Annotated in this window: 30 protein-coding genes; 8 read left to right on the forward strand and 22 right to left on the reverse strand. The window is 75.0% G+C overall.

Annotated elements, in window-relative coordinates:
* The first annotated feature begins 157 nt into the window (after positions 1 to 157).
* Positions 158 to 1,639, forward strand: coding sequence for an AlkA N-terminal domain-containing protein (locus tag ACFXGI_RS10860; protein ID WP_384705089.1), 1,482 nt, complete (start codon positions 158 to 160; stop codon positions 1,637 to 1,639).
* Positions 1,640 to 1,662: 23 nt separating this feature from the next.
* A complete protein-coding gene (locus ACFXGI_RS10865) occupies positions 1,663 to 2,160 on the forward strand; it encodes a methylated-DNA--[protein]-cysteine S-methyltransferase (RefSeq protein ID WP_384705128.1) in 498 nt (165 codons plus the stop codon).
* Between the two features lies 1 nt (position 2,161).
* On the opposite strand, the gene ACFXGI_RS10870 is transcribed toward ACFXGI_RS10865, so the two are convergent.
* Both ACFXGI_RS10870 and ACFXGI_RS10875 read right to left on the reverse strand, forming a co-directional pair.
* The gene (locus ACFXGI_RS10870) at positions 2,162 to 2,590 is read right to left on the reverse strand and encodes a hypothetical protein (protein ID WP_384705090.1); all 429 of its coding nucleotides are present in this window, start codon (positions 2,588 to 2,590) and stop codon (positions 2,162 to 2,164) included.
* Between the two features lie 35 nt (positions 2,591 to 2,625).
* The gene (locus ACFXGI_RS10875; RefSeq protein WP_384705091.1) at positions 2,626 to 3,126 is read right to left on the reverse strand and encodes an NUDIX domain-containing protein; all 501 of its coding nucleotides are present in this window, start codon (positions 3,124 to 3,126) and stop codon (positions 2,626 to 2,628) included.
* Between the two features lie 284 nt (positions 3,127 to 3,410).
* On the opposite strand from ACFXGI_RS10875, the gene ACFXGI_RS10880 reads away from it, so the two are divergent.
* Both ACFXGI_RS10880 and ACFXGI_RS10885 read left to right on the forward strand, forming a co-directional pair.
* The gene (locus tag ACFXGI_RS10880) at positions 3,411 to 4,427 is read left to right on the forward strand and encodes a glycosyltransferase family 2 protein (RefSeq protein WP_384705092.1); all 1,017 of its coding nucleotides are present in this window, start codon (positions 3,411 to 3,413) and stop codon (positions 4,425 to 4,427) included.
* Between the two features lie 46 nt (positions 4,428 to 4,473).
* Entirely contained in the window at positions 4,474 to 6,927 is a 2,454-nt protein-coding gene (locus ACFXGI_RS10885) for a hypothetical protein (protein ID WP_384705093.1), read from the forward strand.
* Between the two features lie 19 nt (positions 6,928 to 6,946).
* On the opposite strand, the gene ACFXGI_RS10890 is transcribed toward ACFXGI_RS10885, so the two are convergent.
* Complete coding sequence (locus ACFXGI_RS10890) at positions 6,947 to 8,638, reverse strand: BCCT family transporter (protein WP_384705094.1); 1,692 nt, start codon at positions 8,636 to 8,638, stop codon at positions 6,947 to 6,949.
* 143 nt (positions 8,639 to 8,781) lie between these two features.
* Here ACFXGI_RS10890 and ACFXGI_RS10895 point away from each other — a divergent pair, with 143 nt between their 5' ends.
* On the forward strand, positions 8,782 to 9,930 hold the full coding sequence (locus ACFXGI_RS10895; protein ID WP_384705095.1) for a glycerate kinase: 1,149 nt from the start codon (positions 8,782 to 8,784) through the stop codon (positions 9,928 to 9,930).
* A gap of 94 nt (positions 9,931 to 10,024) precedes the next feature.
* On the opposite strand, the gene ACFXGI_RS10900 is transcribed toward ACFXGI_RS10895, so the two are convergent.
* Positions 10,025 to 10,612: a cysteine hydrolase family protein gene (locus tag ACFXGI_RS10900; protein ID WP_384705096.1), complete on the reverse strand. Its 588-nt coding sequence runs from the start codon at positions 10,610 to 10,612 to the stop codon at positions 10,025 to 10,027.
* Positions 10,613 to 10,694: 82 nt separating this feature from the next.
* Between ACFXGI_RS10900 and ACFXGI_RS10905 the strand changes: the two genes are divergently transcribed.
* Entirely contained in the window at positions 10,695 to 11,672 is a 978-nt protein-coding gene (locus ACFXGI_RS10905; protein ID WP_384705097.1) for a GlxA family transcriptional regulator, read from the forward strand.
* 18 nt (positions 11,673 to 11,690) lie between these two features.
* Positions 11,691 to 14,489, forward strand: coding sequence for a SpoIIE family protein phosphatase (locus tag ACFXGI_RS10910; protein WP_384705098.1), 2,799 nt, complete (start codon positions 11,691 to 11,693; stop codon positions 14,487 to 14,489).
* A gap of 73 nt (positions 14,490 to 14,562) precedes the next feature.
* Here ACFXGI_RS10910 and ACFXGI_RS10915 read toward each other — a convergent pair whose 3' ends face one another.
* From ACFXGI_RS10915 to ACFXGI_RS11000, 18 genes are all read right to left on the reverse strand, one after another.
* Positions 14,563 to 16,629 (reverse strand): SpoIIE family protein phosphatase, encoded by a 2,067-nt coding sequence (locus ACFXGI_RS10915; RefSeq protein WP_384705099.1) that lies wholly within the window; start codon positions 16,627 to 16,629, stop codon positions 14,563 to 14,565.
* Between the two features lie 74 nt (positions 16,630 to 16,703).
* Positions 16,704 to 19,976, reverse strand: a complete 3,273-nt coding sequence (locus ACFXGI_RS10920; RefSeq protein ID WP_384705100.1) for a DUF3376 domain-containing protein — start codon at positions 19,974 to 19,976, stop codon at positions 16,704 to 16,706.
* A 20-nt stretch (positions 19,977 to 19,996) separates the two neighbouring features.
* Entirely contained in the window at positions 19,997 to 20,791 is a 795-nt protein-coding gene (locus tag ACFXGI_RS10925; RefSeq protein ID WP_384705101.1) for a BTAD domain-containing putative transcriptional regulator, read from the reverse strand.
* Positions 20,792 to 20,869: 78 nt separating this feature from the next.
* Positions 20,870 to 22,252: a hypothetical protein gene (locus tag ACFXGI_RS10930; protein ID WP_384705102.1), complete on the reverse strand. Its 1,383-nt coding sequence runs from the start codon at positions 22,250 to 22,252 to the stop codon at positions 20,870 to 20,872.
* Positions 22,249 to 23,715, reverse strand: coding sequence for a hypothetical protein (locus ACFXGI_RS10935; RefSeq protein WP_384705103.1), 1,467 nt, complete (start codon positions 23,713 to 23,715; stop codon positions 22,249 to 22,251). The genes ACFXGI_RS10930 and ACFXGI_RS10935 overlap by 4 nt, the downstream gene beginning before the upstream one ends.
* Entirely contained in the window at positions 23,712 to 25,811 is a 2,100-nt protein-coding gene (locus ACFXGI_RS10940) for an ATP-binding protein (RefSeq protein ID WP_384705104.1), read from the reverse strand. The genes ACFXGI_RS10935 and ACFXGI_RS10940 overlap by 4 nt, the downstream gene beginning before the upstream one ends.
* Positions 25,804 to 27,612 carry a hypothetical protein gene (locus tag ACFXGI_RS10945; protein ID WP_384705105.1) on the reverse strand — a complete coding sequence of 603 codons (1,809 nt, stop codon included), beginning with the start codon at positions 27,610 to 27,612 and terminating at the stop codon, positions 25,804 to 25,806. The genes ACFXGI_RS10940 and ACFXGI_RS10945 overlap by 8 nt, the downstream gene beginning before the upstream one ends.
* A complete protein-coding gene (locus ACFXGI_RS10950) occupies positions 27,609 to 29,750 on the reverse strand; it encodes a phage tail protein (RefSeq protein WP_384705106.1) in 2,142 nt (713 codons plus the stop codon). Before ACFXGI_RS10950 ends, ACFXGI_RS10945 begins: the two co-directional genes overlap by 4 nt.
* On the reverse strand, positions 29,750 to 31,924 hold the full coding sequence (locus tag ACFXGI_RS10955) for a putative baseplate assembly protein (protein WP_384705107.1): 2,175 nt from the start codon (positions 31,922 to 31,924) through the stop codon (positions 29,750 to 29,752). The genes ACFXGI_RS10950 and ACFXGI_RS10955 overlap by 1 nt, the downstream gene beginning before the upstream one ends.
* 18 nt (positions 31,925 to 31,942) lie before the next feature.
* Positions 31,943 to 32,413, reverse strand: coding sequence for a GPW/gp25 family protein (locus ACFXGI_RS10960; RefSeq protein WP_384705108.1), 471 nt, complete (start codon positions 32,411 to 32,413; stop codon positions 31,943 to 31,945).
* 50 nt (positions 32,414 to 32,463) lie between these two features.
* Entirely contained in the window at positions 32,464 to 35,154 is a 2,691-nt protein-coding gene (locus ACFXGI_RS10965; protein ID WP_384705109.1) for a hypothetical protein, read from the reverse strand.
* 1 nt (position 35,155) lies between these two features.
* Positions 35,156 to 36,709 carry a hypothetical protein gene (locus ACFXGI_RS10970; RefSeq protein ID WP_384705110.1) on the reverse strand — a complete coding sequence of 518 codons (1,554 nt, stop codon included), beginning with the start codon at positions 36,707 to 36,709 and terminating at the stop codon, positions 35,156 to 35,158.
* Entirely contained in the window at positions 36,706 to 37,371 is a 666-nt protein-coding gene (locus tag ACFXGI_RS10975) for a phage baseplate assembly protein V (protein ID WP_384705111.1), read from the reverse strand. Before ACFXGI_RS10975 ends, ACFXGI_RS10970 begins: the two co-directional genes overlap by 4 nt.
* A complete protein-coding gene (locus tag ACFXGI_RS10980; protein ID WP_384705112.1) occupies positions 37,371 to 38,456 on the reverse strand; it encodes a phage late control D family protein in 1,086 nt (361 codons plus the stop codon). Before ACFXGI_RS10980 ends, ACFXGI_RS10975 begins: the two co-directional genes overlap by 1 nt.
* Positions 38,449 to 38,631 (reverse strand): hypothetical protein, encoded by a 183-nt coding sequence (locus ACFXGI_RS10985; RefSeq protein WP_384705113.1) that lies wholly within the window; start codon positions 38,629 to 38,631, stop codon positions 38,449 to 38,451. Before ACFXGI_RS10985 ends, ACFXGI_RS10980 begins: the two co-directional genes overlap by 8 nt.
* Entirely contained in the window at positions 38,628 to 39,962 is a 1,335-nt protein-coding gene (locus ACFXGI_RS10990) for a hypothetical protein (RefSeq protein ID WP_384705114.1), read from the reverse strand. Before ACFXGI_RS10990 ends, ACFXGI_RS10985 begins: the two co-directional genes overlap by 4 nt.
* Positions 39,959 to 40,537, reverse strand: coding sequence for a phage tail protein (locus ACFXGI_RS10995; protein ID WP_384705115.1), 579 nt, complete (start codon positions 40,535 to 40,537; stop codon positions 39,959 to 39,961). Before ACFXGI_RS10995 ends, ACFXGI_RS10990 begins: the two co-directional genes overlap by 4 nt.
* Before the next feature lie 7 nt (positions 40,538 to 40,544).
* Positions 40,545 to 42,560, reverse strand: a complete 2,016-nt coding sequence (locus ACFXGI_RS11000; protein WP_384705116.1) for a hypothetical protein — start codon at positions 42,558 to 42,560, stop codon at positions 40,545 to 40,547.
* Between the two features lie 143 nt (positions 42,561 to 42,703).
* Here ACFXGI_RS11000 and ACFXGI_RS11005 point away from each other — a divergent pair.
* Positions 42,704 to 43,655: RNA-guided endonuclease InsQ/TnpB family protein (locus ACFXGI_RS11005; RefSeq protein WP_384705117.1), on the forward strand; the 952-nt coding region annotated here is incomplete at its 3' end.

Consider the following 43,655-nt stretch of genomic DNA (forward strand, 5'->3'; position numbering starts at 1 on the left):
AAACTATCGTAATATAAACTTTGCCTACCCCGGGCAGCGCCCCACCCCGCCCCCGACCCCGGCCACCCCGACTCCGCCCCCGTCCCACCCCCGGAGGGCTACGCTTGATGTCGGAAAATCGCCAGCCCGGCCAGGGCCGGCCCGGGATGCTGGAGCCATGTACACCGACACCGACCGCTGCGTGAGGGCCGTGCAGTCGAAGGACGCCCGCTTCGACGGATGGTTCTTCACCGCCGTGCGGACCACCGGGATCTACTGCCGGCCCAGCTGCCCCGCGGTGCCGCCCAAGGTCGAGAACATGACCTTCCTGCCCAGCGCCGCCGCCTGCCAGCAGGCCGGGTTCCGGGCCTGCAAGCGGTGCCGGCCCGACACCTCCCCCGGCTCCCCCGAGTGGAACGCCCGCGCCGACGCGGTCGCCCGGGCCATGCGGCTCATCCAGGACGGGGTCGTGGACCGCGAGGGAGTGCCGGGGCTGGCGGTGCGGCTGGGGTACTCCACCCGCCAGGTGGAGCGGCAGCTGAACGCCGAGCTCGGAGCCGGACCCCTCGCCCTCGCCCGGGCCCAGCGCGCCCAGACCGCCCGGCTGCTGATCGAGACCTCCGAGCTGCCGATGGGCGACATCGCCTTCGCCGCCGGGTTCTCCTCGATCCGGACCTTCAACGAGACCGTCCGCGAGGTCTTCGCCCTCGCCCCCGGCGAGCTGCGCCTGCGGGCCGGGAAGACGAGCCGGCACGCGCCGAGGGTGCCCGGGAGCATAAGCCTGCGCCTGCCGTACCGGGCCCCACTCAACCCCGACAACCTCTTCGGCCACCTCGCCGCGACGGCCGTCCCCGGCGTCGAGGAGTGGCGGGCCGGCGCCTACCGCCGGACGCTGCGGCTCCCCTACGGCACCGGGGTCGTGGCGCTCAGCCCGCAGCCCGACCACATCGGCTGCCAGCTGGCCCTCACCGACCTGCGCGACCTCACGATCGCCATCAGCCGCTGCCGCTGGATGCTCGATCTGGACGCCGATCCCGAGGCCGTCGACGAGCAGCTGCGGTCCGATCCGCTGCTGGCCCCGCTCGTGGACAAGGCCCCGGGGCGCCGGGTGCCGCGTACGGTCGACGCGGCGGAGTTCGCCGTACGGGCCGTGCTCGGCCAGCAGGTGTCCACCGCGGCGGCCCGTACGCACGCCGCCCGGCTGGTCGCCTCGTACGGGGAGCCGGTCGCCGATCCCGATCCCGAGGGCGGGCTGACCCACCTGTTTCCCTCGCCGCAGGCGCTGGCGGCTCTGGACCCCCAGTCCCTGGCCCTCCCGGCGAGCCGGCGCGCCACCCTGACCACCCTCGTCGGCGCGCTGGCCGACGGCTCCCTCCCGCTCGGCATCGACAGCGACTGGGAGGCGGCCCGGGCGCGGCTGACCGCGCTGCCCGGGTTCGGCCCGTGGACCACCGAGGTGATCGCGATGCGGGCGCTGGGCGACCCGGACGCCTTCCTGCCGTCCGACCTCGGGGTCCGGCGGGCCGCGAAGGAGCTCGGGCTGCCGTCCACGCCCGCGGCGCTCACCGCCCGCGCGGCCGGCTGGCGGCCCTGGCGCGCGTACGCCGTGCAGTACCTGTGGGCCACCGATGCCCACCCCATCAACCACCTGCCCGTCTGAGGAGTGCGTACGCCATGAGCACCATGAGCACCAAGCAGCACAGCATCGTCGACAGCCCGTACGGTCCGCTCACCCTCGTCGCCACCGACGGCGTCCTCAGCGGCCTGTACATGACCGGGCAGCGGCACCGCCCGGCCGAGGAGTCCTTCGGGGAGCGGGTCGCCGTGACGGAGGAGCCCTTCCCCGAGGTCGTGCGGCAGCTGGCCGCGTACTTCGCCGGGGAGCTCACCGAGTTCGCCGTGCCCGTCCGGCTGGAGGGCACCGCGTTCCAGCGCAGCGTGTGGGACCAGTTGGTACGGATCCCGTACGGCGAGACCTGGTCGTACGGGGAGCTCGCGGCCAGGCTGGGCAAGCCGAACGCCTCGCGCGCGGTGGGCCTGGCCAACGGGAAGAACCCGGTCGGCATCATCGTCCCGTGCCACCGGGTGATCGGCGCCTCGGGGAGCATGACCGGCTACGGCGGCGGCGTCGAGCGCAAAGTGCAGCTGCTGGCCTTCGAGTCCGGCGCGACGGGGTCGTGACTCAGACCAGCGCGAGGGGGACGAGCAGGGCGAACGCGGCCCCCGCCTCCACCGCGTAGGCGTACAGGGAGGGGTGCTGGACGGGGGCGGCGAGCAGGACCACGCTCTGCTGGGCGCCGGCGGCCTCCACCCATGCGGCGTCGGCGCCGAGATGGCCCTGGTACCAGCCCTCGCATGCGCCGGGGCCGGTTACGGCGAGGAGGTCGTCCTCACGGCGGTAGAAGGCCTGCCAGCCGGCGGCGGGGACGGACCAGCCCTCGAAGTCGGTGAACGAGGCCCAGCCGCCTTCGCGTATCGCGGTGTCGAACAGCCACACCGGCGTCCCCTCGGCCGTGACCTCGCCGCCCTCCTGCTGCTCGGTGGTGAAGTGGACCATGGGCAGGGCGTCGGGCCCGTCGGCGGTGCTGGGCCAGGCGTACATCGTGATCATCAGATGATTCTGTCCTGCTCGAAGTAGGCCCGGTGTCACGAGGAGACCGGACGGCTGCCGTTCTCCAACTCCGCGGCGCCCTCGCCGGACTCCAGGACCCGGTAGGCCTCCCGGGTGCGGCGGCCGAGCGATCCGGGGAGGTACGCGGTGAGTTCGGCGGGCTCGACCAGCCGCCAGGAGAGCAGTTCCTCCTCCTGGAGCTTGATGGAGGCGAGTTGCGCCTCGTCGAGCACCCCGCCGTCGTAGAGGTACGCGACCAGCGGCGGACGGCCCTCGCCGAGCGTCCAGTCGACGGCGAGCAGCCGGCCGAGCGGCAGGTCCAGGCCGATCTCCTCGGCGCTCTCGCGCCGGGCGGCCGTCCGCGGGGACTCACCGGAGTCCGACTCGACGGTGCCGCCCGGCAGGGCCCATCCCTCACGGTAGTTGGGCTCGACGAGCAGCACCCGCCCGTCGGCGTCGCGGTAGAGGGCGGCTGCCCCGGCCAACACCCGGGGCAGGCTCGCGATGTACGCGGCGTAGTCATCGGTGGTGGTCACGCCGCCAACCCTACCCAGCCGTCCTACCGGACTCACGCCCGCCGTATTCGGCCGCCATCCGGCATACAGGCGATCAAATGATGATCGCATTTCGGTGATATTCTGGCCGCTCATTCCGGGTTCCTTGCGCCTGAAGACCTCCGGCGCCGGGGGGACGCCTGGAGCCGGTGTGCCATCCTCCGGCCCGGCCCGTACTTCATGACCGGTCGTACGCGGCCGGTTCAGGGCGTCGGCGCGTCCGCCGACGCCCTTTCGCTCTCAGATATGAGGACAGGCGAACAGCCATGCACAACGCAGCAGCCTCTGCACGCGACGAGGTCACCAAGCCGGTGCCCGTGTTGTCGGTCGTGATCCCGATCTACAACGAGCAGGAGGCACTGCCGCTGACCGTGGCGCGCCTGCGCCCGATCCTGGACGACCTCGGCGTGAGCTACGAGGTGGTCGGCATCGACGACGGCAGCACCGACGCCACGCCTGTGATCATGCAGATGATACGGCAGGACTGGCCCGAGCTGCGCATCGTGCGCTTCGCCCGCAACTCCGGGCACCAGGCCGCGCTGACGGCGGGCATCCACCGGGCCCTCGGCGACTACGTCGTCAGCATCGACGCCGATCTGCAGGACCCGCCGGAGAAGATCTCCGAGATGTTCGCGCTCGCCCGCGAGAAGGGCCTGGACATCGTCTACGGCGTTCGCGGCGACCGCGGCACCGACACCTTCTTCAAGCGGCGTACGGCAGGCGCCTATTACTGGCTGATGCGCAAGCTCGTCGGCAAGAACATGCCCAACCAGGCGGGCGACTTCCGCCTGCTCAGCCGGGCCGCCGTCGATGCCTTGAAGTCCCTGCCCGAGCACCAGCCGGTCTACCGCCTGCTCGTGCCGTGGCTCGGGTTCAACAGCGGCGAGGTCGTCTACGTCCGCGAGGAGCGGGTCGCCGGCAGCACCCACTACCCGCTGTCCAAGATGGTCCGGCTCGCCCTCGACAGCATCACCAACTTCTCGGCCGCCCCGCTGCGACTCGCCACCTGGCTGGGCCTGATGAGCTTCCTCGTCTGCTTCTGCCTGGCGATCTACACCACCCTGCAGTACGCGTTCGGCTCGACCGTGCCCGGCTGGTCGTCCCTGTTCATCGGCATGCTCTTCATCGGCGGTGTGCAGCTCATCTGCGTGGGCCTGCTCGGTGAGTACATCGGGCGGATCTACTCGGCCGTCCAGGCGCGGCCCGCCTACTTCGTCGGCTACGACTCCGCCGAGGACAGCGACTCCGCGCCGAAGGCGCGGACCTCCGAATACGCGGCCTGATCCACGGCCAGTCAGCCGACGCACACCAGGCAGGAACATCAACGGCATGGGAACAACTGACAGCGTCGCGCCCGAGCGGACCGCCCTCTCGGACCGGCGGCCCGGCGGATCCACCTCACCGGGCGAGGTCGGGCGACCAGCCGTACAGCTCCTCCGGCGGTTCCTGCCGGGGCTCGCCGCCTACCTCTTCCTGGTCGTGCTCCTGCTGCTCGCCGACACCTCGGTCGGCGACGTCGCGCGCTACACCGGCTATGCGCTGTGGGGCGTACTGCTCCCCGGCACGCTCGTGTTCCGGGCCCTGCGCCGACGGCCGTTCAGCCTGCTGGAGGACCTCGCGTACGGAGCCGTCACCGGCCTGGTCCTGGAACTCGTCGCCTGGTTCCTGATCGTCTCCCTCGGCGCCCAGTCGGTCGCCGTCGCCTGGCCGCTGGCCGTGGTGATCCCCTTCGCGGCGGTGCCCCGGCTGCGGCGGCACTGGCGTCCGCGCGGCTACCGGGCCTCCTCCCCGGGCTGGTCCTGGTCGGTCGCCGGGACGGTCATGCTCAGCAGCGCGTACTTCCACCAGGTGTTCCTGGCGCGGTACCCGGTGCTGCCGACCGGTGAGAGCGACAGGATCTTCGGCGACATGCCGTACATGCTGTCGCTCGCCGCGAACGCGAAGCAGCACGCGCCACTGACCGTGCCACAGGCCGCCGGTGAACCGCTGTACTACCACTGGTTCTCCTTCGCCCACATGGCGATGACCGACATGGTCGGGCACATCGACCTGCCGGTCGTCGAGTCCAGGCTCATGGTTCCCGCGCTGGCCGCGCTCTCCATGGTGATCACCGCCGTGGTGGCCCGGCGCCTGACCGGCCGCGCCTGGGCCGGCCCGCTGGCCGCGGTGCTGGTCTTCGCGGTCGGCGAGTTCACCGCGACGTACCCGAACAACGTCAACACCTGGACCTTCGGGGCTCCGGCCGTCCGGCTGATGTTCTGGTCGAGCCTGTCCCTGACGTACAGCCAGCCGCTCCTCATCGCGCTGATGGGTGTCGTCGGTGACGCGCTGCGCCGCTGCGGCATCAAGGCCGGGGCCGGGGCCGGCAAGAGCGGCGGGGCGGACGGCGCGGCCGCCGAAGCCGGCCCGGGTGGGGTCGGCGCCCCCCTGTTCGGCCGGGGGGTGTTCGTCCTGGCGGCCCTGTTCGCCCTGGCCTCCAGCGCCGCCAAGGCGAGCACGCTGCCCGTCACCCTCGCCGGACTGGCCGTCGCCGGTCTCGTGATGCTGATCGGCACCCGCCGCGTGCCGTGGACCGTGGTCGGACTGGGCGCGATCCTGGCCGGCGCCCAGGTCTTCGCCACGGCGGTCATCTTCCACTTCGAGAGCTATGGTCTCGAGATCGCCCCGTTCGGCAACATCCAGAGCTACTGGGCCGACCCGGGGCACGCGCGCCCGGCGGCCTTCCAGGCACTCGTCGTCGCCGCCACGCTGGCCGCCTTCCTGCTGAACCACCACGTGAAGCTGCTGGGCATGATCCCGCTGCTGTGGCGCCGCACGTTCAAGCTGGAGCCGGTGCAGTGGTTCCTGCTGGGTGCCGCGGTCGCCGGGCCGGCCGCGTACCTGACCGTCAACGGCTACAACTCCAGCTACTTCACCATCGCCGCGCTGCCCTTCGGCGCCGTGCTGTCGGCCTGGGGCTACTGCGAGTCGTTCGAGCGCGCCGCGCTGCCCCGCCGGGCCAGGGTGGCACTCGCCGTCGCCACCCCGGCCTTCATCGCGCTGCTCACCTTCGCGATCTACCGCTACTCGGACGCTTGGGCGAAATTCGTCCAGCGCCTCTGCGGTGACCGCGAGGCGAACTCTTCGTACTCCCTCTTGCTGGCCGCTCTCGGCGCGGCGGCCGCACTGGCCCTGACAGCCCTGGTCTGCGGCGCCCTGTGGCGGCTCGTCGGCAGGGCCCGGCCCGCGCTGCGCGGGCGCGGCGGGATCGTCCTGCTGACCGCGGCCCTCGCCGCGGGCGCGCCCGGCCTCGCGCACGACGCCCTGCAGTCCCGGCAGGAGGCCTGGGTCGGTTCCTGGGTGCTGCCCGGTTCGCAGGTCGACGCGGCGCGTTGGATCCGCGCGCACAGCGAGCCGTCGGACGTCCTGGTCACCAACAGCCACTGCTGGGAGTTCGACGACTACGCCAACGGGCCGGCCTGCAACAACACCCGCTCCCAGTGGCTCAGCGGGTACTCGGAACGGTCGGTGCTGATCGAGGGCTGGGCGTACGCGCCGCGCGCCGTCGCGCTGACCCGGGGCGGGACGGCCTACGACGGCCCGTTCTGGGACCAGGAGCTGTTCGCCCTCAACGAGGACGCCGTCCACCGGCCCACGGAGGCGAAGCTCCGCACGCTGCACGACCGGTATCACGTCCGCTTCGTGGTGGTCCACCGGCCGACGGGGCACGAGTCGCCGCGCCTTCCCGAGCTGGCCCGGCCGGTCTTCGACAACGGCAGGGTCGCCGTCTACCGGCTGTCGTGACCTCGGCCCCCGCAGGGGGTCAGGGCGGCGGGGGCGGGTCCTCGCGGTCTCGGCGGGGGGAGCCGGCCAGGCGGCGCAGGCGGGGGTGGCGGATCGGGGCCCGGTCGGTGACGGCGTCGCCGACCATCGCGGTGACCGCGTCGCGCATCCCGTGCAGGGCGTGGTGGCGGGCCGGCCCGGCGCCCGGGTCCTCGCGGAGCTCCTTCACCAGGGCCCAGCAGAGCAGCATCATGACGATCACGAAGGGCAGCGCGACCAGGATGGTGGCGGTCTGCAGGGATTTGAGGCCGCCCGCGACCAGCAGTACGGCCGCCACCGCCGCCATCAGCACGCCCCAGGTGACGACGAGCCAGGTGGGCGGGTTCAGCGAGCCGCGGCTGGTGAGCGAGCCCATCACCAGGGAGGCCGAGTCGGCGCTGGTGACGAAGTACGTCATGACCAGGGCCATGGCCGCGTACGAGGTGACGGTGCCCAGCGGGAGCGCGTCCAGCATGGCGAAGAGGGAGGCCTCGGCCCCGTCCTTGACCTTGACGGCGAGGTCGGCCGCGCCGGTGGAGTCGAGGCGGATCGCGGTGCCTCCCATCACGCAGAACCAGACCACCGTGGCCCCGCTGGGCACGAGCAGGACGCCGATCAGGAACTCGCGGATCGTGCGGCCGTGGGAGATGCGGGCGATGAAGGTGCCGACGAACGGCGCCCAGGACAGCCACCACGCCCAGTAGAAGATCGTCCACGCGCCGAGCCAGGAGCTGTCGGTGAAGGCGCCGGTACGGGTGGCCATGGGCAGCAACTCGTGCAGGTAGCTGCCCATGCTGGCGGGGATCACGTCGAGGACGTAGACGGTCGGGCCGAGGAGGAAGACGAAGAGCATCAGGGCCGCGGCGAGCACGATGTTGATCGTGCTCAGCCATTTCACGCCCTTGTGCAGGCCCGAGAAGGCGGAGAGCACGAAGGCCGCGGAGAGCGAGCCGATGATGATCAGCTCGACGCCGGTGGAGTCCTCGATCCCGGCCGTGATGTGGAGCCCTTCGGCGACCTGGAGCGCGCCGAGGCCGAGGCTGGTCGCCGTGCCGAAGACGGTGGCGAAGACCGCGAGCAGGTCGATGGCCCTGCCGGGCCAGCCGCCCGCGCGCTCCTCCCCCATCAGCGGGACGAAGGCGGCGCTGAGCCGGTTGCCGCGGCGCTTGCGGAAGGTGGCGTAGGCGAGGGCGAGGCCCGCGATGCCGTAGATCGCCCAGGGGGTGAGCGTCCAGTGGAAGAAGGAGTAGTCGAGGGCCGCCTGGGCGGCCGCCCCGGTGCCGGGGGCCGCCCCGGAGGCGGGCGGCGGGTTCAGGTAGTGGGTGAGCGGCTCGCCGACCCCGTAGAACATCAGGCCGATGCCCATGCCTGCGCTGAACATCATCGCGATCCACGCGAGGTTCGTGAACTCGGGCTCGGAGTCGTCGGCGCCGAGCCGGATCCGGCCGAAGCGGCTGATCGCGAGGACGACGCACATGACGAGGAAGACGTCGGCGGCGATCACGAACAGCCAGGCGAAATTGGCCAGGACCCAGGCCAGCGCGGTGCTCGACGCCGTGTCGAAGGAGTGCTTGCCGAGCGCCGCCCACGCGACGACGGCCAGCACGGCGATCACCCCGATGGTGACGACGGCCGGGTCCGGTGCGGGTTCCGGGCCTTGCGGACGTGCGTCTTCCAGTGGATCCGCGCTCATGCGGCCACACTATGCAGGCGTATATACCTATTTAGGGGGATGGCGCGCCGCGTGTGACCCAGGCCACCCATGGGCATAGGAGGATCCTCCGGATAGGCTCATGGGGGCGCGACTGCACTGTTCGATAGCAAGGGATTAGCAAGGTGACGAACGGAGCAGTAACTGAGACCGCGCGCGTGCTCATCGCCGCGGACAAATTCAAGGGCTCGCTCACGGCCGTTCAGGTCGCGGAGCGGGTGACGGCCGGCCTTCGCAAGGCCGTACCGGACGTGGAGGTCGAGACCCTCCCCGTCGCGGACGGCGGCGACGGTACGGTCGCGGCCGCGGTGGCGGCCGGGTTCGAGCGCCGGGAGGTACGGGTCACCGGACCGCTCGGTGAGCAGGTCACGGCCGCTTTCGCGCTGCGCGAGGGCACCGCCGTGGTCGAGATGGCGGAGGCTTCCGGGCTCCAGCTGCTGCCGGCGGGTGTGTTCGCCCCGCTGACGGCGACCACGTACGGCTCGGGCGAGCTTTTGAAGGCCGCGCTGGACGCGGGCGCGCGCTCGATCGTCTTCGGCGTGGGCGGCAGCGCCACCACCGACGGCGGTGCGGGAATGCTGGCCGCACTCGGTGCGGTGTTCCTGGACGCGAACGGTGAACCGGTCGGTCCGGGCGGCGGCGCGCTCGCGGAACTGGCGTCCGCGGACCTGTCCGGGATCGACCCGCGCTTCGCGGAGGTCGACTTCGTCCTGGCCAGCGACGTGGACAACCCCCTGACCGGCCCGAAGGGGGCGCCCGCGGTCTACGGCCCGCAGAAGGGGGCCTCGCCGCAGGACGTGGCGACGCTGGACGCGGCGCTGGCGCACTTCGCGGTGGTGCTGGAGAAGTCGATCGGGGAGAAGGCGGGCCGGCTGGCCGCCGCCCCGGGTGCGGGCGGCGCGGGCGGCATCGGGTACGGGGCGCTGCTGCTCGGCGCGTCGTTCCGGCCCGGGATCGAGCTGATGCTGGAGGTGCTGGGCTTCGCGCCGGCGCTGGAGCGCGCCACGCTGGTGATCACCGGTGAGGGCTCGCTGGACGAGCAGACCCTGCACGGCAAGGCGCCGGCCGGTGTCGCGGCCGCGGCGCGCGCGGCGGGCAAGCCGGTCGTGGCGGTCTGCGGCCGTCTGCTGCTGGGCCAGGAGGCCCTGGAGGCGGCCGGCATCCGCAAGGCGTACCCGCTGACGGACCTGGAGCCCGACCCGGCCAAGTCCATCCCGAACGCGGGCCCCCTGCTGGAGCGGGTCGCGGCGAACATCGCCGCCGAGGTGCTCTGACCTACGGTCGGCCGTACAGGGCCCGGCACCCCCGAGCGGGGGCGCCGGGCCCCGGCGTTTTCCGGCCTCGGTCGCCGGAGGGACCGCTGCGGGACTACGCGCCGAGCAGTTGGGCCGTGGTGACGACGCGGGCGAAGCCGCCGCCCTGGAGGTTGACGGCCGTGGCGGTCGCCAGCTGGTCCGCGGTCAGGGAGGGTCCCGCCGGTCCGGCCGTCAGGTCGAAGGTGTGGGTGGCGTCGAGGGGGACGAGGACCTCGTAGCCCAGGTTCCCGGCCATCCGCGCGGTGGTCTCGACGCACATGTTGGTCTGGATCCCGGTCACCACCAGCTGGCCGATGCCCTGGGCGGTGAGCCAGTCGGCCAGGTCCGGGGTGCCGTAGAAGGAGGAGTTCACCGTCTTGGTGATCAGCAGGGACTCCTGACCCGCCCGGTCCGCCACGAAGTCCTTGAAGGCGTGGCCGGGGTGGCCGGCGGCCAGGACCGAGCCGGCGGTCAGCGAGGCGTGCCGGACGAGGACCACCGGGCGGCCGGTCTCCCGCCAGGCGTCCATGAGGGCGGCGATGTTGGCCTCCGCCTCCGGGTTGTTGCACGGTCCCCAGTAGGACGCGTCGTCGAAGCCCTTCTGCACGTCGATGACCAGCAGCGCTGCGTTGGGGGCGAGTTCGATCTCGTTCTTCGTCATGGCTTCATGATCTTCCGCCCGACCGGCCCGCCGACAGGCGCTCGCGGGACCCGAACCGATGGGATCCTGCCAGAATGGCAGCATGCATCGTGTCGCCGTCGTCGTCCAGCCCGGCATCCGCAGCTTCGACCTCGCCGTCATCACCGAGGTCTGGGGTCCCGACCGGAGCCGGCTCGGCGTCCCCCGCTTCGAGCTGCGCCGGTGCGCCGTCGACGCCGGCGCCATCGCGCTGCCGGGCGGGCTCACCCTGGCCCCCGACCGGGGGCTCGACTGGCTCGCCGAGGCCGATCTCGTCGTCGTACCGGCGCTCGCCGAGCCGTCCGACCCGACGCCCGGGCCGGTCCTCGCCGCCCTGCGGGAGGCGCACGCCCGGGGCGTGCCGGTGGCCGCGCTGTGCGCCGGGGCGTTCATCCTCGCCGAGGCGGGCCTGCTGGCGGGCCGCCGGGCCGTGACCCACTGGTCGCTGGCACCGACGCTGGCCGCGGCCCACCCCGGCGTGCGGGTGGAGGACGCCCCTCTGTACGTGGAGGACGCCGGGCTGTGGACCTCCGCCGGGGTGGCCTCCGGGATCGACCTCTGCCTGCACCTCGTGCGCCGGGCCCACGGCGCGGAGGCCGCCGCCGCGATCGCCCGGTCCATGGTGACGGGCCCGTTCCGCACCGGCGACCACGCCCAGTACCTGGACCGGCCCACCCCGGCGGCGGACCGCACCACCGAGGCCCTGGCGGCCGTACGGGAGCGGGCCCTGCGCCATCTGCACGAGCCGCTGTCCGTGGCCACCCTGGCCCGCTGGGCCGGGATGTCCCCGCGCTCCTTCGCCCGCCACTTCGTCGCCGCGACCGGCACGACCCCGCACCGCTGGCTCCTGGTCCACCGCCTGGACGCGGCCCGCAAGCTGCTGGAGCGCACCGATCACCCGGTGCCGGAGGTGGCCCGGCGCGCGGGCTTCGCCAGCGAGGTCACGTTCCGCCAGCATTTCGCCGCGTACGTCGGCCTCAGCCCCCGCGCGTACCGCGCTGCGGCGGCCACCGCATCGGCAGCCCCGCCCAAATCGCGGTGACAGTGTTAGAAATGGCTCATGACCGGACGTTTGGGTCGACCCAGGGGATCGCCGGCCCGGCAGCCGACCGGGCGGGACGCGGGGCTGCCCGCGTGGCGCCCCCGGGGCGCCCACAGTGTCGCCGGTCAGGTCTTCGCGCTCATGGCGTTCATCGTCGTCCTGCTGATCACCGCGGCCGCGCTCGCCCTCGTCTTCCAGGAGCGGTACGACACCGAGCGCGACGCGCGCCACCGCTCGCTGGCGGCCGCCGAGTCCTTCGCCCACGCCCCCGGGCTGCCCGCGGCCCTGAGAGCACCGAATCCGACGGCCGAGCTGCAACCGCTGGCCGAGGCGGCGCGGCGGGCCGCGGGCGTCGACTTCATCGCCGTGATGACCCCCGACGGACTGCGCTACACCGACTCCCGGCCGGATCTGATCGGCAAACGGGCCACCGGCGACCTCTCGCGCGCCGTGGCCGGGCACCCCTTCACCGAGGTGTTCAAGGGCTCGCCGAGCGACGCCGTCCGCGCCGTGGTCCCCGTACGGGACGCGAACGGCAAGGTCGTCGGCCTGGTCGGCACCGGCATCGAGGTCGCCACCGTCTCCGACTCGGTCACGGGCCAGCTGCCGCTGCTGCTCGGCGCCGCGGCCGGGGCGCTGCTGCTCGGCACGGGCGGCGCCGCCCTGGTCAGCCGGCGGCTGTCGCGCCAGACCCGGGGCCTGGGCGCGGGCGACATGGCCCGCATGAACGAGCACCACGAGGCCGTCCTGCACGCGGTGCGCGAGGGCGTCCTGATCATCGGCGCCGACCACCGGCTCCTGCTCGCCAACGACGAGGCCCGGCGGCTGCTGAACCTGCCGCCCGACGCCGAGCGGCGCCACGTGAGCGAGCTCGGACTCGATCCGCGGACCACCTCGCTGCTGGTGTCCGGGCGGGTCGCCACGGACGAGGTGCACCTGGCCGGGGACCGGCTCCTGGCCGTCAACGTCCGCCCGACCAAGCCGTACGGCGGGCACCCGGCCGGCAGTGTCATGACCCTGCGCGACACCACCGAGCTCGCCGCGCTCTCCGGCCGCGCCGAGGTGGCCCGGGACCGGCTCCAGCTGCTGTACGACGCGGGGGTGCGGATCGGGACCACGCTGGACGTGGTGCGGACCGCCGAGGAGCTGTCGGAGGTGGCCGTGCCCCGGTTCGCCGACTTCGTGACGGTGGAGCTGCTGGAGCCGGTGCTGAAGGGCGAGGAGCCCTCGCGGGGCACGGGCGTGTACACGGAGATGCGCCGGGCGGCGATGAGCGGGGTGCGCACCGACCAGCCGCTGCAGCCGGTCGGCGACGTCATCCGGTTCGTGGTGCCGACCGCGCCGATGGCGGCGGCCCTGGACGCCGGACACGCGGTGCTCGCCCCCGATCTGCACGCGGCGATGGGCTGGCGGGCCCAGGACGAGGCGGGCACCCGCCAGGCCCTCGGGTACGGGCTGCACTCGCTGATCTCGGTGCCGCTGCAGGCCCGCGGGGTGGTCCTCGGCATGGCGAACTTCTGGCGGGCCGCCGACACCCCGGAGGCCTTCGACGAGGAGGACCTGTCGTTCGCGGAGGAGCTGGGGGCGCGGGCGGCCGTCTCCATCGACAACGCCCGCCGCTACACGCGGGAGCACGCGACGGCCGTGGCCCTGCAGCGGAGCCTGCTGCCCCGGGTGCTGCCGGACCAGACCGCCGTGGACGTGGCCTTCCGGTACCTGCCCGCGAAGGCCGGGGTGGGCGGCGACTGGTTCGACGTGATCCCGCTCGCCGGTGCCCGGGTGGCACTGGTCGTCGGCGACGTCGTCGGGCACGGGGTGCACGCGGCGGCCACGATGGGCCGGCTGCGGACCGCCGTGCACAACTTCGCCTCCCTGGACATGCCGCCGGACGAACTGCTCGGGCATCTGGACGAGCTCATCCACCGGATCGACCAGAACGAGTCCGGGAGCGCCGGGGACCCCGCGAAGGGAGCGGGCGAGGCGGCCGGCGTCACCGGTGCCACCTGCCTGTACGCGGTCTACGACCCGGTCTCCGGGGCCTGCGCGATGGCGAGCGCCGGGCACCCCGGTCCGGCCCTGGTCGGGCCGGACGGTTCGGTGGAGTTCCCGCAGCTGCCCGCCGGGCTGCCGCTCGGGGTGGGCGGCATGCCCTTCGAGGCCGTGCGGCTGCGGCTGCCCGAGTCGAGCCGGCTCGTGCTGTTCACGGACGGCCTGCTGGAGGACCGCGACCGGGATTTCGACACCGGCCTCACCCTGCTGGCCGAGACGCTCGCCCACCCCGGCCGCAGCCCCGAGCAGGCTTGTGCCGACGTACTGGCGGCGCTGCTGTTCCCTACGCCGAGCGACGACATCGCCCTGCTGATCGCCGACACCCGGCGGCTGGAGGCGGACCGGATCGCCGAGTGGGAGGTGCCGGCCGATCCGGCCGCGGTCTCCCGGGTCCGGGGCGCGGCCTCGGCGCAGCTGGCCGCCTGGGGCCTGGGGGACGTCTCGTTCACGGCGGAGCTCATCCTCAGCGAGCTCATCACCAACGCGATCCGGTACGGGAACGCGCCCATCCGGGTGCGGATGCTGCGCGACCGCAGCCTCATCTGCGAGGTCTCCGACGGCAGCAGCACCTCGCCGCACCTGCGGTACGCGGCCACCACCGACGAGGGCGGCCGCGGCCTGTTCCTGGTCGCGCAGTACTCCGAGCGCTGGGGCACCCGGTACACCGAGCGGGGCAAGGTCATCTGGGCCGAGCTGCCGCTGGCCGGGGAGCCGGAGCCGGCCCTGCCCGTACCGGACCTGACGGCGCTGGAGGACCTGGCCTGGTGACCGGGGTGCGCCGGACGCAGGCGTATCGATTCGCCCCGGGCTGCGGCAGGCCCGTACGAGAGCCGCCGGCGACTCAGCGGCCGCCGGCGGCCTTCGTACGGGCGAGCAGGACGGCCACGTCGTCCTGCGGGGCCCCCGGCAGCAGCCGCGCCAGGATGTCCTCGCACAGCCCGTCCAGGGGCTGCCCGGCGTCGCGCAGCACCCACCCCAGCTGGGCCATGCCCTGGTCTAGGTCGCGGTCGCGGGACTCGATGAGCCCGTCGGTGTAGAGCACGAGCAGGCTCCCGGGCGGCAGGGCGACCTCCTCGGTGCGGAACTCCTGCCCGCCCGTGCCCAGCGGGGTGCCGGGCGGGCCGTCGAGGAAGGTGACCTCCCCGTCGGCGGTGGCCACGGCCGGCGGCGGGTGGCCGGCGCGGGCGATGACGCAGCCGCCCGTGGCCGGGTCGTGGACGGCGTAGACGCAGGTCGCCATCTCGTCCTCGCCCAGGTCGGCGACGGCCTCGTCGAGGGAGCGCAGCAGCCGGGTCGGGGAGACGCCGTGGCGGGCGAGGGTGCGTACGGCGGTGCGCAGCTGACCCATGACGGCCGCGGCGTGGATCCCGTGGCCCATGACGTCGCCGATGACCAGGCCGGTGCGGCCGCCGGGCAGCTGGATGACGTCGTACCAGTCGCCGCCGACGTCGTGGTCGCTGGCGGGCAGGTAGCGGCCGGTCAGTTCCAGGCCGGCGACCTCGGGGAGGGCGCTGTTGCTGAGGCTGCGCTGGAGGGTCAGCGCGGCCCGCCGCTGGTTCGTGTACATCCGGGCGTTGTCGATGTTGAGCGCCGCGCGGGCGACCACCTCGTCGATGAGTACGCAGTCCTGCTCGTCGAAGGGCTCGCGGTCGTTCATCCGGGTCACGGTGACCGCTCCGAGCACGGTGCCGCGGGCGAGGAGCGGGATCAGCCGGGCGGAGCCGAGGGTGGCGAGGTACGCGCGCAGCTCGGCGGCGCGCGGGTCGGGGAGCAGCGCGTGGACGTCGGCCCGGTACAGGTTCATGGGCCGGCCCTCGGCGATCACCCGTTCGTAGACGGAGTCGGGCGGGATCTGGAAGGTCTGGCCGGGTGCCAGCCGGGCGGTGGGGGCCTCGGGGTCGGGGAACTCGACCGCGATGCGGCGCAGCACGCCCTCGTGGGTGGCCGCCGCGTCGTCGGGGGCGAGGACGGTCTCCAGGAGCTGCACGTCGGCCGAGTCGGCCAGCTGGGGTACGAGGACCTGCACGATCTCCCGGGCGGTCTGGCTCAGGTCGAGGGTGGTGCCGATGCGGGTGCCGGCCTCGGCGAGGACGGCGAAGCGGCGGCGGGCCCGCTCGGCCTCGCCCTGGGCCTGCTGGCTCTCGGTGATGTCGATGAGGGAGGCGATCACGCCGAGCGGGCGGCCGGAGCCGTCGAGCAGGGGGGCGTACGAGCAGGACCAGGTGTGGTCGTGCCCGGGATCGGCCGGGGTCCGGCCGGTGCGGCGCACGTCGACGACGGCGGTGCCCCGGTCCAGGACCTGGCGCATGGTCGCCTCGAGCGCGGCGGCGTTGACGCCGGGCACGACCTCGGTGAGCCGTTTGCCCAGGTGTGCGGCGGCCGAGACCCCGTTCATCCGGGCCAGGGCGTCGTTGACGCGCAGGAAGCGCAGGTCGGGGCCGAGGGTGGCGAGGCCGATGGGCGACTGGGTGAACAGGCTCTGGAGGGCGGCGAGCGAGTCCCGCATGCGCAGGACCTCGGTGGTCTCGACGGCGATCAGCATGGCCCCGGTGCGGCCCTGCGGGTCGGCGGCGGGGACGATCCACATCTCCATGGTGACGCGGTGCCCGTCGCGGTGGCGCACGGGCAGGGTGCCGACGACCGTCTCGCCCGCCTGGACCCGCCGGGTCAGGTCGGCGGCGAGGGCGTGGTTGGCCTCGGGGACGAGGACGGAGGTGCCGGCCAGTCCGAGGATGTCCTCGGGGCGGTGGCCGAGCAGGTCCTGGGCGGCGAGCGACCATTCGACGATGATCCCGTCGGCGTCCTCCCGCCACAGCGCGATCGGGAGCAGCTCGCTGAGTACGCCGGCGTACCCGACGGCCGCGGTCGGCTGTTCCGGGACTTCGCTCGTCGACTGGTATGTGTCCACCGCACCGACCTCACCCCGGGGGGTCCGATTCCTACCGATTCACCCTATCCGAGCCATCGGCACGGGGCGCTGCGTCAGGCCGGTGCGCTCCGCTGCCTCGGGTACAGCCAGGGCAGTGCGAACGTGACCCAGAACAGGACGGCGTAGAGGATGAGGGCGGCCCACCAGCCGCCGAGCCCCGGGCGGCCGAACTGGACGAGGGCGGCGATCCCGCCCGCGACCGCGGCGGCCCCCGGCAGCAGCCACCACCGGTCGGTCCCGACGTACAGCACGGCCGCGGCGGCGAGGGCGAAGCAGGCCCCGACGATCAGGGTGCGCCAGCCGTCGCCGACCGCCGGGAACGGCGCACCGCGCAGCTGCCACAGGGCGACGGGTGGGCCGGCCAGTGCGAGCACGACGAGGGGGAGGCGCAGCCAGGCGGGCCGGATCCACTGCCTGACCAGCGCCGCCAGCGCGACCATGGCGTACAGGCAGACCGGAACGTGGGCGAGCAGCGAGGACCAGTGGGCGGTGGAGAAGGCGATGCCCGTCCACATCAGCACGGCCGCGATCAGTCCCCACAGCGGGGCCACCACCCCGACCAGGGGCGGGAGGTAGACCAGGGGCTTCAGCGCGCCGAGGACGCCCTGCACCGCGCGGGCCCCGGCCTTCCCGGTGGGCTGGAGCGCCGGCCAGGCGAGGAGCCCGGTCCGCAGGGCCGCCCGGCGGGGATCCCGCGCCCGGAGCAGCTGTCCGACCTCCTCCTCGCCGATCCCGCCGAAGGAGCCCAGCGCGGCTTCGAACGCGGCCGGTGCGGCCAGGGCGGGCGGGTTCAGCGGCGGGTCCGGGGGCTTGTTGCCGCCCCGGAAGCCCTTGCGGTGCAGCTCCGCGAGGAACGGCAGCTCCTCGCGGAGGATCTCGTGCTGGCGTACGGCGGTGAGCACGTCCCGTACCCGGTCCCAGGGCTCCACGTCCGACCGTGAGGTGACGTCCTGCGCCCAGAGCTCCATGAACGCCGGACCGAGGGCCGGTTTCGCGGCGATCCGCTCACCGAGGGCCGTGAGGTCTGCGGTGTCGCCGAACGCTTCGCCCAAGCGCTCGTCGGTGGCGACGACGGACACGAGGGAGGCGGCTCCGTCGAGACGGCCCCAGGTCCAGTCGCTCATCCGCCAGCGGGCGCTGAGGAACGCGGCGAAGTTGTTGAGCTGGTTGCCGCTGAGCTTGGCCCTGACCATGTCCTTCGGGGAGTCCTGGACCGCCGCCGGCAGCACCCTGCGGGTGGCCCAGCTGGTGTTCGCCGCCGAGAGGGTGTGGAAGTCGATGTCGGGCGCCTCGGCCAGCGGGTCCGGGCGCAGCGGGCCGAGCAGCACCTCGGCGTACGCGAGCGCGTCGGTCATCGGACCGGCGCCGCGGGCCGCCGCGTGGAGCGCTTCGTAGCCGGCGACGTCGGGGACCAGGTCCACACCGATCTCCGCGCCCAGTTCCGCCAGCCGCTCCCACAGGTGCCCGAAGCCCTCCGGTACGGCACCCGGGGCGGGGCCGGGCACGGGGGCGGGCGCGGGGGCGGGGGGCTGCGGCAGGGAGCCGCCGGTGACGGCCGTCGCGAGGTTCGCCGCCCAGGTCTCCCACTGCGCGCAGGCCGCCCCGGGCGGGAGCGCGGGCGGCATGAGGGCGCCCAGCAGCCGGGTCGCCTCGCGGAAGGGCGCCGTGGCGTCGGTGGGGAGCAGCCCCTGGGACAGGGCGGTCCGGTAGCGGTCGAGCAGCAGCCGGTCCCGGGCCGCGGTCAGCGTGGCGACGGCGGAGCGGCACGCGAAGAGCCGCGTACGGTACGCCTCCACGCGCTGCCGGTCCGTCGGGGCCGAGTCGACCGCGTCCGTGCCCGCGGGCCCCGCGGCCGCCGGGCCGCCGTCCTCCCCTCCCGCGCCGGACTCGTACGCGTCCAGCCAGTCCATGAGCAGGCGTACGGTACGCGCCAGGACCAGCGGCGAGCACCCCGGTCCGGGCAGCGCGCCGGGCCCCACCGCCAGGCCGTCCGACGCCTCGCGCAGCCGGGCGAAGAGGGCCGTCGAGCCACGGCCCACGCTCTCGTCCAGCGCCTCCAGCGGCCCCGGGCCCGCCGGCAGCGGCAGCGCGTCGGGGCCGGTCACGTCCGCCGGGTCCTCCAGCAGCCGGACGAGCCGCAGCGCCTCCGCCCCGCCGACCGTACGGGCGTACGCCCCCCGCCGGGCCGTCGCCACGTCCTCCAGCTCGGCGAGGGTCAGCGGCAGCGCCCCGGCGGCGGCGCGCTTGCGCTGGGCCGCGGCCTCGGCGGCGCGCAGCTCGAGGGCGTCGTCGCGCAGGGACTCGGAGCCGGTCTTCACGGCCAGGGACTTCGCGGCCATCCGCACCAGCCGGGTCACGCGCCGGCTGCTCCCCGGCTCGGGCGGCGGCGGGAACGGCGGCACGGGCTGGAGGAAGAGCAGCCAGCGGTCGGCCTTGCGGGCCACCGGGGCCCCGGCGACGGCCCGTACGGCCCAGGCGACGGGGATGTTGTCCAGCAGCCCGCCGTCCACGAGTTCGGCGCAGCCGTTCAGGTTCTCGTCGGGGTACCCGGTCTCGCTGCTGACCCCGCGCATGTCCACCCGGGGCGGGTCCTCGACGGGCTGCGCGCCGTTCCCGAGGTACACCCGGGCCGGTTCGAAGGCCCCGGGGAACGAGGAGGAGGTGCGCGCCGCGTAGGCGAGCCGGTTCAGTGCCGCCTCCCGGGCCGCGCCGGTGACGTCGACGGGGAAGTCCGTCAGGGAGCTGCGGTGGCGGAAGCGGAAGTAGGCGTTCGAACGGCCGACCAGGAGCGGCCGCCCGAGGGTGGGCCGCACGCGGTCCCGGCGGGGGCGCAGCCGGGTGGCCGTCAGGATCAGCCGGAGCGAGGCGGGGGGCTTCCAGTCCGGCGGGGCCTCGTCGATGAGCCGGCCCAGCGCGTCGCGCAGCTCCGCGTAGAAGACCTCGTCCCCGCGCATCAGCGAGGCCGGCACGTGGAAGGGCGTGGAGCGGCGCAGCAGCCCTTCGAGGTCGCCGAGGCGCAGCCACACGTCCCGTACGCCGCGGCCGAAGGGCATCCCGTACACGAGGTGGCAGGCCAGCAGGACGCCGTTGAGCCCCCCGGCACTGGTCCCGACGAGGACGTCGATGTCGACGTCCTCGTATCCGCACGTGTCCAGCAGGCCCGCGTAGAGGCCCGCTTCGGGGGCGGGCTTCCGCCCGGCCGCGGCGCGGAGCGCCGCCGTCTCGCAACAGGCCCCGCCCATCCAGACGGCGAGGCTGACCCCGCCGCGCATCGCGAGGGCCAGGCGCAGTTCGGTACTGCGCCGACCCGGCCGGTCGTCGCTCATGCCACCAGCTTGACCCCGGATCAGGCGCGGCGCACCCGGGCGGCCACCACCTCGCGGGTGCGGGTGGTGGAGCGGCAGAAGTTCCTTATCAGGCCGGAGAGTTCACATCCCGGTTCCACCCCTAGTTCGCGTTTCACGAGAGCGCGGTACGTGTCGTACGCGCGCATGGCCTCGATCAGGTTGCCCTCCGCCAAGTGCGCCTCGATCAGGGCCCGCTGGGCGCTCTCGCGCAGCGGTTCGGCACTGACGGCGAGCAGGGCCGACTCCACCGCCTCGGCGTGCCTGCCCACCCGGGCCAGCTCGCGGCTGAGCGCCTCCAGCGCGTGCAGCAGCCGCTGGCGGACCCGTTCCCGCTCCAGCAGCACCCAGTCGTCGTACCAGCCGGGCAGCAGGTCGAGCGCGTCGGTGCGCCATTTCAGCGCCGACAGGTCCTGGGCGGTGGCGGTGCCGCCGATGAGCCGCCCGGCCCAGCCGTACAGCACGTACAGGTCCACCACGGTGTGCTCGCGCATGGCGAGCGAGCACTTGTCGGAGTCGAGGAGGTCGATGCCGGCGGCCTTGAGCCGCCACAGCGCGGACCGCAGGTTCCCCGCCGCCCGCAGGTCGTCGCCGGACGGCCACAGCGTCCCGGCTGCGTGCCGGCGCTCGACCCGGCCGCCGTTGAGCGCGACGAACGCGAGGAGGCGCTTGCCCCCTTCGGGCACGTCCAGCCATCTCCCCTGATGGATGACGCGCGGGCCACCCAGGAGATGGAGGGCCGGCGGCTCCCCCTGCCCGGGGACGCGGACCGGGGACGCGAGGAACTGCTGGTTCATAGGCGGTCCTCCTGCATAGAAGTCCGACCACATATGCTATGCGCGCACCGTCACCTAGCAGTCACCGAGTGCTATTTTTCATCCGGGGCTGCAGCAGTGGCGCTGTTCCCTCCGGACGAAGGCGACCCAGTCGCCGACCGGCGCCTCCCGGTCGTCCACGGGCAGCAGGATGTCCACGCCGACGGGCTGGTCGAGCCGGATGCGGTCCCGGTGCCGCGCCTCCTCCACGGCCCGTGCGACGTCGGCCGGCGCGCAGGAGCAGTACCTGAGGTCCACCTGCTGCCCCAGGAGCGCCCGGATCCCGGTGGGGGCGGCGCCGGGGGCGGCGCTCTGATCCGGCTCCGGCTCCGGCTCCGGCTCCGGGGTGAACGGCAGGTACCCGGCGGGCGGGAGTTCCACGATGCCCAGCTGCTCCAGGGTGTACGGGCCGGCGGCCGCCCGCGGCCGGACCAGGGCGCCTTCGCCGATGCCGGTGATGAGCCGGGCCACCTCCGCGCCCAGCTGGTCCTTGGTGTGGCTCTTGAGGAAACGCTGTTCGCCGATGAGGGCCAACTGCTCCAGCAGCGGCCCCAGATCGGCCGCCGACGGCTGCGCGGCACCCAGCACCTGCGCCAACTGGTCCTGGAACTGGAGGATCTGGGCCGTGTACGCGTCCCAGGGCCGCATCCCCAGCCGTGACTGCCAGTACCGCTGCGGCGGGGCCGCGGCCCGGTCGCGCCGGGCCGTCCAGGTGTCGACCTCCCACCCGTCGGGGCTCCCGGGATCACGCAGGAGGACCGCGATACGTACGGCCTCGGGCCGGCCCGGGCTCGCGGCCGGCGGGGCCCAGGACGGCGGCAGGTGCGCCCGGCCGGGACCGTACGGCCACGGGGAGTGCTCGGTGCGCTCGGCGCCGAAGATCCGCGAGGCGAGGAAATTGCGCCGGGAAGAGGGGAGTTGGTTGTCGAGCCCCCGCTCGACGCCCTCCGCCAGCCGGATCCGCACCCCCTCGGCGATGTACGGGCGCCGGGTGGTCCCCGTACCGGCGCAGGGGTCGTCGCAGTAGCTGCCCTGTACGGGGGCGTCGCCGTAGGGCCGGGAATCGGGGGCCACTTCGACCCACCAGAAGCCGTCGAGCCCCTGTTTCAGTCCGGTGAGCGGGAGCGTGACGAGGCGCTGCGAGCGCAGCGGGCGGCCCTGCTCGGAGACGGCGAGGCCGCCGCCGACGCGCAGGGTGCCGTCCTTCACGCTGACCTCGTAGCCGTCGACCACGCCGGAACCGCCCGCCGCGCCGACGGCAAGGGCGAGCTCGCGGGCGTAGTCCTGGATGCGGTTGAGGTGTTCGGCGCGCAGGAACAGCCCGTCGAAGGCGTTGAGGCGGTCGATCCCGCCGTCGGCGGTCGCGGAGGGGCCGGCGGGCGGGGCCGGGCTGGCGGGGCCGGCGGGCGGCGCGGCCTCGGCGGCGGCTTCGCTGAGCGTCATTCCTCGGTCCTCCCGGGGGCCGCCTGGCGCGGCAGATGGACGGTGACGACGGCGTCGTTCCCCTCGTCGGCGGTGCCCGGCGGGCCGCCCTCCATTCCGGCGAAGGGCGCGCGCGGGTGGCGGCCGTACAGGGGTTTGGGCCCGGTGCCGCGGACGCGGACGCGGACCGTCTCGTACGCGGGGCGCTGGTCGAGGTCCACCTTCACCCGCATCCCGTCGGCCGACACCCGGATCCCGGCGACCTCGTCGGCGGCCCAGCCGCGGCCGGAGCCGGAGAGCGAGGTGATCTCGATGCCCTCCGGTTCGGCGGAGCCCGCCGCGAGCGGGGCGGTGACCTCGAAACTCAGCACGGTGTGCTCGCGGCTCCAGGCGACGGAGTCGCGGATCAGGCGCGGGCCTCCGGCGTCCGCCTCGGCGGCGGCGCCGATGATCCCGGGCGCCAGTGCGCACACCAGCTCCTGGACGGTGGTGGCGGGCAGGACCGCGGTCCGCACGGACGGGTCGGCGCGCACCTCCTCGATCCGTACGCACCCGTCGTACTCGGTGAGTTCGACGGTGAGGCGGGCGAGTACCACGGGGGCGTGGTCCTCCGTGACCGGCGCCCACGGCGGGCACATGTCGCCCTCCGCGTGCTCCGGTGCCAGCGCGGTGGCGTCCGCGGCGGCCAGCCGGCGGAACGCGGCGAGCAGCGCCGGTGCCCGCCGGTGCGCCGGGACCCGGGCCACCTCGGCGGCCTCCCGCAGCGCCTCCTGCCCGGCGGTGTCCCCCGGGGCGGCCTCGTCGAGCCCGAGGAGGACCCGTACGCGGTGGTACGGGCGCCAGGGCGCGGGGGCGGTGGAGCGGATCGTGATCCGCGCGGTCTCGACGATCCTGGAGAAGTCGTCGTGCCGGCGGGTCACATCGCACGGGTCGGCGAGGGCGGGCACCGGCCGGTCCGGGCAGGACGCGAACTCCGCGAGGATCCAGGCCTCGACGGCGTACCGCCGGGGTGGATCGGGCTCGGGGCCGTCGGCCGCGGGCGTTCGGGCCGCGGCGGCCTCCGGTTCCTGCCGCGGCGGGTGCGCTTCGATCCATTCCCTCGCCCAGGCGGTCAGGGAGACGCACCAGGCCGCTTCGAGGGTGAGCTCGCGGCCGAGCCCGTCCACGGCCAGCCCGGGGAGCACCCTGAGCTCGTCGGCGTCCCGGGCGACCCCGAGCCCCCAGATCACCCCGGAGCCGTGCAGCCAGGCGTTGTGCAGCATGAGCTTGCCGCGCGGATTGCCCATCAGGACGCGGAAGTCGTCCTCGCCGAGCAGCATCCCGAAGGCCGCGCGCAGCGCCAGGAAGGGGTTCACCGGCAGCTCGTCCCCGCCGCAGGGGCCGGGGCCGCACGGCCCGCCCCCGTACGAGGGGTCGCCGGGCAGGTCCGGGGCGGACCCGCAACCGCAGCCGCACGGGGTGCTGCCGGAGCCGAGCGCCGTCATGAGCTCTCCTTCTGGGTACGCCGGCCGTTCGCCGGGGCGGGGAAGTCGTACGCCGGGTCCAGGGCCCGCGCGGCCCGCCGGTCCGCGCCGGCGCCGGCGGGCCCGGCCGGCTCCCCGGGGAAGGGGCGGGCCGCCTTGCCGTACTCGCGCCGCATCGCGTCGACGAGGTGGCCCTGGCGGACCGCTCCGCCGTCGTCCGCCGCCCGGAAGGCGGCGCCGATCGCGGCGTTGCGGATCCAGCCGCCCGGGACCGGGTAGTGCTGCGCGAGCCCCGCCAGGTCGACATCGGCGTGCAGCAGCGCGCGGGGCAGGTGCAGCTCCCACATCCGGTACCGGCCGGCCTCGTCGGGGAGCGGGAACTCCACGACGAAGTCCATGCGGCGGATGAAGGCGGCGTCGATGTTCTGCCGCAGGTTCGTCGTCAGCACCGCCAGCCCGTCGAAGCGGTCCAGCCGCTGGAGCAGATAGGCCGTCTCCATGTTCGCGAACCGGTCGTTGGCCTCGGAGACCTCCGTACGGGCGGCGAACAGGGCGTCGGCCTCGTCGAGGAGGAACACCGCCTGCGTGCGCTCGGCCACTTCGAAGCAGGCGGCGAGGTTCTTCTCCGTCTCGCCGATGTACTTCGACACCAGCTCGGAGCCGTCGACGACCAGCAGGTCCCGGCCCGCCTCGGTCGCCAGTACCTCGGCGGCCAGCGATTTCCCGGTCCCCGGCGGCCCGGTGAGCAGGAGCCGTACGCCGCGCGCGGCGCGGGCGGCCTCGCGCAGCCGCCAGTCGTCCAGGACCAGCGCCTGGTGGCGCAGCCGGGCCACGGCGTCCCGCAGCTGCCCGTCCGCCTCCCCGCCGAGGACGAGGCGCGGCCAGCGGGCCAGCGGGGCGACCAGGTCCACGCCGGGGGGCAGCAGCGCCCCGGCGCGGGCCCGGATGGCGCCGGAGACGTCCGGGCCGCCGCCGTCCTCCTGGGCGCCCGGGGCCAGCGCGGCGCGGCTGTGCACGTCGAGGGCGACCTGGGCGGTGAGTGCCGGGTCGAGGGGGTGGCGCGCGGCCAGTTCGGGCGCGTGCTCCGGCGCTTCGGGCAGCGCCGCCCGCCAGGCGGTGCGCCGGTCCGCCGTGCCGATCGGCCCGACCGGCACGGCCAGTACGGGCCGGTGCGGCCCGGGGCGTACGGTGCCGGGCGCCGCGCAGACCAGCAGCGGGCCGGGGATCCGGGCGACGGCGGGGGTGACCGGTCCCGCCGCCCCGCCCGCCGGGGCCGCCACCACCAGCAGTGGCACGGCGTCCCGTACGGCGGCGTGCAGCCCCAGCAGCCCCATCGCGCGCGGGTCTTCGGGGCTGGTCCGGGCGGCGAGCAGGCCGAGTCCGGCGGCGCGGGCGAGGGCCGCGCAGCGGCTGAGGCCGACGGTCTCGTCCCGGGCGCCGACCAGCAGGATGCGGGGGGCGCGGGAGCGCAGGGCGGCGACCGCCCGGACGGTTTCGGGGAGTTCGAGCCAGCCGTCGAGTCCGGCGACCGGCGGTCCCGGGTCGGCCTCCTCCAGGGCGGCGGGCCAGGCGGGGTGGCCGTGGAGGGCCTCCCACAGCCCGTCGGCGAGGGTCAGGGAGCGTTCGTGGAAGGGGCCGTCGCCGGTGAGGGCGAGCACGCCCGCCCGTACGGCCGGGCCCTCGTGGAGCAGCCGGCGCAGGGCGACCCGGTCGGGGGCCTGCGCCCGTACGCCGCCGCGGGCCGCCGTACGGGCCGCGCAGTCGGTCAGCAGGCCGGCCAGGCCCACGCTGGGGTGCGGGGCACCGCCGGGGTTCATGGTGCGGAAGGTCCGGGCCAGGCCCTCGTGTTCGTCGGGGAGTCCGGCGAACAGGACCAGGTCGGTCTCCAGGGAGCCGAGCCCGAACCGGTGCACGAGCCGGTCGAGGGGGGTGTCTGCCGGAGGGCGGGCGCCGGGGGCGGCAGCGGCGCGCTGGGCGGCGCCGGCGGCCCAGTCGCGCAGGAAGGCCACGGACTCGCCGCCGGCCTCCTCGCTGCACAGGGTCTCCAGCAACTCGGCCACCCGGACGGCCACTTCGGCCGCCCGCCGGGAGAGGTCTCGGCTGATGCGCTCAGGCATAGCGGTACCTCACGACCGCGCCGAGCCAGCCCAGCCAGCCCGGGTCGAGGTCCAGCCCGGCGCGGCGGACCGCCAGGTCGGTGTCGGCGAAGGCGAACACGGCTTCGATCCAGCCGGTCTCGGCCGTGATCCGCCCGGGGCGGCGGGCGACTGCCCGGACGGCGCCGAACGGATCGTCCGCGTACCGCTCTTCGCCGAGGCGGGCGGCGGTGGCCCGCGCCCAGTCGGCGGCGAGCGCGTCCACGGCGTCCTGCTCGCGCGGGGTCGCCGCCGGGGCCCGCAGGAGAGCGGTGGCGCGGTCGGGGCCGAGTCCGGCGAGGGCGAGGGCGGCGGGGTCCTCGGGGGCGAGGCCGCACAGGGCGCGGGCGGCGGCGTGCAGTACCCAGGACAACGGCCGGGCGGCCAGGGCGGGTTCGTCGAGGGCGCGGTCCGGGAGCCCGGCTTCTGGCGCCGCGGCGAGCAGGAACAGCAGCCCGGCCCAGCCGGTGGCGGCGCCGTCCGCCGGATCGGGGGCGGGCCTTACGGGCCGTACGGGGCCCGGCGCTGCGGGGCCGGCGGCCGCGGGATCCCCCGCACCGGCGCGGGGCGGGTCGGCGGCGGGAGGCACTTGCGGCAGCGCGCCCCGGCCGGGCGGGGCACCGTCGGCGCCCGATCCCGATCCGCCGGGCCGGGCGCGCCCGGCGTCCCCGGGGTGTCCGGAGCCCCCGGGGTCCCGGCGGCATCCGGCACACTCGGCGCCGCCGCACTCGGCACACCCGCCGCGCCGGGTGTCCCCGGCACACGCACCGCATCCACCGTCCGCGGTGCATCCGGCGTCCCCGGCGCAGCCGGCAGCCCCGGCGCACGCGCCACATCCACCGTCTGCAGTGCGTCCGGCCGACCCGCCGCATCCAGCGCACCCGGCGCAGCCACCGTCCGGCACCTCCCGGCCCCGCGCATCCGGTTCGGGCGCCGGGCGGGCGGGACCACCGGCCAGGGCACGCAGGCCCTCCGTCAGGAGTCCCCGCAGTCCGGGCCGGGCGGCGGGCCGCTCCAGCACGGCCGGGTCGGTTTCCGCCAGGACCAGAACGGCCCAGGCGGCGAGCGTCGGTTCGGCGGGCCGCAGCCGGGACGCCCTGACCAGCCCGGCCAGCCTCGACCCGGCGAGCAGGGTGCGGGCGAGCACCCGGGTACCGGGGTCGGACGCCCCCGCGCCGGGCTCCTCGGGCTCCTCGGGCGCCGCGAGGGAGGCCAGGCGCTGCCAGCCCTCCCGCCCCCAGGCCCGGTCCAGCGCGGCGAGCCCGCACTCCCCGGCCGCGCGCAGCACGGCGGCCGCGGCGAGCCGGGGGTGGCGTTCCAGGGCGGCCAGCAGCACCGGGCCGGGCGCCGCCTCCGGGGCCGGGTCGGCCGGCCCGAGGATGCCGGTCTGCCGCCAGGCCCACAGGCGTTCGCGGCGCCCGGCGGCGAGTCCGGCGACCGCGTCGGCGAGCAGGTCCACGTCGTGCCGGTAGTGCACGAGGTTGTCCGGCGCCGCCGCGCCGCCCTCGCGCACGGTCCGCTCGATCGCGGCGGCGACCGCCCCGGACCACTCCCGCGCGAGCGCCGGACCGGGGCGGTCCAGGTCGAGGCCGAGGGTGAGGTCGAGCCGGGCCAGGCACCAGTGGCCCGGTGGCAGGTCCAGGGCGCGCAGGGCGGTTTCCAGCGGGCCGGCGACCGCGTGCCGCAGCGGCCCGCGCAGCGGGTCCTCGGCGCGCGGCGGCGCGGCGGGGTCGTGGTGCAGGGTCGCCGTCAGCCGGTCGATGACCACGGTGGGGCCGCTCATCCGACGCGCACCGCCCCGGTGACGGTGCTCTCGCCGACGCGGGAGCCGGCGGCGGGCACGCCCACGATGCCGTCCGCGCCGACCCGGACCCGGCCGACGACCGCGGGGCCCCAGGCCGCGCCGGGGCCGACGACGGAGGTGAGCCCGAGGTGCAGGGTGCGGCCGATCCGCATGCCCGTGCCCAGCGGGCAGATGTCCACGAGGGTGTGGGCCGGTTTGTGGGCTTCCACGATGGCGCGGACGACGTCGAGTTGAACCGGGCTCGGATCGGCGGGGATGAGCACGCTGAACCGGTGCGCGGTGGCGGTGTAGCCGTCCTCCCCGGGCCGGGTGCCGCCCACCGTGAACCGGCCGAGCGCCCCGGCCGTGCCCGCCGCGCCGCCGACGGCCGGTGCGGGGGCTCCGCCGGGTCCGGCGCCGAGCACCGCTCCGCCGAGGCCGCGCAGCCGCCAGTGCTCCACGACGCTGATGGGCAGCGGGAGGTAGAGCCGCAGGATGCGTTCGAGGCAGGAGACGGTGCCGCGGATGCGGAACAGGTCGTACGCCTGGGCGATCAGCTCGCGCCGGGCCGCCGGCGGCCAGCGCCGGTCCAGGGCCAGGCCGAGCAGCCCGGCCAGCCAGCCGAGGGCCTCCTGCGGGGTGGCCCGGGGGTCGAGCAGCAGGGTGCGCAGGGCGGCGCGGGAGTCCAGCTCGTGGAGCAGGCCCTCGGCGGGGGCGAGGAAGCGCTGGAGGAAGGCGGCGTCGGCCTCGTCCCGGCTCCAGGCCCTGGGGAGCGCGGCGGTCAGCCGGTGTCCGGGCCGCTCCACGCGCAGGCCCCGGACGCGGGGGGTCAGGCGCGGGGTGCCGGCGAGCCGGAGCACGATCCACAGGTAGCGGCCGGGCGGGGCCTGGACGGGAGCCTCGTACGTCTCGAACCCGTCCTCGGGGCCGATCTGCGCCCAGGGCAGCTCGCGGCCGGTCGGGCGCCGGAACAAGGGTGCGGAGGGCGGCAGCCGGTCGGCGTAGAGGGCGCTGGAGGGCAGCGGCGGGGTCTGGTCGGGGTGGCGTACGGTGCGCGGTCCGCGTACGGGCGGCGACCAGGGCAGCGGGTCGGGGACCGTGTCCTCGTCGCTGGTCAGGAAGGAGACGCGGACCTCGGTGCCGGGCGGGACGCAGGCGTCGAGGAACAGCCGGCCCCAGCGGGTGCGGTACTCCCCCGCGTCGAGGCGGTAGCCGATGACGCTCCCGGCGGGCGTGTACCGGGCGGCGGGTCCGGCGGTACGGGCGATGCCCTCGGCGGTGGTGAACGCGACGCGGCCGTCGGGGCCCACGGTCATGGCGCCGCCGTCGTAGCCGGGGGCGCGCAGGGGTTCGATCTCCGCCCAGGCCGCACCGTCCGTACGGAACCGCCGCAGCGGCCGGCCGGGGCCCCGGGCCACCACCAGTGCCCCGTCGGCGGTCAGGTCGAGGTCGGTGGCGTCGGGTACGGCGAGCGGCCGGGTGCCGTCGGCGCGGGCGACGACGGCGTGCCCGCCGGCCGCGCCGGTCCACAGCACGTGGAGGTGCCCGGCGTGGTCGGCGATCCGGCTGGGGCGCAGGCCGTCGCTCCCCGCCGGGTGGCGCAGTACGGGTCCGCGCACCGGTCCGCGGCGGCCCTGGAGGAGCACGATCCCGGCGGGCCGGGTGACGAGGACGGCCACCGCCCCGCAGTGGGCGGTGACGTCGAGGGGCCGGCAGTGCGGGCGGGCCGCGCTGCGGACGGGGACCCGGCGCAGCAGCCGTTCGCCCCACAGGTCGACGACGTGGACGGCGCCGGCCCCGGACTCGGCGATGAACAGCCGCTGGGCGCCGTCCACGGCGAGCCCGCGCGGGACGCACAGGGTGCCGGGCCGGTGCCGGGGCGGGCCGTCGGTGCCGCCACCGGGCGGGATGACGTCCACGCGTCCGGCGCGCGGGTAGGAGCGGTAGGCGCGGCCCCAGCGGTCGAAGGCCAGTCCGGCGGGTCCGTGCACCGCCGTCCCGGGGTCGGGCCCCGCCTCGGGCTCGGGTTCCCAGGCGAGGCAGACCCCGCCCTCGTCGAGGAGGGCGGTGGACTCGTGGCGGCAGCGCACCCACTGGTCCGGATCGGCCAGGACGCCGATCGCGCGGTCGCCGTACATCAGCACACCTCCGGGGGGAGCGGTACGACGACGGGGTCGCCGGGGTGCGGCGGCGGGGTGCCGTAGCCGGATCCGACGGGCAGCGGGCCGCCGGTGACCACGGTGACGGCGGCGACCCGGGGCACCTCCCACGGCTCCAGCGGGACGAGCGGCAGCGGGGTCCATCCCGTACCGGAGCGGCGGGCCAGCAGCAGCTCGTCCTCCAGGTACTCCAGGCCCTCCACCTGGACGGCGACGGCCTCCAGTTCGGCGCGGCGCACGGCCCGGCCCAGCGGCCACCCCGCGCCTTCGGGCCCGTACGGCGGCAGCGGGGCGAGGTACTGGCGCAGGATCAGCTCGACCCAGCGGCGTACCGCGTCGGGCTGGTAGCCGTCGCGGGTGCGGATGCCCACGGAGACGGCGATGTCCACGTAGGTGGGCGGGATGACGTACAACTCGGTGGTGACCAGGCGCCGGGGGGCGAGGTACGCGGCGACCTGGCGCAGCAGGGCGAGGTCGGGCAGCGGGGCGCCGGGGTCGCGCAGGTCCTCGGTGGGGAAGACGAGCACGCTGACGACGCCGGCGGCGGGCTGGGCGGGCGTGTCGGGGTGCAGCAGGGGCAGGGTCTCGGCGCGGCGTACGCCGGGGACTTCGAGGGCGAGGGAGCGGAAGTCCTCGGAGGTGACGGCCCGGTCGCGGCGGTGCACCTCGGCGGGCAGGGCCTCCAGGGCGTCGGCGAGGGAGGCCGGGTCGGCGCCGCCGGCCGCCGGGAGGGGGTTGGCGACCTTGACGCCGGCGACACCGGTGAGCGCGCCGATCGCGCCCGCCGGGACGTTCCCGGCGGAGCCGCCGCCGTACCGGTAGGCGAGGACGCGGATGCGCTCGCCGATCTGGGGCAGGCGGCAGCGGCTGCCGAAGCGGACGAGTCCTGCTTCGGCGTCGAGGGTGTAGTGCCGGTCGAAGGGGCCGCTGCCCGCGAAGTCCTCGACCTCGGTCCAGGGCCGCCAGCCGTCGGCCTCCTCGACCTCCAGGCGGACGCTGCCGGCGAGGACGGGGCGCTGGGTGACGCGCAGGACCTGGCCGGCGTCGGCGGTGCCCGTGCCGAGGAGTTCGGGTGCGGCGGTGCGGGCCTGGACGGCGCCGACGGCGTTGACGCCGACCCAGCGGATGCGGTGGATGGCGTCGTTCTCGTCGGCGGGGCGGCGTACCCGCAGCCAGCCCAGGACGCGGTCGGCCGTCTTCTCGTCGTCGATGGGGGGCGGACCCTGCAGGTCCCCGGGGCCGGTGCGGCCCCGGGGGTGGGTGGGGAAGGCGGCCGGCAGCTCGACGGAGACCACGCCGGCGGTGGTGAGCCCGCGGGTGGTGTCGCCGAGGACGGCGAGGGAGGTGAAGGCGGTGGGGGCCCCGGGGCCGTTCCACAGCTCCCAGAGGAAGCCGGGCGGGGCGCTCACGAGGTCGCCCGCCCGCAGCCGGGTCGGGTCCTCGGTGTCGCGGGCGCGCAGGTCGTACGGGCGCGGGAGCTGCTCGTCGGGGACGACACCGACGAAGAGGGTCCGGCCGGCCATCAGGCGGGGGTCGGTGGTGTTCTTGGCCAGCAGGGCGATCCACAGCGAGCGGTCGAGGGTGGTGCTGACGTCCAGGGGCGGCCGGTCGGGGTCCAGCGGGTCGGCGGGGACGGCGGTGGTGACGTAGAAGGAGACCGGGGCTCCGGACGCCACCCGCGCGCGCTCTTCCCTGGGCAGGGCCTCGACCGCGTTCTGCCTGCGCCGGCTCTCGGCGGGGCCGGGCGCCTCGGGGGCGGGCGTCTTGCCGACGGCGAGGGTCTCCAGGGGCCAGGCGACGACCTCGTCGCCGGTCTCGAAGGCGATCGCGCCGGCCCGGGCCTCGGCACCGCGCAGCACCTGGACGCCCTCGGGGCGTTGGGTCTGCAGGACGAGGAGGGCGCGGGCGGTGAGCGCGGGGCGCGGGCGGACGCCGAGCAGCCGCAGGAAGGCGACCTTGGTGGCGTCGGGGATCTGGTTGAAGCGGAAGAGCAGGGACTCGCCCAGGTGTGCGAAGAGTTCGAGCAGGGCGATGCCGGGGTCGCCGGCGTTGTGGTCGGTCCACTCGGGCGCGTAGACCGGGATCCGCTTGACCAGCTCGTCCCGGAGCTGTTCGAAGGTGCGGTCGTCGAGGATGGGGCCGATCAGCGGCATACCGTCGTCACCCGGCCCCTACCGCAGGTAGAAGGGGTAGACGAGGTTGTCCGGGCGCAGGTCGAGCAGGTGCACGTAGGCGATGTCGATCCATACGAGGGCGGGCTCCTCCCCCGGGGTCACGGCGACCTCGGTGACCCGGATCCGGGGCTCCCAGGCGCTGAGGGCCTCGCCGATCTCGGCGGCGATCGCGGTGCGGGTGGCAGGGGTGTTGGGGGCCATGAGGTGGCGGCGCAGTCCGCAGCCGAAGGTGGGGCGCATGACGCGCTCGCCGGGCTCGGTGTCGAGGATGGTCTCGACGGACTGCCGGATCGCGGCGGCCCCCGCGACCCACGCGAGCCGGCCTCCGCCCGCGCTCGCGCCTGCGTTCCCACTGCCGTTCCCGGGCCGGAACGGGAACCGCACCCCGGTCCCGAGCCGGGCCTCGGCGGCGGACGGGGCTCCGGGGCCGGGGCCGCCGGGGGCGGATGTCAGGGCGTCAGATGCCATGGCGTCCATACTCCGGGGGGACCGTCACCGGGGCGTCTCTCATGCGCCGGTCACTTCCACCAGCCCACCTCGCGGAGTTCGGGCTTCATCTGCTCGATGGCATTCACGTACTTGTTGCCGAACTTCGACTCGATGTCGTCGATGTCCTTCTCCACGGCGGCGTTGAACTTCTTGCGCTTCATCAGGCTCAGCTGGTCCGCGCGGTGCTCCTTGGCCTCGTCCCAGGACCCGGTGCTGGCCACCCGCGGATGGAACCAGTTGCCCCAGCGGTCCCTCAGGCCTCGATGGTCCATCTTGTCCATCTGGATCGCCGGCCCTTTGCCGAACGAGAGGTCGGTGATCTTCGAGTAGACACCGTACGGCGGAATGTGGTTGATCTCCGTACCTGCGTAGTTCCGCGGGCCGTTCTTCAAGCCCTGGTGCCGGCCTCCCTTGAACGCGGGCAGGTATTCCTCCTTGTACAGGGGGTGGCTCTTGCTCTGCACGCGTCGGTCGACACCCTCCTCTCCCGGCTCCTTCGCCTTCTTCGGTGCGGCGTCGACCTTCACCGCCTTCGCCTTGGGGCTCATCCCCGCCGTGATCTGCCACTTCTCCCCCTCCCGTTCGGCGTCGAGGACGGTGAATCCGTGCGTCTTCCTGATGCCGGCCAGCGCGTCCCGCAGCTCGGTCTCGTCGTACGGATCCTTGTGCGAGCGCTCTGCAAGGAGGCCCAGCGCCTGCAGGCCCGTCAGCCAGCGGTCCTTCTTTTCCGGTGGCGGAACCGCCGGGCCGTCCTTGGCCGGCTTGGCCGGGGCCGGGACGGAGGCGGCCTTCGCCGGGGCCTTCACGGCGGTCGCCGGGGCGCCCGGAGCCTTCCAGGCGCCCTTCTTCTGCTCCTCCTTGGCCGATTTGGGCGGGACGTGGTCGTTCACCAGGTCCGTCAGGAACTTGTCCGGGCTGAAGTTCACCTCGCCGAAGGTGATCTCGGGGACCTTCCCCGAGCCCAGGACGTGCTCCACGTCCGCCCCGATCCCGAACTCCCCCGGCAGCGGGTACTCCAGCTGCCCCAGCGGCCAGTTCCAGCGCTTGTCCGGCGCCGGGGACCACCACGGGCTGTCCAGTTCGACGAAGAGTTCACCGCCGAGCCCGAGGAACGGCTGGGCCGCGATCTCCATGTGCCCGGCCAGGAAGAACTCCCCGTGCTTGCCCGCCTTCGGATCGGCGACCTCCCGGTAGCCGATCACCGGAGTGGCCTCGACGTAACCGCGCACTCCGGCGAGCGCGATGACGGCGATGCCCGCCTTGACGTCGTGGCCCACGAGCTGGACGCCCGCGCCGCCCTCGGCCTTCAGCCGCAGGCCCGCGTAGGCCTGGATGTTGAGGGTGCCGGTCAGACCGAAGCTCTTCAGCACCTCCGGCCTGGTCGACCAGGTGCCGGTCAGCTCCATCCGGTCGAGCGTCGCGGGACCGACCTTCGCGACCGCTTCGAGGCCGATGTTGGCGAACAGGAAGACGTTGCCGACCAGCGGGATGCCGTAGGCCGCGCGGACCTCGAACTTCGCGAGCTGCTTGACGGTGTCCTTCGGCTCGAAGAGCGGCTTGTCCATCTTCGGCAGGATCTTGCCGACGACCGTGACGTCGCCGTGGTGGTCGACCACCACCAGCGCCTCGCCGCTCAACCAGTCCGCCAGCCGGACGTGGACCGTTCCCCAGCCGGCCACCACCCGGGGGCCGGGCTGCGGACCCGCACGTTCCGCCATGTCCGGGCCCGCCGTGTCCGGGCCCGCCGTCCCACCGGTCACCGCCCTCGCGGACGTGACCTGCCCGGGGAGTTGGCTGTCCGTCAGCTCCTTCGCCGTCCTGGCGTCGGTCGCCACCAGCGTCACCTGGCCGTCGAACCTGTCGTTGGCGTAGCGCACGGTCCCCCGTACGTCGACGAGCCCGGCGGCGAACGCGGCCGTCACCTGCCCGGTGAACCCGCGCAGCGCCACGTCCACGACCGCCTTCCCGGACAGCGCCCCGTCCGGCCCCCGGACCACCGGCACCTCCACCGAGCCGAGCCCGGCCACCGTGCCCTTCGCCACGGCGTCGAAGGTGACCAGCTCTCCCGCGAGGCCGAGGCTCCCGGAGGCGCCGAGGAACCCGCCGAGCGTGAAGGACATCCCGCCGGCCTTCACGAAGAGGGTCGGGCCCCGCAGTTCGTTCTCCACGCCCGCCAGGCGCAGACCGCCCACACCGTGCCAGCCCAGCGTCTCGGCGGAGCCCTGCAGGGTGTCGAACAGGCCCCGGGCCCCGTCGAGCAGGACGCCCTTCACCTTCGCCGACGCGTGCCCCTCCAGCGTGCCGTCGCGCACGCGCAGGGCGAGCACCGGCTCGATGCCCCGGGTGCGCAGCGGCAGCAGCAGCGGGTGCAGCAGCGGGACCGCCTGGAAGCCGCTCCCGGGTCCGGTGGTGATCCCCTGGCCGGTCTTGCGCAGGTGGAGGGTGCCTGCCGCGAGCGCGCCCAGGCGGACGCGTACGGGCCCGCCCGCGGTCCCCTTGCGGTCCAGGTACTCCTCGACCGGCGCGGGCGCGGCGAGGGCCGCTCCGCCCTGGAGCGCCACTTCCTCCTTGGGGACGTCGGGGGCGAGGACCGTACGGGAGAGCTCGTCCGCGAGCTTCCCCGGCGCGGCGGATACGGGGGCCTGCGCGGGTGTCCGTACGGCCGGGGCCGGGGCGGGTGCGCGGGCCGGTTCCCGGGCCGCGGGGGCCGGAGCGGCCATTTCATCCTCCCTCGCACAGCGGGTCGTTCACCGGTGGCTCCGGCCGGGGCGGTGGCGGGACCGGGGCGGTGGCGGGCGGGGTGACCAGGTCCACCAGGTCGTCGAGGTCGTCCTGGGCGAAGGAGCCGCTCGCGTCCCTCAGACGGGCGCCCGCGCCCTTGGTTGCGAGGAGTTCGTCGAAGGCGTCGGTCTGCGCCTGCCCCATGTCGGCGAGCGTCTTGGTGCCGTCGAAGAAGGCCTTGAGCGCGGCGGCCGCCTCCAGCGAGGGCGGCAGGCAGAAGCGCAGGGCGAGCAGCCACCACAGCTGGAAGAGGAAGACCACGATCGGCAGGAACAGGCTGAACACGAAGAAGGCCACGATCATGAAGATCTCGAGGGCGAAGGTGCAGGTCCGGGAGGCGGTGCCGCCCACCGAGCCGCCGCCGGGCATACCGCCGCCCGGGTCGAAGGACAGCTGCGAGCCGGGCGGGCTGGTGATCGCGACCCCGCCGGGTGCGGGCGGTGCGGCGGCCCGGGCGGCCACTGCCCGGAAGTCGGGCATGGTGATGGAGGTCTTCCGGTTCTTGGTGCCCTCGGGGTCGAAGAACGGGGCGAGCCGGAACGCCTCGGTGGGCTTGCTCCAGGAGATCTGAGGCGGGCAGTGCTCGTGCCCCGGCGGCGGGGTGCGGCGTACGAAGCAGCGCAGTTCGTAGACGGAGCGTTCGTCCAGCTTGGGGGCGCCCCGGTCGTCGTGGTCGGCGGAGGCCGTCGGTACGACCCCGAACCACAGCGACCGCTCCGGCGGGGGCGTTCCGTGCGCGCAGTCACCCGAGCGGGCGGGCAGCCGCCACATCGGCAGCTCCTGCTCCCGGTCCTCGAGGAGGCCGGCCGCCGGGGGCTCGCCGAGCTTGCGCCACCGGCCGCCCGCGGGCCCGGCCATCCAGGCCTGGGTCTCCTTCTTCAGGTCGACCTTGTCGAGGAGTTCGCGGTGCGCGTCCTCGAAGGCCGTGCGGTGGGCGAGATCGGCCCACAGCACGTCCCGGGCCTCCGAAAGGTACGGACCCGACTCCGCCGCCGTGCGGTTCCCGGCCGCGCGCAGCTCCGCCGTCAGCCTGCGGGAGAGCGTGCGCAGCACCTTGGGCGGCGCGTCCATCTCCACATGGCGCCGGCGCATCACGAACCCCACCTCGAGCCCTTCGGCGGACTGCGGGCGCGGCAGCCCGGGCCGGTCGCAGAAGAGCTCGACGACGACCGCGTAGAACCGCTCGTGGCTGGGCTGGTAGAGCTTGCGCAGCCGGGTGCGGACCAGCCGGTGGGTGGCGAACCGGGCGCGGCCCGGACCCCGGTCGGCGAGGTCCACGGGCACCGGGTAGGACCAGACGTCCTCGTCGGGGTCGAAACGCAGCGAGTCGCGCGGATCGGCCACGAGGGCCCGTACGAACTCGGCGGAGGCGTACTTCTGCAGCGCCGGGGCGTGCGCCGAGGGGTCGAAACGGTCGAAGTGCCCGCGCTCGCAGGCGTACCAGGGGGCGAGGACCTTGAAACCGTGCTCCGCGTGCTCCGCCGCGGCGGTCACCAGATGTTCCCGGCGCCGGGGGTGTAGGCCGGGGAGATCACCACTTGTTCGGTGACCAGCGTCCCGCATTTCACCAGCCCGCTGAAGGTCGACAGCGGGGCGTTCACCGCCACCATGGGCGCCTTGACGTCGACGGACACGTTCGCCTGCACCTCCACCGCGGTCGGCGTCAGCCGCACCACACAGCCGCCGCTGTGCCGGATCGTCACCTGCTGGGTGGCGTCGTCGAGGGTCACCTCGTGTCCGGAGGCCATGGTGATCCGCACCTTGGCCGCGCCCGGGGTGTCGTCGAACTCCAGCCTGCTGTCCGCCCTCGACCGCAGCGTGCGCAGGTTGTTGGCGTCCTGCGGCTCGTGCGGCAGGGCGGCACGGCCGTTCCAGGCCGCGCCGAGGACGTACGGGCGGCGCGGGTTGCCCGCCTCGAAGGCGACGACGACCTGACTGCCCACCTCGGGCAGTACCAGCAGGCCCTGCTCGTCGTCGGCGTACGGGGAGCAGAGCGTGGCCCAGGCTCGTACGTCGCGGTCCCCGTCCGTGCCCAGCCAGGGGAAGCGGACCTCCACCCGGCCGAGCCGCTTCTCGTCCACGATGTCGGTGACGAACGCCGGGTAGACGCCGAAGTATCCGGGGACCGAGCCGTCCGCGGGAGCGGGCAGGGGCATCACACCACCTCGTTCATGCTGGAGCGTTCGGCGTCGAAGCGGGTGCGGAAGCCGTGGTCCGCGTCGAAGGTGTGCCGGATCCTGGTGACCGTGTACCCCTCCCCCTCGAAGGGGGCGCCGACCGAGCGCAGGGTGAGCGCGCCGCCGACGACGAGGTCGGGGCTGCCGTTGGTGGTGCCCGCGACCGTCACGAACCGGCGTCCGCGGCGCAGCATTTCGGCGCGCGCCCAGGCCCCGGCCTCCTCGGCGGTCAGTGCCGCCTCCCGGACGCGCAGGCCGGTGGCGGGGCCCAGGGCCCGGGCGAGGACCCTGGCCCCGGTGCGGCCGCCGGCCGTCTCCGCCTCGACGACCTCGGGGCCGGCCCGCTCGTCGACGATCTCGCGCCGGTCGGCGTCGTACCCGGTGACGGCGACCTCGCTGCGCTGGTGGGCGAGGTCGGCGCAGAGCCGGACCGACATGAGCTCGCCGCCGTAGACGAGGGTCTGCGGGGTCGTGCCGCGGCTGCCGCGGGGGCGGAAGTGCAGGGTGCGGCCGGTCGCCCACAGTTCGGCCTGGACCAGCCTGGCCCGCTCCCGCAGGAAGGCGAGGTCGCTCTGGTTGAGCTGCTGCAGGACGTCGTAGCGGGGCCCGGGGACGTCCGCGTCGGCGGCGAGCCCGTGCTCGCGCGCCACCTCTTCGGCGACTCCCGCGTCGGTGGTGTGGTGGTACGTACGCATCCGGCGGGTCATGCGCAGCCGCATCAGCGCGTCCTCGGCGTGGACGAGGACCAGCGGCGGTTCGCCGTCGCCCAGGACGAGTTCGAGGCCGGAGACGACGCCTTCGAAGACGTACCGCTGGCGCGACGGCGGGCCGAGTGCCACCTTCAGCGCGCTGCCCAGGCCGACCGTGGACCCGTCGAGGTGCCGCAGCCGGTCCTGGGGACCCTTGGCTCCGGCGCCGACGGCGAGGAAGTGCCCGCGCAGGGTGCGCAGTCCCTCGACGCCTTCGGCGACCTCCAGGCGTACGCAGTCCCGTGCGAGGTCCCTGACCAGGGAGCCGCCGACCTCGAAGACGGGCGACACGGTCGCGATGGCCGCCTCAGTCATCGAAGCCCTCCGCCGCGACGCGGGCGGCGAGCCAGGCGGCCCGTTCGCAGGCTTCGCGGTGGTGTTCGGCGGCCGCCCATTTCCCGCCGGCCCGGTCCGGTCCGGCGGCGGGCGGGGCGGTGCCGCCCGCGGCCGGCACGACGTCGGTGTGCAGCTCTCCGATGTACACGCTCATGGCGGGCCTCCTCGCGGTGTCCACCTCAGGGTGGTCGGGCCCGCGTCACGGTCGCGTTGCTCGCAGTCGGCGGCGGCCCGGCCGGGGGCGGCGGGCGGCAGCCGCTCCCACGGGGCGGCTCCCGGGTCGGGCGGCGGGACCTCCTCGCGCCGGGCCCGGTCGGCGAGGCTTCGGGCGCCGCCGGCCCGGACCTCGGCGAGGGTCGCGGGGTCGGCGCGGGCCCGCAGCGGTACGCCCCGGCCGTAGCCGAGGGAGCGGCGGTCGAGCTCGGGCGGCGGGGCGTACCCGGCCGGGCCCTGCGGCCGGACCGGTCCGCGTACGGGCGGGCCCGGCGCCGTGGCCGGCACCTCGAAGCTCTGCCGGGCCCGCGCGGTGGCGGTGTCCACGGCGGCGCCGGCCACGATGTCCGCCGACGCGGCGATGCCGCCCGCCGCGCCGAGGACGAAGCCGGCGAGCGCCGGGTCCGCCCCGGGCCCCCGGCCGGTGCCCAGCGCGGCGGCCAGGCCCCCGACCGACGTCGGTGCGGCGTCCCCGGCGAAGCCCGCGGAGAGACCGGTCCCCGCCGCGGCCGCGAACCCCGCCGAGACCTCCGCGCCCAGCTGGACGGCGGCCCCCGCCGCCAGGGTCAGCGGACTGTCGAGCCCGCTCATCGCACCGCGCCAGGCCGCCGGGTCCAGCCCGAGCCGGGACAGCAGCTGCTGGGCGGACTCCCCCTCCCGGGCCTGGACGACCTGCCGGGGCCGGCTGGTGCCGGCCGTACCGGGCGCGGCTCCGGTGCGCCGGTCGCCGGCCTCGGTGGCGGTGCGGGCGTCGCGGGTGCCGGGTCCCTCGTCGTGTGCCTGGTACGCGAAGTTCTGCTCGACGATGGTCACCCCCACCTTGGCCCGCAGCGGGGTCCCGTCGGGGGCGAAGTGGTCGAGCTCCTCGGTGACCTGCGTGACGATGCCGTTGTAGCGCAGGGTGCCCCAGACGAAGCGGACGGCCGGCGGCGGGTCGCTCGTCTTCTCGGGGGGTTCGACGAACTGCCGTACCAGGGCGGTCCAGCGGCGTACGTCCACGTACTGTCCGCCGCCGCGCTGCTCGGCGGTGTCGAATTCCAGGTCGAAGGCGAGGGTCGAGCCCTCCTGGGCGGGATGCTGGACCTTCTGGTTCTTCGTGGTGGCCCCGCCCCGGTCCACGTTGTTGTTGCGGCTGATGCGCAGCGAGGCCGGGTTGAACTGGACGGGCAGCGGCTTGCTGCCCTCGGCCTCCTTGACGAGCGGCGGCCGGTCCTTCCCCGGCTGGGCGGTCACCGTGAGCCGCTGCAGGGTGGCGTGGACCAGGGCGGTCACGGGGTCCGCTCCAGGCGCAGGCCCTCGTGCGCGATGTGCAGTTCCTCCACGGCGATCTCCCCCGTCCTGGCGTTGAGCGTCGGTCCGGTGATCTTCAGCGGCAGTCCGCGGACGAACGTCCAGTGCGCGACCACCCGTCGGCCGGCCGGGTCCAGCACCTCCACGTCGCCGTCGTAGCGGGGTACGGGGGCGCCGCCGGCGACCATGCCGTGCAGCCAGTCCCACAGGCTCGTGTCGGCGCTCCCGCCGTCGGCGGCGATGAGCATGCCGCGTTTGAGGACGAGCGGCTGGAGCCTGACCCGCCCGACCCGGCGTACGACTTCGTCGTTGGCGCCGCCCTGCAGGTACTCGCGTACGTCGGCCTCCAGGGCCAGCCCCGTGCACTCCTGGAAGCCTCCGTCGCCGAGCCGGCCGGGGGCCGCGTCCGCGGCGCCCGGGAGGACCGCGGCCGGGCCCGGAGCGCCGGCCTCGGACGGCGGGCGGGGGATGTCGGGCGGGGGTGCGGCGGTCGGGCCGGGCGTGGCACTGCGGGTCAGCCGCACCCGGAACCGGAAGGTCTGCACGAGCTCGGGCACGCTCACCTCATGTCACCGCCACGGCGCCGTCGGCGTCCTGCGCGATCCGCAGGACGAGGTACTCCAAGGGCTGGGCGGGGGCCACGCCGATCTCGGCGACGAGCCGTCCGAGCCCCTGCGACCAGCCGGGGTTGAGGTGCTCGTCGCACCGTACGAAGAAGGCCTCGTCCTCCGTGTCCCCGGCGAACGCCCCGCCGCGGTACAGCCCCCGCAGCAGCTGGACGACGGCTGCGCGCAAGGCGTCGCGCAGCTGCGGGGTGTGCGGTTCGAAGGCCAGCCCCTGCGCTTGGCGGTCCAGTACGAGCCGGAGCATGGTCATCAGCCGGCGCACGCTGAGCTGACGGTGGTCGGGGTCCCGGGAGAGGGTACGGGCCGAGGCGAGCCGGTAGCCGTCGCGCTCGGCGCGGAACACGTCGATGCCGAGCAGGTGCAGCTCGTCGCAGTCGGCCTCGCCGAGCCGCTGCGCGGCGGTCACGGCGTCGGCGGCCAGGGCGTTGGCCGGGCCCCAGGGCAGTCCGAGGCTCCGCTCGCGCTCGGCGATGATCCCCGCGGCGAACCCGCAGGGCGGTACGTGCACGGCCCGGCGGTCCGGGTCCTCGGGCGCGACGACCCCGAGCCAGGGGTGGTACGCGGCGGCGTACGAACTGTCGAAGGCGGCCCGCCAGCGGGCGACGGCCCGGACGGGGAGCCCCGGCGGCACGTCGAGGAGGGCGACGAACCGGCGCTGACGCTCGGCGAGGGCGACGAGCCGCTGCTGGCGCAGCAGGATCTCGGGCAGTTGCACGGCACCGTCGAGGAGCAGGGCGCGCGGCCGGGCCGGGTGCAAGGTCAGGGGGGCGGTCGGCGGCGGGCAGGGCGCGAAGGAGCCGCCGGGCTCCCTCGGCGGGGTCTCGGTGGTGGGGACGGACTCGCCGTACTGCCAGAGCAGATCCGGTACGCAGAGCAGCGCGACCTCGCCGACCAGCGCCATCCGGTCCATCCCGACGACCTGCCCCGGCACGGCTTCCTCGGCGCCCTCGAAGCCGCCGACGGGCAGCAGTTCGGCGGGGACCGTCCCCTGGAAGCTGTCACCGCCGATGGCCCCGTAGCGGTCGGCGCCGGGGCGGACGGGCCGGGAGAGGGCGGAGCCCAGGTACCCGTCCGGAGGGAGCAGCGCCCCGGGCCACGGCCCGTCGGGGGCCACCAGCAGGGATTCGGCGGCCAGTACGGCGGCGGCGTACCGGGGGTGCGCGGGGCCCAGCCCGAGTTCCGCGAACCGCTCCAGGCGGGGGTAGGCCGGGTCGCCGTCGGCCACGGTGACGGTGGCGGTGACGATCTCGGCCTCGACGGCCGGCGGTCGGGACCCGCGGCCGGCCGCGCCGCCGCCCGGCGGCCGGTCCAGGACCGCGACCCGGCCGCGCAACCCGTACGCGTCCTGCCGTTCGGCCAGTTCGAGGACGCGGAAGAAGCTCCCGGAGGCCGGCAGCCCCGGCCCCCGTACCCTCAGCACGGAGCCGGCCGGCGGGGTGCGCCCTTCGGGCAGGGCCAGCTCCCGGCCGGTCGCGGCGGCCTCGAACTGCCCGGAGCCGGTGAACTCCCAGCGCACCGAGAGCCGCCCGCCCCAGCTTCCCTCGTCCCGGGCGCGCAGCCCGACCGCACAGGGCGTCCCGCGGCCCGGGTCGGCGCCGGGCCCGTCCGCGCGGGCCAGTGTGGTGTGGTGCAGGGCGCGGGCCTCCTCGGCGGCGGGATGCGGGGCCCGCGGCAGCGGCGCCACCCGCAGTACGTGGGCCCGGACCCCGCCTTGGGTGAAGAAGGCCCGTACCGCGTACGGCAGCAGCCCGGGTCCCTCGAAGCCGCCGAAGTACCGCTGGTAGTCGGCCCAGCGGTCGACGGCCACCGGCTCGTCGACGGGTCCGCGGGGTGCCACGCCGACGAAGCCCGCGATGTCCAGGCGCACGGGCCGGAAGGAGGGCGCCGCCCGCCGCCCGTCCCGGTAGACCCCGGGCGCCCCGAGGCCCGGTCCGGCAAATCCTGCGGGGCTCACCCGGCTTCTCCGGGCAAGTCCCGGTCTGCAGACGGGGCGGTGACGGGTCCTTGGAAAGGAGCCGGGGAGCGGCGGAGTCCTCCGCACGTCCGCCCTGGCCTGCGCTCCCTTCCGTTGTCAGTGGGGGCTGTTGGATTCCGACCGTGGCGACGAAGCCTCTGGACGACAACGTGATCGGCTTGCGCGCCCGGTACACGTACCGGCTGCGTCTGTCCTCCACCGCGCTCGCCGGCCTCGAAGCCGAGTGGTCGCGGTGCCGGTGGGTGTGGAACGAGTGCGTGTCGATGTCGCGCAGGGTTCACGCCCTCGACAAGGACGCAGAACAGAAGATCAGGTGCGGTCCGGCACGACTCGACGAGATGCCGGCCCAGACCCGCCAGTCGGTGGCCTGGCTGCGTGAGGGTGCTTCGGTGCCGCAGCAGCAGACGATCCGTGACTTCGCGAAGTCCCGTGCCAAGGCGGTGAAGGACATCAAGGCGAGGCTGCCGCTGCGGCAGCGGGCCGGAATGCCCGGGATCAAGCGGAAGCGCGAGGCCGTGCCGTCGCTGAACTCCACTCGCCGCGGGTTCTCGATCAAGGATGGCCGTCTGCACCTGGCGGGCGGGATCGTGCTGACGGTCGTGTGGTCGCGTGACCTGCCGTCCGACCCCACCAGCGTGCGTGTGTACCGCGACAGCCTCGGGCACTGGTACGCGTCGTTCGCCGTGACGGCCGAGACGCAGCCGCTGCCGGAGACCAGAGCGGTGATCGGTGTGGATCGGGGCATGAAGGAGACCGCTACGACCACCTGCGATGCCCACGGCCTCCCGCATGCCGAGCACGGGAAGAAGGCCACTGCAAGGCCGACCCGTTGTCAACGGATGACGGCCCGCCGCGCGACGCCCGAGAACCGGCCGGACAGCGCCGGGTACCGCAAGGCCCGCAAGGCAGCCGACGCCGCGATCGGCGCCACGAAGACGGCCCTGATCGAGCAGGCCCACAAGCACGGCCGGAAGCTGCACCTTGTGCACCCCGCGCACACCACCATGGACTGCGCACGGTGCGGAGCGAGAACCAAGCACGCACTCCCCCTTTCCGAAAGGACGTACACGTGCA

The organism is Streptomyces sp. NPDC059355, assembly GCF_042752335.1.
Taxonomy (GTDB): domain Bacteria; phylum Actinomycetota; class Actinomycetes; order Streptomycetales; family Streptomycetaceae; genus Streptomyces.

Excerpts from the sequence above, each read along its gene's own strand:
- ACFXGI_RS10860 (WP_384705089.1), top strand. The coding sequence starts at position 158 with ATGTACACCGACACCGACCGCTGCGTGAGGGCCGTGCAGTCGAAGGAC.
- ACFXGI_RS10865 (WP_384705128.1), top strand. The coding sequence starts at position 1,663 with ATGAGCACCAAGCAGCACAGCATCGTCGACAGCCCGTACGGTCCGCTC.
- ACFXGI_RS10870 (WP_384705090.1), bottom strand. The coding sequence starts at position 2,590 with ATGATCACGATGTACGCCTGGCCCAGCACCGCCGACGGGCCCGACGCC.
- ACFXGI_RS10880 (WP_384705092.1), top strand. The coding sequence starts at position 3,411 with ATGCACAACGCAGCAGCCTCTGCACGCGACGAGGTCACCAAGCCGGTG.
- ACFXGI_RS10885 (WP_384705093.1), top strand. The coding sequence starts at position 4,474 with ATGGGAACAACTGACAGCGTCGCGCCCGAGCGGACCGCCCTCTCGGAC.
- ACFXGI_RS10890 (WP_384705094.1), bottom strand. The coding sequence starts at position 8,638 with ATGAGCGCGGATCCACTGGAAGACGCACGTCCGCAAGGCCCGGAACCC.
- ACFXGI_RS10900 (WP_384705096.1), bottom strand. The coding sequence starts at position 10,612 with ATGACGAAGAACGAGATCGAACTCGCCCCCAACGCAGCGCTGCTGGTC.
- ACFXGI_RS10905 (WP_384705097.1), top strand. The coding sequence starts at position 10,695 with ATGCATCGTGTCGCCGTCGTCGTCCAGCCCGGCATCCGCAGCTTCGAC.
- ACFXGI_RS10910 (WP_384705098.1), top strand. The coding sequence starts at position 11,691 with ATGACCGGACGTTTGGGTCGACCCAGGGGATCGCCGGCCCGGCAGCCG.
- ACFXGI_RS10920 (WP_384705100.1), bottom strand. The coding sequence starts at position 19,976 with ATGAGCGACGACCGGCCGGGTCGGCGCAGTACCGAACTGCGCCTGGCC.
- ACFXGI_RS10925 (WP_384705101.1), bottom strand. The coding sequence starts at position 20,791 with ATGAACCAGCAGTTCCTCGCGTCCCCGGTCCGCGTCCCCGGGCAGGGG.
- ACFXGI_RS10930 (WP_384705102.1), bottom strand. The coding sequence starts at position 22,252 with ATGACGCTCAGCGAAGCCGCCGCCGAGGCCGCGCCGCCCGCCGGCCCC.
- ACFXGI_RS10935 (WP_384705103.1), bottom strand. The coding sequence starts at position 23,715 with ATGACGGCGCTCGGCTCCGGCAGCACCCCGTGCGGCTGCGGTTGCGGG.
- ACFXGI_RS10940 (WP_384705104.1), bottom strand. The coding sequence starts at position 25,811 with ATGCCTGAGCGCATCAGCCGAGACCTCTCCCGGCGGGCGGCCGAAGTG.
- ACFXGI_RS10945 (WP_384705105.1), bottom strand. The coding sequence starts at position 27,612 with ATGAGCGGCCCCACCGTGGTCATCGACCGGCTGACGGCGACCCTGCAC.
- ACFXGI_RS10950 (WP_384705106.1), bottom strand. The coding sequence starts at position 29,750 with ATGTACGGCGACCGCGCGATCGGCGTCCTGGCCGATCCGGACCAGTGG.
- ACFXGI_RS10955 (WP_384705107.1), bottom strand. The coding sequence starts at position 31,924 with ATGCCGCTGATCGGCCCCATCCTCGACGACCGCACCTTCGAACAGCTC.
- ACFXGI_RS10960 (WP_384705108.1), bottom strand. The coding sequence starts at position 32,413 with ATGGCATCTGACGCCCTGACATCCGCCCCCGGCGGCCCCGGCCCCGGA.
- ACFXGI_RS10965 (WP_384705109.1), bottom strand. The coding sequence starts at position 35,154 with ATGGCCGCTCCGGCCCCCGCGGCCCGGGAACCGGCCCGCGCACCCGCC.
- ACFXGI_RS10975 (WP_384705111.1), bottom strand. The coding sequence starts at position 37,371 with ATGCCCCTGCCCGCTCCCGCGGACGGCTCGGTCCCCGGATACTTCGGC.
- ACFXGI_RS10980 (WP_384705112.1), bottom strand. The coding sequence starts at position 38,456 with ATGACTGAGGCGGCCATCGCGACCGTGTCGCCCGTCTTCGAGGTCGGC.
- ACFXGI_RS10985 (WP_384705113.1), bottom strand. The coding sequence starts at position 38,631 with ATGAGCGTGTACATCGGAGAGCTGCACACCGACGTCGTGCCGGCCGCG.